This window comes from Hymenobacter bucti, from assembly GCF_042681145.1.
Taxonomy (GTDB): Bacteria; Bacteroidota; Bacteroidia; order Cytophagales; family Hymenobacteraceae; genus Hymenobacter; species Hymenobacter bucti.
In genome coordinates, this window is the sequence record NZ_JBHUFD010000003.1 from 768,950 (window position 1) to 826,276 (window position 57,327).

Annotated in this window: 48 protein-coding genes (1 of these 48 running past the window's edge); 24 read left to right on the top strand and 24 right to left on the bottom strand. The window is 62.5% G+C overall.

The genetic code is table 11. The annotated features are described in order from the left end of the window. The first annotated feature begins 165 nt into the window (after positions 1-165). Complete coding sequence (locus tag ACFSDX_RS10925; RefSeq protein ID WP_382313424.1) at positions 166-501, top strand: hypothetical protein; 336 nt, start codon at positions 166-168, stop codon at positions 499-501. A gap of 180 nt (positions 502-681) precedes the next feature. On the opposite strand, the gene ACFSDX_RS10930 is transcribed toward ACFSDX_RS10925, so the two are convergent. From ACFSDX_RS10930 to ACFSDX_RS10950, 5 genes are all read right to left on the bottom strand, one after another. Continuing rightward, positions 682-2,040: a sigma-54-dependent transcriptional regulator gene (locus tag ACFSDX_RS10930; RefSeq protein WP_382313426.1), complete on the bottom strand. Its 1,359-nt coding sequence runs from the start codon at positions 2,038-2,040 to the stop codon at positions 682-684. Between the two features lie 447 nt (positions 2,041-2,487). Beyond that, positions 2,488-4,506: a KUP/HAK/KT family potassium transporter gene (locus ACFSDX_RS10935; protein ID WP_382313427.1), complete on the bottom strand. Its 2,019-nt coding sequence runs from the start codon at positions 4,504-4,506 to the stop codon at positions 2,488-2,490. Between the two features lie 27 nt (positions 4,507-4,533). After that, positions 4,534-6,288 (bottom strand): HAMP domain-containing sensor histidine kinase, encoded by a 1,755-nt coding sequence (locus ACFSDX_RS10940; RefSeq protein ID WP_382313428.1) that lies wholly within the window; start codon positions 6,286-6,288, stop codon positions 4,534-4,536. A gap of 364 nt (positions 6,289-6,652) precedes the next feature. Further along, entirely contained in the window at positions 6,653-8,023 is a 1,371-nt protein-coding gene (locus ACFSDX_RS10945) for a sigma-54-dependent transcriptional regulator (protein WP_382313429.1), read from the bottom strand. Positions 8,024-8,215: 192 nt separating this feature from the next. Continuing rightward, on the bottom strand, positions 8,216-10,651 hold the full coding sequence (locus tag ACFSDX_RS10950) for an alkaline phosphatase family protein (protein ID WP_382313430.1): 2,436 nt from the start codon (positions 10,649-10,651) through the stop codon (positions 8,216-8,218). Between the two features lie 639 nt (positions 10,652-11,290). On the opposite strand from ACFSDX_RS10950, the gene ACFSDX_RS10955 reads away from it, so the two are divergent. Beyond that, complete coding sequence (locus ACFSDX_RS10955) at positions 11,291-12,832, top strand: family 43 glycosylhydrolase (RefSeq protein ID WP_382313431.1); 1,542 nt, start codon at positions 11,291-11,293, stop codon at positions 12,830-12,832. Positions 12,833-12,938: 106 nt separating this feature from the next. Here the strand turns inward: ACFSDX_RS10955 and ACFSDX_RS10960 are convergent, their stop codons facing one another. The 4 genes from ACFSDX_RS10960 to sdaAB form a co-directional block, all read right to left on the bottom strand. Then, complete coding sequence (locus tag ACFSDX_RS10960; protein WP_382313432.1) at positions 12,939-13,835, bottom strand: phosphatase PAP2 family protein; 897 nt, start codon at positions 13,833-13,835, stop codon at positions 12,939-12,941. A gap of 78 nt (positions 13,836-13,913) precedes the next feature. Further along, positions 13,914-15,311: an efflux RND transporter periplasmic adaptor subunit gene (locus ACFSDX_RS10965; protein ID WP_382313433.1), complete on the bottom strand. Its 1,398-nt coding sequence runs from the start codon at positions 15,309-15,311 to the stop codon at positions 13,914-13,916. 87 nt (positions 15,312-15,398) lie between these two features. Next, positions 15,399-16,937 carry a TolC family protein gene (locus ACFSDX_RS10970; RefSeq protein WP_382313435.1) on the bottom strand — a complete coding sequence of 513 codons (1,539 nt, stop codon included), beginning with the start codon at positions 16,935-16,937 and terminating at the stop codon, positions 15,399-15,401. 126 nt (positions 16,938-17,063) lie between these two features. Continuing rightward, positions 17,064-17,741, bottom strand: coding sequence for an L-serine ammonia-lyase, iron-sulfur-dependent subunit beta (gene sdaAB / locus ACFSDX_RS10975; protein WP_382313436.1), 678 nt, complete (start codon positions 17,739-17,741; stop codon positions 17,064-17,066). A gap of 213 nt (positions 17,742-17,954) precedes the next feature. Between sdaAB and ACFSDX_RS10980 the strand changes: the two genes are divergently transcribed. After that, positions 17,955-18,947, top strand: a complete 993-nt coding sequence (locus ACFSDX_RS10980) for a tryptophan 2,3-dioxygenase family protein (protein WP_382313437.1) — start codon at positions 17,955-17,957, stop codon at positions 18,945-18,947. A gap of 31 nt (positions 18,948-18,978) precedes the next feature. Further along, positions 18,979-19,503 carry a hypothetical protein gene (locus ACFSDX_RS10985; RefSeq protein WP_382313439.1) on the top strand — a complete coding sequence of 175 codons (525 nt, stop codon included), beginning with the start codon at positions 18,979-18,981 and terminating at the stop codon, positions 19,501-19,503. Between the two features lie 71 nt (positions 19,504-19,574). On the opposite strand, the gene ACFSDX_RS10990 is transcribed toward ACFSDX_RS10985, so the two are convergent. The 9 genes from ACFSDX_RS10990 to lpxK all read right to left on the bottom strand — a co-directional run bounded on the left by ACFSDX_RS10990 (position 19,575) and on the right by lpxK (position 29,840). Further along, the gene (locus tag ACFSDX_RS10990; RefSeq protein WP_382313440.1) at positions 19,575-20,450 is read right to left on the bottom strand and encodes an SDR family oxidoreductase; all 876 of its coding nucleotides are present in this window, start codon (positions 20,448-20,450) and stop codon (positions 19,575-19,577) included. A gap of 140 nt (positions 20,451-20,590) precedes the next feature. After that, the gene (locus tag ACFSDX_RS10995) at positions 20,591-21,904 is read right to left on the bottom strand and encodes a family 1 glycosylhydrolase (protein WP_382313441.1); all 1,314 of its coding nucleotides are present in this window, start codon (positions 21,902-21,904) and stop codon (positions 20,591-20,593) included. Positions 21,905-22,121: 217 nt separating this feature from the next. Continuing rightward, positions 22,122-22,853, bottom strand: a complete 732-nt coding sequence (locus ACFSDX_RS11000; protein ID WP_382313442.1) for a YetF domain-containing protein — start codon at positions 22,851-22,853, stop codon at positions 22,122-22,124. Positions 22,854-22,862: 9 nt separating this feature from the next. Further along, entirely contained in the window at positions 22,863-23,570 is a 708-nt protein-coding gene (locus ACFSDX_RS11005) for a DUF421 domain-containing protein (protein ID WP_382313444.1), read from the bottom strand. Positions 23,571-23,742: 172 nt separating this feature from the next. Further along, positions 23,743-24,969, bottom strand: a complete 1,227-nt coding sequence (locus ACFSDX_RS11010) for an alanine dehydrogenase (protein WP_382313445.1) — start codon at positions 24,967-24,969, stop codon at positions 23,743-23,745. An 87-nt stretch (positions 24,970-25,056) separates the two neighbouring features. Then, positions 25,057-25,506, bottom strand: coding sequence for a tRNA (adenosine(37)-N6)-threonylcarbamoyltransferase complex ATPase subunit type 1 TsaE (gene tsaE / locus ACFSDX_RS11015; RefSeq protein ID WP_382313446.1), 450 nt, complete (start codon positions 25,504-25,506; stop codon positions 25,057-25,059). Between the two features lie 126 nt (positions 25,507-25,632). Further along, positions 25,633-26,229: a MiaE family protein gene (locus ACFSDX_RS11020; RefSeq protein ID WP_382313447.1), complete on the bottom strand. Its 597-nt coding sequence runs from the start codon at positions 26,227-26,229 to the stop codon at positions 25,633-25,635. A 381-nt stretch (positions 26,230-26,610) separates the two neighbouring features. Beyond that, the gene (locus ACFSDX_RS11025) at positions 26,611-28,659 is read right to left on the bottom strand and encodes a putative porin (protein ID WP_382313448.1); all 2,049 of its coding nucleotides are present in this window, start codon (positions 28,657-28,659) and stop codon (positions 26,611-26,613) included. A 56-nt stretch (positions 28,660-28,715) separates the two neighbouring features. Then, positions 28,716-29,840: a tetraacyldisaccharide 4'-kinase gene (gene lpxK / locus ACFSDX_RS11030; protein ID WP_382313450.1), complete on the bottom strand. Its 1,125-nt coding sequence runs from the start codon at positions 29,838-29,840 to the stop codon at positions 28,716-28,718. Positions 29,841-29,905: 65 nt separating this feature from the next. On the opposite strand from lpxK, the gene ACFSDX_RS11035 reads away from it, so the two are divergent. The 13 genes from ACFSDX_RS11035 (at position 29,906) to groL (ending at position 44,046) form a co-directional block, all read left to right on the top strand. Continuing rightward, the gene (locus ACFSDX_RS11035) at positions 29,906-30,592 is read left to right on the top strand and encodes a uracil-DNA glycosylase family protein (protein ID WP_382313451.1); all 687 of its coding nucleotides are present in this window, start codon (positions 29,906-29,908) and stop codon (positions 30,590-30,592) included. Between the two features lie 39 nt (positions 30,593-30,631). After that, a complete protein-coding gene (locus ACFSDX_RS11040; RefSeq protein WP_382313453.1) occupies positions 30,632-31,174 on the top strand; it encodes a GNAT family N-acetyltransferase in 543 nt (180 codons plus the stop codon). A 110-nt stretch (positions 31,175-31,284) separates the two neighbouring features. Further along, positions 31,285-32,400, top strand: a complete 1,116-nt coding sequence (locus ACFSDX_RS11045; RefSeq protein WP_382313455.1) for a Nif3-like dinuclear metal center hexameric protein — start codon at positions 31,285-31,287, stop codon at positions 32,398-32,400. Beyond that, positions 32,390-33,166, top strand: a complete 777-nt coding sequence (locus ACFSDX_RS11050; RefSeq protein WP_382313456.1) for a zinc ribbon domain-containing protein — start codon at positions 32,390-32,392, stop codon at positions 33,164-33,166. The genes ACFSDX_RS11045 and ACFSDX_RS11050 overlap by 11 nt, the downstream gene beginning before the upstream one ends. Positions 33,167-33,231: 65 nt before the next feature. Beyond that, entirely contained in the window at positions 33,232-34,788 is a 1,557-nt protein-coding gene (locus ACFSDX_RS11055; RefSeq protein ID WP_382313457.1) for a hypothetical protein, read from the top strand. Between the two features lie 95 nt (positions 34,789-34,883). Further along, positions 34,884-36,167, top strand: coding sequence for an anthranilate synthase component I family protein (locus ACFSDX_RS11060; protein WP_382313458.1), 1,284 nt, complete (start codon positions 34,884-34,886; stop codon positions 36,165-36,167). A 161-nt stretch (positions 36,168-36,328) separates the two neighbouring features. Further along, positions 36,329-37,759, top strand: a complete 1,431-nt coding sequence (gene miaB / locus ACFSDX_RS11065; RefSeq protein WP_382313459.1) for a tRNA (N6-isopentenyl adenosine(37)-C2)-methylthiotransferase MiaB — start codon at positions 36,329-36,331, stop codon at positions 37,757-37,759. Positions 37,760-37,935: 176 nt separating this feature from the next. Further along, positions 37,936-39,273, top strand: coding sequence for a sigma-54 interaction domain-containing protein (locus ACFSDX_RS11070; protein ID WP_382313461.1), 1,338 nt, complete (start codon positions 37,936-37,938; stop codon positions 39,271-39,273). Next, positions 39,254-39,823 (top strand): LPS assembly lipoprotein LptE, encoded by a 570-nt coding sequence (gene lptE / locus ACFSDX_RS11075; RefSeq protein WP_382313462.1) that lies wholly within the window; start codon positions 39,254-39,256, stop codon positions 39,821-39,823. The genes ACFSDX_RS11070 and lptE overlap by 20 nt, the downstream gene beginning before the upstream one ends. Positions 39,824-40,126: 303 nt before the next feature. Further along, positions 40,127-41,353 carry a hypothetical protein gene (locus tag ACFSDX_RS11080; RefSeq protein ID WP_382313463.1) on the top strand — a complete coding sequence of 409 codons (1,227 nt, stop codon included), beginning with the start codon at positions 40,127-40,129 and terminating at the stop codon, positions 41,351-41,353. Positions 41,354-41,368: 15 nt separating this feature from the next. Beyond that, positions 41,369-41,734 (top strand): preprotein translocase subunit SecG, encoded by a 366-nt coding sequence (secG, locus tag ACFSDX_RS11085; protein WP_382313464.1) that lies wholly within the window; start codon positions 41,369-41,371, stop codon positions 41,732-41,734. A 323-nt stretch (positions 41,735-42,057) separates the two neighbouring features. Beyond that, positions 42,058-42,348, top strand: a complete 291-nt coding sequence (gene groES, locus ACFSDX_RS11090; RefSeq protein WP_382313466.1) for a co-chaperone GroES — start codon at positions 42,058-42,060, stop codon at positions 42,346-42,348. Positions 42,349-42,405: 57 nt separating this feature from the next. Beyond that, complete coding sequence (gene groL, locus ACFSDX_RS11095; protein WP_382313467.1) at positions 42,406-44,046, top strand: chaperonin GroEL; 1,641 nt, start codon at positions 42,406-42,408, stop codon at positions 44,044-44,046. A 186-nt stretch (positions 44,047-44,232) separates the two neighbouring features. Here the strand turns inward: groL and ACFSDX_RS11100 are convergent, their stop codons facing one another. From ACFSDX_RS11100 to ACFSDX_RS11110, 3 genes are all read right to left on the bottom strand, one after another. Continuing rightward, on the bottom strand, positions 44,233-45,675 hold the full coding sequence (locus ACFSDX_RS11100) for a peptide MFS transporter (protein ID WP_382313468.1): 1,443 nt from the start codon (positions 45,673-45,675) through the stop codon (positions 44,233-44,235). A gap of 184 nt (positions 45,676-45,859) precedes the next feature. After that, positions 45,860-46,363, bottom strand: coding sequence for a hypothetical protein (locus tag ACFSDX_RS11105; protein WP_382313469.1), 504 nt, complete (start codon positions 46,361-46,363; stop codon positions 45,860-45,862). After that, positions 46,363-47,058, bottom strand: coding sequence for an NUDIX hydrolase (locus ACFSDX_RS11110; protein ID WP_382313470.1), 696 nt, complete (start codon positions 47,056-47,058; stop codon positions 46,363-46,365). Before ACFSDX_RS11110 ends, ACFSDX_RS11105 begins: the two co-directional genes overlap by 1 nt. 139 nt (positions 47,059-47,197) lie before the next feature. Here ACFSDX_RS11110 and ACFSDX_RS11115 point away from each other — a divergent pair, with 139 nt between their 5' ends. Then, entirely contained in the window at positions 47,198-47,719 is a 522-nt protein-coding gene (locus ACFSDX_RS11115) for a metallophosphoesterase family protein (RefSeq protein ID WP_382313471.1), read from the top strand. 147 nt (positions 47,720-47,866) lie between these two features. On the opposite strand, the gene ACFSDX_RS11120 is transcribed toward ACFSDX_RS11115, so the two are convergent. From ACFSDX_RS11120 to ACFSDX_RS11130, 3 genes are all read right to left on the bottom strand, one after another. Beyond that, positions 47,867-48,313, bottom strand: a complete 447-nt coding sequence (locus ACFSDX_RS11120) for a hypothetical protein (RefSeq protein WP_382313473.1) — start codon at positions 48,311-48,313, stop codon at positions 47,867-47,869. Positions 48,314-48,662: 349 nt separating this feature from the next. Then, positions 48,663-49,754, bottom strand: a complete 1,092-nt coding sequence (locus ACFSDX_RS11125; protein WP_382313474.1) for an acyltransferase family protein — start codon at positions 49,752-49,754, stop codon at positions 48,663-48,665. 312 nt (positions 49,755-50,066) lie between these two features. Continuing rightward, positions 50,067-50,582: a hypothetical protein gene (locus tag ACFSDX_RS11130; protein ID WP_382313475.1), complete on the bottom strand. Its 516-nt coding sequence runs from the start codon at positions 50,580-50,582 to the stop codon at positions 50,067-50,069. A 192-nt stretch (positions 50,583-50,774) separates the two neighbouring features. Here ACFSDX_RS11130 and ACFSDX_RS11135 point away from each other — a divergent pair, with 192 nt between their 5' ends. The 6 genes from ACFSDX_RS11135 to ACFSDX_RS11160 form a co-directional block, all read left to right on the top strand. Next, on the top strand, positions 50,775-51,806 hold the full coding sequence (locus tag ACFSDX_RS11135) for a threonine aldolase family protein (RefSeq protein WP_382313476.1): 1,032 nt from the start codon (positions 50,775-50,777) through the stop codon (positions 51,804-51,806). 76 nt (positions 51,807-51,882) lie between these two features. Continuing rightward, complete coding sequence (locus ACFSDX_RS11140) at positions 51,883-53,148, top strand: cation:proton antiporter (protein ID WP_382313477.1); 1,266 nt, start codon at positions 51,883-51,885, stop codon at positions 53,146-53,148. Positions 53,149-53,195: 47 nt separating this feature from the next. Continuing rightward, the gene (locus ACFSDX_RS11145) at positions 53,196-53,867 is read left to right on the top strand and encodes a metallophosphoesterase (RefSeq protein WP_382313478.1); all 672 of its coding nucleotides are present in this window, start codon (positions 53,196-53,198) and stop codon (positions 53,865-53,867) included. Positions 53,868-53,906: 39 nt separating this feature from the next. Beyond that, the gene (locus tag ACFSDX_RS11150; RefSeq protein WP_382313480.1) at positions 53,907-54,557 is read left to right on the top strand and encodes a DNA-3-methyladenine glycosylase family protein; all 651 of its coding nucleotides are present in this window, start codon (positions 53,907-53,909) and stop codon (positions 54,555-54,557) included. Positions 54,558-54,724: 167 nt separating this feature from the next. Then, entirely contained in the window at positions 54,725-56,296 is a 1,572-nt protein-coding gene (locus ACFSDX_RS11155; RefSeq protein ID WP_382313481.1) for an acyl-CoA carboxylase subunit beta, read from the top strand. Between the two features lie 125 nt (positions 56,297-56,421). Further along, positions 56,422-57,327 carry the 5' portion of a M42 family metallopeptidase gene (locus ACFSDX_RS11160; protein ID WP_382313482.1) on the top strand. 165 nt of this gene lie beyond the right edge of the window, so 906 of the gene's 1,071 nt are visible here — the first part of the coding sequence; the start codon lies at positions 56,422-56,424; its stop codon lies beyond the right edge, outside the window.

Below are 57,327 nucleotides of genomic sequence, written 5' to 3' on the forward strand. Positions count from 1 at the left end.
GCTACTTGCCTGGCCAGCAGCCTACCATTTTGAAAGGGTGCCTGCCAGAACGGGGCGGTGGGCAGCGGACCAAAGCCCGTTTGGGCGCCCTAGGGGCCGTTTTGGCGGGCTGGCACCGGGTTGGCGGGACCTAGCGGCGCGCAGCCAGCGCACCAACTCCTAGCCATGCTATCCATTTTCACCAACCCAGCGCCCGACACCCTCGCCGAGATAACCGCGGTGGCCCGCGCCTACTACCGGCAGTCGCGGCAGTACCAACTCACGGCCACCGACTTCTTCGATTGGCTGGAACTGCTGCCGCCCGCCACCCGCGCCGAGCTGGGCCGCCAGGGCTTCGCCGTGGCCAGCCACCAACTCGATTTCCTACGCCACTGCCTCGAGCTGCGCGGCCATTCCATGCGCACCTACATGATGGAGCACCTCTCCCTAGCTGGCTACGAGCAGTGGGTCAAGCAGCACCAGTTCAACGGCGAGCTACCCGATAGCTTGGTTTTTTCCTAAGGGTGGATGTTGGTTTGGTTTTAAAGCCGTCTGTCATGCAGAGCGCAGCGAAGCATCTCGCGTGGTGCAGTAAATCCTAACGTTTTAAGGTTAGTGCACTACGCGAGATGCTTCGCTGCGCTCTGCATGACAGCCGGTATTTAGCGCTTCTCTAATACCCACCCGCAGTGCCCGCCGGCCCTAGGCCAGGCCGTACTCCTGGAGCTTGCGGTAGAGGGTGGTGAGGCCGATGCCGAGCTGGCGGGCGGCCTCGGTTTTGTTGCCGCCCACCTCGCGCAGCACCAGCTGAATATGGCGCTTCTCGACGCTGTAGAGGCGGCGGCCGTCGTCGAGGCGGGCCTCGTCGGGGTCGTTTTCGGGGGCGGGCTCAAATTCGGGGGGCAGGCACTCGGGGCCAATTTCATCGCCGCAGAGCAGCACGGCGCGCTCCAACACATTCTTGAGCTCGCGCACGTTGCCGGGCCAGGGGTAGTGGCGCAGCCGGCGCAGAGCCTCGGGCGTGAGGCCACGCACGCGCTTGCGCAGCTTGGTGGCCAGCTCCTGGGTGAAGTGCCGGGCCAGCTGGTCGATGTCCTCGCGCCGGGCGCTGAGGGCGGGCACGGCCACCGTCACCACGGCCAGCCGGAAGTACAGGTCCTCCCGAAAGTGCCCGGCGGTGGCCTCCTGGCGCAGGTGGCGGTTGGTGGCGGCCACCACGCGCACATCGGCGAGGCGGGGCTTAGTGTCGCCCACCCGGAAGTACTGGCGCGTTTCGAGCACCCGCAGCAGCTTGGCCTGCGCCCCTAGGTCAAGCTCCCCAATCTCATCCAGAAACAGCGTGCCGCCCTTGGCTTCTTCCAAAAAGCCCTTCTGGTCGCTCATCGCGCCCGTGAAGGACCCCTGCCGGTGCCCAAACAAGGCCGATTCGAGCAAGTCCTTCGGAAAAGCCGAGCAGTTGACGGCCACGAAGGGCTTGCCGGCCCGCAGGCTGGCCTGGTGAATGGCCTGGGCAAACAGCTCCTTGCCCGCGCCGGTGGGGCCTTCGAGCAGCACCGTGGTGTCGGCCGGGGCCACGCGCTCGGCCAGCACCTTGGCCGCCACGAAGGCCGGGGCGCTGCCCAGCATCACGCCGAAGCTGTAGTGCTGGCCCATCTGCTTTTCCAAGGCCAGCACCCGCTGTTGCAGGCGCGCCTTTTCGCTGGCGCGCTCGATGGTGACGAGCAGTTGGTCGTCGGAGCCGCCCTTGGTGAGGTAGTCGAAGGCGCCCTGCTTCATGGCCTGCACGCCATCGGCCACGGTGGCGTGGGCCGTGAAGAGGATGACCTCGGCCAGCGGGGCGGCGGCCTTGTAGCGGGGCAGCAGCTCGAGGCCATTGCCGTCGGGCAGCTTCACGTCGGAGAGAATCACCAGCACCTCATGGGCGTGCTGGCGCAGGGTTTCGAGGCCCCGGTAAGCGTTTTCGGCTTGCAGCACGGTGTAGCCCTCCAGCTCCAGCACCCGGGCCAGCAACCGGCGCAAGTGGGTTTCGTCTTCAATCAGCAGCAGCGTACTATCGGGCATCAGGCACGGGGCGAATAAGTATCTTATAATGAGTGGCTAGCAGCTACTCTCCTACCTCCACTGGCTAGCAGCTATAACCTTGCGGCGGCGCGGCGGGCGCACACCACGCCGCTCTTGGCCGCTGCCGGGGCCGCGCAGGCACCCTAAGCGGCGGGCCGGCAAAGGTAGCCGGACCGGCGAGTGAAGACCTAGAGCAGTTCTAAGGTGTGTAGTCGTTGAAATGATTGTCATTGCGAGCGCAGCGAAGCAATCGCACTTGTTCAGCCGCCAGCTAGGTGCGATTGCTTCGCTGCGCTCGCAATGACAATCATTTTCAACGACTATACATATGCCCTAGGCCGCTCTTGCAGAGCCCCAATTATCCAGGCCTCAAAAGCCAACAGCCCACCGCGCAGCGTGCACAGTGGGCTGTTGGCTTTTGGGGCACAGCGCCGGGTACGGCACGCGCTAAATCAGGGCCTCTGCCACCACGGCGGTGGCGGGCTGCGCCTCCCCTAGCGCCGCCCGCTGCAAATCGAGCTGGCGGTAGGGCTGAATGGTGAGCGGCACGTTCTCCACCGTCACGTCGCTGGTATCCAGGCCGAAGGCTTGCTGGTCGCTGATGGCCAGGCGGTTGATGAAGAAATAGCTTTTCAGGATGAAGCTTTCCCAGAACGAAAGCTGGTTGTCGAAGCTCAGCACTTTGTCGAGCACCACGAAGCGGAAATCGCCGGGCAGGTGCCGCTTTTGCAGCGTGGCGTAGCGCGAGGTGATGTCGATTTCGCCGTGCTTGGCCATGTCCTCCAGCACCCGGCGAAACAGCAGGTTGATGCGCGGCTGAATGCGGAACCCGAGCTGGAAATTAATCTTGTAGGCCACGTCGGGCACCAGCGTTTCCAGGGTGTAGCGCATGCCGAAGGGCTCGTTGAGCAGGCTGATGTTGAGGAACCAGTAGTGGTCGGCGCGCTTGGGCTTCTTGCGCAGAATGGAGTAGATGATGCGCGACTCGATGCGCTGGGCGTCCTTGCTACGCGTGAGGTACACCAAGTTGGAGGCGTACTTGTTCACGGTTTCGTCCTGGCTCAGCTCTTGCAGCGTAGCCAGGTTATCGCCCCAGGTGGTCATGTCGAGGTAGCGGTTCTTAATCTGGCGGCCCTTGTAGCCCACCCACATGCTCAGAATCAGGCCCCACTCGAAGACCAGGATGCCGAGCCGGTTGAGCAGCTTGGTGATGTTGGCGATGAGAAACGACAGCTCCACCGTTAGGAACACGAGCATAATAAAGCCCACCAGCGGCAGGGCCCAGTGCCGCACCCCGCGCAGGTACTGCGAGAGCAGGATGCTGGTCGTAATCATGGCCACCGTAATGGAGAAACCGTAGGCCGCTTCCATGTTCGAGGAGGTTTTGAACCAGAGCTGCACGGCCACGCAGCCGGCCCACAGCATCCAGTTGATGCTGGGCACGTAAATCTGCCCGCGCTGGTCGGTGGGGAACAGGATGCGCACCTTGGGCCAGAAATTCAGGCTCACGGCTTCGGAAATCAGCGTATAGGAGCCCGAAATGAGCGCCTGCGAGGCGATGATGGTAGCCATCGTGGCCAACAGGATGAGCGGCAGCACGCCCCAGGTAGGGGCAATGAGGAAGAACGGGTTCTGGTCGCCGCCTAGGGGCTTGCCCACGAACTGCATAGCCCAAGCCGCCTGCCCGAAGTAGTTGAGCACCAAGGCTACTTTTACCAAAATCCAGGATACGCGGATGTTTTTGCGGCCGCAGTGCCCTAAGTCCGAGTACAGCGCCTCGGCCCCGGTGGTGCACAGAAATACCGCGCCCAGCAGCCAGAAACCCTTGGGGTACACCGTCAGCAGCTTAATGGCGTACAGCGGGTTGAGGGCGGCCAGGATGCCAGGGTGGTGCAGCACCTGCACCAAACCCAACCCGCCAATGGTGACGAACCAAACCAGCATGATGGGCCCGAACGACGCGCCCACCACCTTGGTGCCGAACTGCTGAAACCCGAAAAGCAGCGTGATAATAATCAGCACCACCGCAATGATGTAGGTTTCGGACAAGCCGGGGTCCAGAATTTTGAGCCCCTCAATGGCCGACGACACCGAGATGGGCGGCGTGATAATGCCATCAGCCAGCAGCGTGCCGGCCCCGATAATGGCCGGCCACAGTAGCCACCGCCCACGCTTGCGCACCAGCGAATACAGTGAGAAAATACCGCCTTCGCCGTGGTTATCGGCCTCCAGCGTCAGCCAGATGTACTTGATGCTGGTTTGCAGGGTGAGCGTCCAGAACACGGCCGACACCCCGCCGTACACGAGCAGCTCGCTGATGGGGCGGTCGCCGAGGATGGACTTGAACACGTAGAGCGGCGAGGTGCCAATATCGCCAAAAATGATACCTAGGGTCACGAGCAGCCCCGCCGCCGTAATGCGGCGGTTGTGAATACTACCAGTGTCGGAAAGCGCAACGGAAGACATACAAAAAGGATAGAATGAAAACGAGAATTAAGCCGGCTCTTCCGCCACGGGAAGGGTAAAAAAGAAGGTGCTGCCTGCGCCGGGCGTGCTCTCCACGCCCAGCTGCCCGCCCTGGGCGGTGATGAACTCGCGGCCGATGCTGAGGCCGAGGCCGCTGCCGGTTTTGGCCTCGTCGGAGGCGGGCGGCAGCTGGGTAAAGCGCTGAAAAATGAGGTCCTGGTGCTCGGGCGCGATGCCGGGGCCGTGGTCGAGCACCTGTACGCGCACGGCCCGGCCGTTGGGGGTGCGGGCGGCGCGCACCTCAATGGTGGCCTGCGCGGGCGAGTGGCGCACGGCATTGGTGAGCAGATTGAGCAGCACCCACACCGTTTTTTCGCAGTCGGCGCGCACGGGCGGCAGGTCGGCGGGCACCTGCACGTCGAGGCGCAGCTGCTTGGGCGCGAGCTGGAGCTGCACCGGCGCGGTGGCCTGGGCCACCAGCTCAGCCACGGCCACGGCCTGCGAATCGAGCGGGATGGAATTGGCCTCCAGGCGCGACACGTCGAGCAGGCTGCCCGTGAGCTGAAGCAGGCGCTGGGTTTCCTGCTTCACGCTGGCCACTAGGTCCTGCTGCTCGGCCGTGAGGGCGCCCACGCGCGGGTTTTGCAGCAGCTTGAGGTGGAAGTTGATGGTGGAGAGCGGCGTGCGCAGCTCGTGGCTCACGGTGGCCAGGAAGTGCGACTTAGTTTGGTCGCGCTTGGCAAAGTCCGACACGTCGTGCAGGGCCAGGATGGTGCCCGTCACTTCGAGGTGGTCGTGGGTGGGGCTCGGGCTCAGCACGTCGTGCACCACCAGCTGGTAGTGGCCTTCGTCGCCGTGCACGGTGGCCGTGAAGGGCAGCGCATCGCGGCGCTGCGGGGCGGGCCGCTGGGCATAGGCCAGCAGCTGCTGCCACAGCGGGCGCACCTGGGCCAACTCCCGGGCCGGGCGGCCGATGACCTGGCGCTCGGGCAGGCCCAGCAGGTTGCAGGCCAGCGGGTTGGCCACGAGCACCACCCCGTTTTCATCGAGCAGCAGCACGCCCTCGTTCAGGGTGCGCACGATGCTGGCGGCGCGGTTGCGCTCGGCCAGCACGCCGGCCAGGTTGGTGTTGCGGAAGGCGTCGAGCTGGGCGAGCAGGCCGTTGAAGCCCTCGGCCACCCGCCCAAACTCGTCGCGGCTCTCGACCGGAATGGAGGCCTTAAAGTCGCCCTGCGTGGCGTGGGCGATGCTGGCCGAAAGCTTGCGCAGCCCGCCCACGGCGGCCTCGGGCACGCTCAGCACCAGGGTAGAGGCCAGCAACAGCCCCAGCACCAAACCCAGCAGCAGGTAGCGGCGGGCGGCGGCGGCGGTGCGCTCGGCGGCGGCGTTCTTACGGCTGATGGCCTGCGTATTGAGCTGCACCAGCCGGTACGTGTGCTGGCGCAGCTGGGCTAGGCCCGCCGCCGTGGGCTGCTGGCGGTAGCCGGCCAGCGCCTGCGCCAAGCTATCGACCAGCGGGCGCTCGCCGGGCTCGGTTACGTTGGCGGCGGCGCGGGCCAGCTGCGGCGCAAAGCGGCGGCTGCCGGCGCTCGGGTCGGCGGCCGCCTCATCAAGGGCCTGCAACATGCCCTGGCCCAGCTGCACCGAGTAGAAATTGTCTTGCAGCACGGCCTGCGCACCGCGCTCCAGGCGCTGCACCGTGTAGTAGGCGTAGCCACCCACGCCCACCAGCAGCGCCAGCATGGCCAAAAACCCGAGGGTGATGGAAGATTTAATACTCATACCGCGAAGCAGCGGGGAAAGTCGGCCGCTTCGCCTAGGGTACTACCAAGGATGCGCCAAGTGCGCGATGCTCCCGGACTTTATCCAGTAAGCCCTTAGTAATCACCCTTAAATAAAATAGCCCCGCCCTAGGTGCCCAATCTACGGCGCGGGCCGACCGGGTCATTTTGACCCAGTGGGCCGGCGCCGTGGGTCAGAATGATACGGCAGTGTTGTTTCAGAAGTAAACAGGTAGTCTGTCATGCAGAGCGCAGCGAAGCATCTCGCGTGGCGCAGTAATTCCAAACGCAAGAGTTAGTACACCACGCGAGATGCTTCGCTGCGCTCTGCATGACAGACTACTCCATCACTTGTGCATAAGTACTCACAGACCGTACTCGTCCAGCTTGCGGTACAGCGTTTTTACGCCGATGCCCAGCTGGCGGGCGGCCTCGGTTTTGTTGCCGGCCACCTCCTGCAACACCTGCTGAATGTGCTGCTTTTCCAGCGCCCGCAGGTTGTGGGTGGTCGCCGGGCCGGCCTCCGCTTCGGCCGGGGGGCGCTGAAACTCGGGGGGCAGCGTGTCGGCCGTCAGCAGCTCCTCGTCGGCTAAGATTACGGCGCGCTCGAGCACGTTTTTCAGCTCGCGCACATTACCGCGCCAGTCGTAGGCGAGCAGCAGGCGCAGAAACTCCGCATCCAGGCCCCGCAGGCGCTTGCGCAGCCGGGCGGCGTACAGGTGCAGGAAGTGCTCGGCCAGGGGCTGGATGTCCTCGCGCCGCTCGCTGAGGGGCGGCACGGCCACCACGAACACCGAGAGGCGGTAGTACAAATCGGGCCGAAAATGGCCCTGCTCAGCCTCCTGGCGCAAGTTGCGGTTGGTGGCGGCCACCAGGCGCACGTTGCCGCGGGTGGGCTTCGAGTCGCCCAACTTGTAAAACTCCTGGGTTTCGAGCACCCGCAGCAGCTTGGCTTGCAGGCCGCCGTCGAGCTCCCCGATTTCGTCCAGAAAGAGCGTGCCGCCGTGGGCTTCCTCAAACAGGCCCTTCTTATCGCTGTTGGCCCCCGTGAAGGCGCCCTTGCGGTAGCCAAAGAGCTCCGACTCTAATAAATCCTTTGGGAAAGCGCTGCAATTGACGGCCACGAAGGGCTTGCCGCGCCGCGGGCTGGCCTGGTGAATGGCCTGCGCAAACAGCTCCTTGCCGCTGCCGGTGGGGCCTTCGAGCAGCACGGTGGCCTCGGTGGGCGCCACGCGCTCGGCCAGCGCCTTGGCACGCTGCAAGGCGGCCGAGCTGCCAATCAGGGTCGAGAAATCGGCGCGAGCCCCGATTTGCTTTTCCAGCTCGGCCACCCGGTGTTGCAGGCGGGCTTTTTCGAGGGCCCGCGCCACTATCACCAGCAGCTGGTCGTCGGAGTCACCCTTGGTGAGGTAGTCGAAGGCGCCTTCCTTCATGGCCCGCACGCCATCGGAAATGGTGCCGTAGGCGGTGAGCAGGATAATCTCGGCCAGCGGCGCTAGGGCCCGCAGGCGCGGCAGCAGCTCCACGCCGTGGGCGTCGGGCAGCTTCACGTCGCACAAAATAACCAGCACCTCGCCCGCGTGCTGGCGCAGGCTTTCGAGGCCGCGCCGGGCATCGGGGGCCTGCACCACCGTGTAGCCTTCAAACTCGAGCACCCGCGCCACTACCCGGCGCAGGCTGGCCTCGTCGTCAATCAATAAAATCGTGCCTTCGGGCATCTCGTCAGGGGCTCGCAAACCGTAAATGTAAGTTCGCGGGCCGCTGCTGGGTGCTGGGTAATGAATAGCCTGTCCTTGCGAGCGCAACGAAGCAATCTTTCCTTGTCGTTGGCTAACGCCTGCCAGGCGTGAAGGAAAGATTGCTTCGCTGCGCTCGCAAGGACAAACGTTTTTTTAACTAGCTATTCACCCTATAGTATCAGCCTAAGCTCAGTCGTCGTCGTCGTCGCGCTTGGGGGTGGCGCGCAGGAAGGCGCCGCGCCGGGGAGCGGGCACCACGGCGTCTTCGCCGCGCACGGCTTTCCAGACTACTTCGGTCAGGTCGAGGTCGGGGGTGGCGTCTTCGCTGGCGAGGTTGAAGTGCGACGAGCGCTCGGCGCTGCGGTTCCAGGCCGTGTTGCGCGTGTCGAGGCTGACCTGGGCCGCTTTTACCTGGTAGGGCGCGAGCGAGGGCGTGGCCTGAAAGCAGCCAAACAGCGGCCGGGCCGCCGCGTCGTACTGGCTCATGGGGGGCAGCCCTAGGATGAGCTCCATGGTGCGCAGTACGCCGGCCGTAGTATACAGCGTGTGGTTGACGCTGCCGCGCCGGGTGTAGGGGCTGATGACGAAGGCCGGCGAGCGGTGGGCATCCACGTGGTCGGGGCCATTCTGGGCGTCGTCTTCGAGCACGAAAATCACCGATTCTTTCCAGATGCCGCTCGCCGAAATATGCGCCACCAGCTGACCTAGGGCCAGGTCGTTGTCGGCCACGGCGGCGGTGGGCGAGATTTTGCCCAGGCGCTGCCCACTGGTGTGGTCGTTGCTGAGGCGGATGGTATTGAACTGCGGCACCGCCCCGCGGGCCAGCAGCGAGTCGAAGTCCTGGGCCCAGATGCGCACGCGCTCCACGTCCTTCACGTCCATGTCGAAGCCCGGCGCCTTGGGGCACACGTGCCCGCGCAGCGACTTGAGCGGCGTCTTGCCGTTCTCGGCAAACTCGCCGTAGGTGCGGTAGCTGAGCCCGGCGCGCTGGCAGTAGTCCCAGATAAAGCCATCGCGGGGGTAGGCGATTTGGCGGGTGCCCTCGTAGTCGTAGCTGCCGCCGCGCCCGCCGTAGCTGATGGGCCAGGTTTTCTCGACGTAGTCGGTGGCGTAGGCGGCCATGCTCCAGTTGTGGCCATCGGCGCTCACCTCGGCATTCACGTAGAAGTTATCGAGCAGCACAAACTCGCGGGCCAGGGCGTGGTGGTTGGGCGTCACGCGCGCCGGGAAAATGCACAGCGTCGAATCGCCGTTACCCTGCGGCATATCGCCGAGCACCTGGTCGTAGGTGCGGTTTTCCTTGATGACGTAGAAGACATGTTTGATGGGCGAAGCCTCGCCCCGGCGCCGCGGCACGGGGTTGCCGGCTTCACCTAGGGCTTCCTTTTCCGAGTCTTTGGTAAAGGGCGTGTTAGCGTACACCTGCCGCGAGTAGGCGGCCAGCTGCGCCGCATCGGGCTGCTTGATAACCGAGAGCGTGCCCTTAAACAGCCCGCCGATGTACTGCACCGGCCCTTTCACCACGCCGGTCTGGTAGCCGCTGTCGTCAGTTTTCTTCACCGGCTGCGGCCCGCCCGGGTTGGGCAAGGAAGAAAAGCCTTTACCGTTGGCCACCAGTATTTTCTTACCTAGGGTGCGCACGCAGGTGGGGTACCAGCCGGTCGGGATGAAGCCCTTGGACGAGCTTTTGCCCGGCGTTGCCACGTCGAACACCGCCAGGCAGTTATTATCAGCGTTGGCGATGTAGAGCGTTTTCTCATCCGGGCTCAGGGCCAGGCCGTTGGTGGTAGAGCCGGTGAGCCGCGTGGGATAGAGCGCGGTGGCAATAGTTTCGAGCACCCGCCAGCTGCGCGCATCCACCACCGACACCGAGTTATCATTGGCGTTGGCCACAAACAGGTAGCGGCCGTTCTTGCTCTGAATCACCTCGTTGGGGTGGCTTTCGGTGGCCAGGCGCCGGGTTATTTTGCCGGTCTGCGTATCGTAGGCCACCAGCTCATTGCCGCCCCAGAGCGTGATGTAGAGCGTGCGCCCGTCGGGCGCGAGCAGGCAGCCGTAGGCTTCGTGCCCCAGGTCGAGCCGCTGGATGGTGCGCTTGGTTTTGAGGTCCAGCACGTACAGCGCGTTGTCCTCCTTAGTCACGGTGTACAGGCGCTGCGCCGCCGCGTGCACGACTATGCCCACCGGGCTGATTTTGGTGGGCCAGCGCTTACCTAGACGCAGGGTGTCGGGCGCGCCCAGCTTTTGCTGCGCCACCGGGTAGCTCAGGATGGTGTTGTCGTTGCCGCCCGACACGTAGAGGCGGTCGGCGGCCGGGCTCCAGGCCAGCCCGTACCACGACTTGCCGATGGTTTTTTCATCGAGCAGCTTCTCCGTCACCGGGTCGATGAGCTGCACGGTCTGGGTGCTCTGCCCATTGTTGGTAACGGCCAGCAGCCGGCCGCCGGGCGCCAGCTGCATGTTCAGGGGCAAGTCGCCGAGGGGCAGCGAGGTGCCGGCGGGCGTCAGGCTCCAGCCGTTGGGCAGCAGGATTTTAGGCGCCGTGGAAGTATTGGTTGGGAGCTGCGCGGCGGCCGGCCGGGCGGCCAGGCCACCTGCTACGAGCAGGGTAAGCAAAAGCCTCATGAGAAAACGAGCCGATGGAAAATGAGCCCCTAGGACCCGTTATCGGCGCCCGAAGTTGCACCAAAACCGCAGGTATCGCCAGCGCCGGCGTGTTAAGTTTTGGCTTCCGCCGGCCCGCGCCTACCTAGGAAAAGCGCGGGCCAGCCTCATCGTCCCGCCGGGGCTTCTTCGGGAGCGCACCTTCCGCATGCGCTTCATAAGCCCGACCAACACTTTGTATTTAGTCACTTAGGCTGAACAAAATCGAACAGCCAGAAAATATCTATAAATAGGATAAGCACCAAAACCAGACTGCTTATTTAGTAATCTTTTCTTCACCTAGGCAACTAGTATTGTTCACTACCTCCTTGTTATAATCAAAAACAGCTTTAATAAGTACCAACGCGTCGGCTTCGAGCTGCCAAACCCAAGCCCTAGTAAGAATAGTAGCTTCTACATCCTAAAAATGGCCTCAAACTTGTTAACACTAAATTTGATTAACCCACTTTAACCTGGCACTATCGCTTTTTTGCTCAAACCATTTCATCAAAAAAATTATATTACTTTCGCATAGTTCGCATTGGCTACGTACATTTATAGCTTGGAAATTTATTCTCGTCTATCTTTCTTTTCTTCTATTCTTTATCTAAGCTTATTACTGTGTTACTAAACCTAACCTTAGCGACCACGCTGGTCCCCGGCCTTGCGCCCGCCCTCGCCCCGGCCCTCCCCCGCCCGTCCTATGACCAGGTGGTATTGCCCGGCGACCACCCCGACCCGACCGTCTTTAAAAGCGGCGATACGTACTGGGCCAGCGCCACCTCGGCCGAGTGGGGCGCCGTGTTTCCGCTCTTTACGTCGAAGAACCTGCTCGACTGGGAGCTGGTGGGCCACGTCTTCCCGGACAAAGTGCCCGACTGGGCTGGCTCCAACTTTTGGGCGCCCGAGTTTTACCAGGAAAACGGCCGCACCTACGTCTACTACACGGCCCGCAAAAAGGGCGGGATGCTGTGCGTGGCCGTGGCCAGCGCCGACCACCCCGCGGGCCCCTACACCGACCACGGGCCGCTGGTGGGCCAGGAGGCGGGCTCCATCGACGGCTTCGCCATCCCCGACGAGCACGGCGACTTGTACTTAATTTGGAAGGAAGACGGCAACTCCTGTTTCCAGGAAACGCCCATCTGGGCCCAGCGCCTCAACGACGCGCGCACAGCCCTGATTGGCGAAGCTACCGAGCTCTTTACCAACGACGTGCGTTGGGAAGGCGCGCTGGTGGAAGGCTCGGCCTTAGTGCGGCACAACGGCTGGTTCTACATGTTTTATGCCGGCAACAGCTGCTGCGGCAAGGGCTGCCAGTACGCCACCGGCGTAGCCCGCTCGCGGGCGCTGCTCGGGCCCTGGGAGAAGTATACCCAGAACCCGATTCTGGACAGCAACGACACCTGGAAGTGCCCCGGCCACGGCACCGTGACCGAGCTCGACGGCCGCTGGTTTTTGCTGCACCACGCCTATTTCAAGCAGAGCCACGAGTTTGTGGGCCGCCAGGGCCTGCTGAGTGAGTTTACCTGGAACGCCGAGGGCTGGCCCGAGTTTGTGCGCCGCAGCCCCCAGGCCCCGCCCCTCACCGACCTAGGGCACCTGCACATCGCCGACGAGTTTGCGGGTACCCAGCTGGGCCTCGAGTGGCAGTGGCCCATCGGGCAGCAGCCCACCGTGGCCGTGGCCAGCGGCCAGCTACACCTAGGGGCCGATACTTCGCGCCTGGGGGCCGTGGTGGCCCGCCGCACCCACACCGCCACCTACAAGGCGGCCACTACCCTCGACTTTGCGGCCCTGCCCGCCGACACCTTTGCGGGCCTGGCCGCCGTGGGCGATCCCTACAATGCCCTGGCCCTGATGGCCGGCAACGGCCAGCTGCAAGTGTGGCACCTCAAAAGCGGCAAGCAGCAGTGCCTCACCTCCATCTTCGTGGAGCCCTGCGCGGCGCTCACCCTGCGCCTCGAAGTGTGGGGCGGCCAGCGCTACCGCTTCGCCTACAGCACCGACGGCGCCACCTGGCAGCCCCTGCCCACCGAAAACTTCACCGTAAACGGCACCTACCTGCCGCCCTGGGACCGCGGCGTGCGCCTGGCCCTCGTGGCCCAGGGCGAAGCGGGCACTTCCGCTACCTTCCACAACTTCGTTCTGCGTAATCAACGGTAACTTTCGCTGCTTGAGCAAGCAACAAGGCCCGTCAACTCCAGTAGTTGACGGGCCTTGTTGCGTTGGAAGTGCTTTCAAACCGCAGAAACGGCTTCGGGCGGGTACGTTACTTGGCCTGCCACGTAAACGTGACGCCCGGTGTGCCGCCCGGCAGCAGGGTTGGGGTGGTTTGCCAGAGGCCGCGCGGGGGCACAATGGGCTGCCCCAGGCCCACGCCCTGGCGGTCGGCGGGGTGGCGGCCCCAGCGGTGGCGGTGCGTGAGGTAGGCCAGGTGCGCCGACAAAATACCGAAGCCCGCGCCGGCAAATACGTCGGCTTCCCAGTGCTTGTTGTTCAACATTCGAAAGGCGCCCACCGTGGTGGCCAGGGTATAGGCCCCGATACCGTACCACTGGCTTTTCTCGCGCAGCTCGGTGTGCACGATGCTGGCCGCCAAAAACGCCTGCGCCGTGTGGCCCGACGGAAATGAGCGCAAATCGGACCCGTCGGGGCGCTCGTGCCGGGTCAGGGTTTTCACGATAAAGACCGAGCCCAGCATAATGGCCTCCGACTTGACCAGCACCAGGGCCAGGTTCACGCGGTCGTTGCGGCTCTCGGCGCCAAAGGCCAGCACGGCGCCCAGCTCGAGGTAGGGCGCCCACTGCATGTAGTCGTCGAGGTGGCTGTTGAAGTTGGGGAAATTGCGTCGAATATCGCGCCGCGCATCATACGATGAATAAAAGCCGCGGTCGTCCACGACGCTGATGCCGTAGCCAATAAGTACCGCTGGCACAATGGCCGCCTTAAACACCTTGCTCTGGTACCAGGGCCTAGGGGGCGTGCCGGGCAGCGTCTGGTACTTGCGCAGCGTGGTGTCGGCGGGCGTGGTAGTGGTCGCGGGCACCTGGGCCTGGCTCGGCAGCACGGCGCTGGTAAATATACTGACAATCAGGCCTAAAGTCAGGGCGCCGTGGCGCAATGCGCCGCCAGTAGACTGGGCCGTAGCGGTAAAAATCTTAGTCATAGAAGAAGGCAAAAAAAGGGCCGCCCCCTGCCAACTGGCGCGGGGCGGCCCAACCAAACTGGCTGGCGCGGTGCAAAGTTATTTACCCGCGTCGTCGGTGCTGGCCTTGCTGAGGCTGGCGGCGTCTTTTACAACCACGCGCGTCCCATCTTTCAGCGTTTTGGCCACCGCCCGGAAGGGGCCGCTGGCGACCTCCGTACCGGCCGCTAAGCCGCTGACAATCTCAATATTCTGAAAGTCGCTGATGCCAGTTTTCACCGGCGTCATCACGGCCTTGCCATCCTTAATAAGGAATACGACTTCCTCAATCTTGGGCTTGGGCGCGGCCGGGCCTTCGGCCTGGGTGGCCGTGCCGCGGCCGGGCCCGCCAATGCGGATGCCGCCGCTCTGCTCCTGCACCTTGGCCGAGTCTGAGCGGGTAGTCACGGCGGCCAGCGGCACGCTCAGCACGCCGGCCTTACGCTCGGCAATGATGTCGACCGAGGCCGTCATACCGGGCCGGAAGGGAACCGTGGTGCGGCCGCCGGGGCCCACTTTCACCAAGTGCTGGTAGCTGGCGGGCAGCAGCCGCACGCGCACCTCAAACTCGGTCACGGCCTCCGCCGTGAGGGCATCCTTGGCCGTGTTGGCAATGGCCGTGACGATGCCCTTAAACTTCTCGTTCTGCGTGGTGTAGGAGTCCACTTCTACCTCGGCCGAGTCGCCGAGCTGCACCCGGATGATGTCGTTCTCGTTCACGCTCACCCGCACCTCCATGTTGTTGAGGTTGGCAATACGCATGATTTCGGTGCCCGCCATCTGGGTCGTACCCACCACGCGCTCGCCCTTTTTCACGTTTAGCTTCGACACCGTGCCGCTCACCGGGGCGTAAATAGTAGTCTTGTTCAGGTTTTTGCGGGCTTCTTCCAGGCCGGCCTGGGCCGAGCGCACGGTGCTCTGGGCGGCCATAATCTGCGCCCGAATGGCCTTCAGCTGCTCCTGCGAGGCGTTGTAGGCCGCCTGGGCCGCCTCGTAATCCGACTGCGAAATGACCTTCTGCTTATAGAGCGAGGCCTGGCGGCGGTACGTGAGCTCGGTCTGGTGGGCGTTGGCGGTTTGCTGCTGCAATTGGGCCTCGGCCTGGCCCACGTTGGCGCGCTGGGTGCCCACCGAGGCGCTCTGCTGGTTTACCATGGCCTGGTAGTTGTCGGGCCGGATGCGCAGCAGCAGCTGGCCTTTCTTCACCGAGTCGCCCTCGTGGACGTAGAGCTCGGTGATTTCGCCCGATACGTCGGGCGAGATTTTCACTTCCGTTTCGGGCTGCACCTTGCCCGAGGCGCTGACTTTCTCCACGATGGTGGCCGGCCCGGCCTTAGCGGCCGTTACTTCAGTGCCGGTGGGCTTGCCAATCAGGCCCTGTTTCTTGGCCACCGCGTAGCCGCCAATCAGCACGATTAGCAGACCTAGGAGAATAAAAAGGAGTCGGTTATTTTTCATAAGTTAAGAGTTAAGGGTTAAAAGTTAAGAGTTATTAAGGTACTGATTCAGCAACTCTTAACTCCTAACTCTTAACTTTTAACTGAATTAAAGGGCCAGCGGCCGGCCTTGGTAAAAGTCCAGCACCTTACGCCGGAAGATGAAGGTGTACTTGGCCTGAATCTGGTTGGAGATGGCGAAGTTGAGGTTGTTTTTCGCAATGTTAAACTCGGTGCCGTTGAGCAAGCCATTGTTGAAGCGGATTTCCGAGTTGCGCTGCGTGAGGGTGAGGGCGGCCACCTGGCGCTTGGCGTAGATGTACTGGAGCTGGGCGGCGCGGGCGTCGGCGGCGGCCTGCTCGATGCTCTGGCGCAGGGTGAGGCGGGCCTGCTCGGCCTGCACCTCGGCCTGCTGCACCCCAATGAGCGAGCGCTGCACATTGGTACGCACCTGCAAGCCGTTGAGCAGCGGAATGTTAAGCGCGAACTGAATTTGGCGACCTAGGTTCTGGTCGAGCTGGCTCCAGTAGTTCTGGGGCAGCGTGCTCACGTTGCGCTGGTAGGTGAGCACGCTGAGCGGGGTGAGCACGCCCCCGTTCTGCACGAAGAACGTGGTGCGCCGCGCCGTCGAGTCGGTGCCAACGGCCGTGACCGAGCGCGCCGAGGAGTAGCCCGAAAAGATGCTGCCTGCCAAACTCAGGCGCGGCAGGTAGGCCCCGCGGGCCACGTCTACGGTCGTCAGGGCGCTGCGCACGCGCAGGTCGGCGGCCTGAATCTCGGGCAGGCGGGCGGCGGCGGTCTGGTAGGTTTGGTTGAGGTCGATGAGGTAGGGCGCCTCTTCGTCGGGGTCGGGCAGCGGGGGCACCTCAATGGCAAAATCCTGGTTAACGGCCGGGTCGAGGTTGAGCAGCTGAATCAGGGAGAGGCGGGCCAGCACGGCCTGATTTTGGGCCGTTACCACGCCCAATTGGTCGGAGGCGAGTTGCGACTGGCTATCGAGCAGCGTGCTCTCGGGGATGCTGCCAGCCTTGAGCAAGATTTGCGAGCGCTCAATCTGCGCCTCGTCGCTGGCCACCCGCGTCTGGTTGGCGCGCACCAGCTCCTGGGCCAGCACCAGCTGCAAGAATTGCGAGGCTACGTTGAGGCTCAGGTCGTTGCGGGCCTTCTCGATGTCCGCCGCGCTGGCCTGGTAGTCGAGGCGGTTGCGCCGGATGGTGTTGCGCAGCACAAAGCCCTGAAACAGCACCACCTGCGACGCGCCCGAGAAGTTGCTGGAGCGCACCGTCTGGTTCTGAAACTCAAACGTGAGCGGGTTTACGCTGGTGCCGTACTGCCAGGCCTGAGTGGCGCTGATGTTGGCCGTGGGCAGCAGCGCAGCCTTGCTCTGGCGCAGTATCTGGGCGTTGTTGAGGGACTGGAGCTGGCTGAGGCGCACGTTGAGGTTGTGCTCCAGGGCATAGTCGATGGACCGCTGGAGCGTCCAGGGGCCGGCGGCCGGCGCGGCGGGCGTGCCCAGCGCCGCCGCGGGCGCCGTGGCCGGCCGGGCGGGCTGCGTGGGCGCCTGGGCCGCCGCCGGCCCCGCGGCCAGCAGGCCCGCCAGGGCCAGCGCCGCGGGGGCAAGGGGGAGGCAGGTAGTTTTTGCAGTCATAAGCGGGAAAGAAACGGATGTGTACTAGAAAGTCAGTTGGCAGCTAAAACGCAGCTGGTCAGTCAGTATTTTACGGCCCCTAGGTGCCACCTATATCGAGGGCGCGAGCCCCGGCATTACAGGCCTTTATTCTAAGGTCGGAATATAGGTAATGCGCTGCACCCAGCTTAGCTGCCGCAAGTACGCCAGGGTTATGTCCTTAATGGGGCTGTCCATCTCAATAAACTGCCGGGCGGCTTCGTTGCGGCCCTTGCGCGACACAAACATGGTGGCAATGTTGCAGTCGTCGTGGGCAATGACCGAGGCGATAAACGCGATGGAGCCCGGCACGTCGTGGGCATCGACGATGAGCGTGTGTAACGCCCCCGAAAAGTCGCAGCCGAAGCCATCGACCTCCACAATGCGAATGACGCCGCCGCCCCGGCTTTGGCCCACCACCTCCACGCGGTAGCCATCGGGCCCGGTCAGGTTGAGCTTGATGGTATTCGGGTGCAAGGTCGAGGCGTTGCCCACGCTCTGAAACGTGTAGTGCAGGCCGGCCTCGGCGGCGTGCTCGAAGGCCGTGCGAATGCGCTCATCATCGGGCCGGTACCCTAGGAGGCCGGCCACGATGGCGCGGTCCGAGCCGTGGCCCTCGTAGGTACGGGCAAAAGAGTTATAGAACGTGATGACCGCCTCGGTGGGCAGCGCGCCCAGGATGCGGATGGCCGCCCGCGCAATGCGCACCACGCCCGCCGTGTGCGACGAGCTGGGCCCTATCATCACGGGCCCTATCATATCAAAAATACTGGATTTTTCGGCCACGTGGGAGGGGAAGTGAGAACGTAATAAGGTGAGGGGTAAGCAGGTAATAGATTAAGCGTAAGAGTTACTTTTAACTTCTTCCCTTCCTTACTTAATCCCCCTATTCACCTCATCACCCTTTCATGCGGGGCTAAAATTAGGGTGCGGCGCCCAACCTTGGGCATGGGGCGGGCGGGCGGGCCGATATTTGCGGCGGCCCCTGCCCTTTTGCTTATGTCCGACCAGCCCATTTCGCCCTCGTTGCCCGACGAATTTTCGCCCGCCGTGCTGGCTCAGTTGCAGCGCTTGCAGCAGCGCTACACCGCCGACGGCCAGGACCTGGGCGCCTACCTCGAAGGCCTCTACCACGCCGACTACATCAACTACTGGGACTACATCAACCTCGACACCCTGCTGAGCTTGCAGCGCCCGCTCACCAAGTTTCCGGACGAGGAAATCTTCATCATCTACCACCAAATCACGGAGTTGTATTTCAAGCTCTGCCTGCGCGAGTACGAGCAGCTGGGCGAGTTGCAAACCCCGACCCTGGGCGAAGTGGTGCTGCGCCTAGGTCGCGTAAACCGCTACTTCGAGAACCTGATAGACTCGTTCGACGTGATGGTGGACGGCATGGACAAGCAGCAGTTTTTGCAGTTCCGCATGAGTTTGATGCCCGCCTCGGGCTTCCAGAGCGTGCAGTACCGCTACATCGAAATTGCCAGCACCGACCTGGCCAACCTCGTGCCCGAAGAACAGCGGCGCCTGCTCGGCGACGCGCCCACCCACGAGCAATTCATGGGCTGCATCTACTGGCAGGCGGGCGCCACCGTCGAAGAAACCGGCGCCAAGGCCCTGACCCTTACCGAATTTGAGCGCAAATACGCCGGCGACCTGCTCGCCCACGCCCGCCACTTTCAGCACCGCAACGCTTGGGCCGTGGTGCAGCGCCTGCCCGAGGCCGAGCGCCAGCACCCGCGCCTGCTGCGCGCCCTCAAGCAGCTCGACGTGAACGTGAACGTGAACTGGCCGCTGATGCACTACAAGTCGGCCGTGCGCTACCTCCAGCGCGACCCCACCGACGTGGCCGCCACCGGCGGCACCAACTGGCGCAGCTACCTGCCGCCCAAGTTTCAGCGCCGCATCTTCTACCCCCAGCTTTGGAGCGCCCAGGAGCTGGAAGACTGGGGCAAGGGCTGGGTCGAAAAAGTGCTGGAGGAAGTGCGGTAAGCCAACTCGGCCTACCCTATCTTGCAAGCGCATGAAACTCAGGCTATCCGAAGAGCAGCTACAGCAACAGGTTCGTTATTTTGCTTACTACCAGCTAGTAGGGGGCTTCATTACTGCCGGCATTATACTACTAGCACTCGCCAGAGTTGAGAGTTTATCCGGCATTTTATTTTTAGCTTACGTGGCCTTCCTAGGTCTAGCCGGGTTCGCTATCTATTGCGGCTATCTCTGCTTAAAACAGCCAACCAGAGTCCGCGGCTTACAACTAAGCCGGTTCAGTCTGCTCCTTCAGCTTTTCGGATTCGCAGCGGGCGGATTTTCCTTCCGATTCTTTGCCGGGCCGTTCATAGCGCTAAGTATCGACTTAACTAATGAGGTTCTTTTCAAAGCAGATGCTTCCTTAGCGGAATTCAGCTTTAAGATTGGTCACGACTCTGATGCACTGCTGCTGTCAGTTAATGTAGCAGCGATGTTCCTATTCTTTCGGACAACTTTCTGGCTCAATGAATGGCGTACTCGCTACGGCAGTAGTGAGCCAGCCACCACCTCAGACTAACAGCACTTTACGCTAGCTGCCATATTAAAGGAAGTAGCAGCAGTCTATAGCGAAGCGGACAGTTCGCTTTCTTACTCTACCAAGACAGCTACTTCATTTTCCGCTTGCAGCAGACCTTCCTCGGCCAGGTGGCGGAGCAGGGCGTTTTCTACGGTGGGCAGCTGGGCACCGTGCGCGCTGCCTAGCACGCTGTAGCGCGGGCGGGCGGCGGCCCAGCCGAAGCTGGCGGCCGGGCGCGGCACCACGTAGGCCTCATCGAGGCCGGCCAGGCGCAGGGCCAGGCGGGCCAGCTCGGCCCAGGTGTAGGCGCCCTGATTGGTGAGGTGCCAGAGACCCTGGGCGCCGTCGAGCAGCAAATCGAGGCTGGTATTGACGAGGTCGGGCACGTAGGTAGGCGAGATGACCAGGTCGTCGGCGGCCTCGAAAGGCTCGCCCCGGCGGGCGGCGGCCAGGGCGTGGTACACGAAGTTGTGTTCGTCCCAAGCGCTAAAAAAGGCGCTGGTCCGCACCACTAGCGCGCTCGGCAAATGGGCCAGTACGGCCTGCTCGGCCAGCAGCTTGCTGCGGCCATACGCGCCCAGCGGGGCGGTTACGGCGTCTTCGAGATAGGGCGTGGCTTGGTGGCCATCGAAAACTAGGTCTGATGAAAAGGTGAGCAGCTGCACGCCCTGGGCAGCGCAGGCCTCGGCCAGCAACCTAGGGCCAGTGGTGTTTTCGCGGTAGCAGCGGTCCTGGTCGGTTTCGGCATCATCGACGCGTACGTAGCCGGCCGCGTTCACCACGGCCCAGGGCTGGTACCGGGCGAGCGCCGCCCGGATAGAATCGGCGGCGGCAATATCAAGCGCGGCGCGGTCGAGCAACACCGCGTGCAGGCCGCGAATGTGGCACAGCCGCTCGAAAGCCTGGCCAAGCGTGCCGGTAGCACCAGTTATAAGTAGCGGTTTCATGATAGTGATTAGTGAGTAGTTAATAGTGATTAATTGGTAGTGGTTAGTGACTAGCTGACAGTTAGCAATCAGCAGATTGAGTAGGTCTTAATAACTGATAACCAGAAACTACTAATTAATCACTACCAACTAAACACTACCTAGGCGGCTTCGGCGGGCCAGGCGAAGCGCAGCTCGCGCTGCCACCAGCCGAGGCCGGCCAGCACGGGGTGCGCGTAGTGCCCGTGCCGGATGAGGCTGTGCACCATGTGGTGCAGGGCGGTGGGCCGGGGCTCGCCGCTGCGCACGTCGAACACGCCGGGCTCGTAGTGGCCCACGTCGAGGGTAAGCAGGCTGTCCCAGTCGAAGGCGCCCAGCAGTGACCACACCGTGAGGCCGCGCAGGGGGATGCCCTCGGCAAGCAGGCGGTTGGCGGCGGCCCAGGTTTGATTTAGCCAGCGCAGTTGCTCCTCGCGGGTGCAGCCCAGGTGCGCTTCCGTAATGGCCAGCGGCAAGTCGTAGCGCTCCCAGGTTTCGCGCAGCAGGTTTTCGAGACCCGTGACCTCCACACCCACCACGCGCACGGCTTCGGTGTCGATGTACGCGTCGTGGCACAGCCCCACGGTGGTGGGTAGGCCCGGGTACCGCTCCAGGCGCTCGTCGAGGTGGCGCTCGCTGGTGATGTAGTGGTTGATGCCCAGCACGTCGGGCGGCAGGGGCTGGTCGATAAAACCCTGGAGCTCGGCTTCCTCGATGCCGTTAGTAAGTAGGTAGTCCCAGAGCGGGTGCTCCGGCGTCACGCGCCCGCTCAGGATGTCGAAGGTCAGCCAGCGGCGGTGGTTTTCAAACTCAATCTGCGCGGCCATTTCCGACGTGCCGTGGGCCTGCCCTAGGTCCTCGGTTTGCACCAACTGGGCCTGGGGGTTCACCTCCCGGATGGCCAGCATGGCGAGCTTGGTGGCCAGCAGCTCGTTGAACAGCACGCGCACAAACGTGCGGTCATCGCGGCCGTGCGGATACCAGAAGCCATAGAGGCCGCTGAAGCGGGCCGTGGTCAGCGGCTCATTCACGGGCGTGTAGTACTGCACCCAGGGGTAGCGCTCGGCCACCAGGCGGGCGTAGCGGGCCAGGCCGGGGGCAAACGTGGGCTGGTCGAGGGCCGTGTAGCGCGGGCCGCTACCGTGGTGCACCAGCCCCACAATGGGCTCGATTTCCAGCTCCCGTAGGCGCCCCAGGCGCTCATCGGCCCACTGCCAGTCGGGCCGGTCGAGGCTTTCGGGGGCCACGTGCTCCCACAGAATAGGGTAGCGCAGGGTGCGCAGCCCTAGGTCGGCAAAACGGTCGAGGTCATCGAGGCGGGTAAGGTGGCCGCCGCGGGTGAGCTGGTCGGAATAATCCTCACCCACGCGCCGGCACGTGCACTCCACCCCGCCCCATATTTCTACCTGCTCACCGCTCGTTCTTACGTAATTCATCCGCTCAAATTTTCGTCCCCCAAACCGAGGCGGCGCAGTCCGGCGCCCCTACTTTTGGTCGAGCTTAGTGCTCATTGTCTGTGCATTAAGTACTAGGTTATAAACGCCTAGGTTGCTGCTGAGCTTGGCGGCGGCGGGCCCGTAAACCGACTAAGCCTGACCGAGGCCAGGCTTAGTAAGCACCTAATCAAGTGAAAGCGGGCGGCGGGCCGCGGCGCTATTTTATTGCGTCTACGGCGGGTTCCCAGCCGGGTGCCCCGCAGTGCGGGCACGGCTGGGCGGGCTTTGCGGGCGCCTTTTGCACGTGCCCGCACGTCTGGCAGGCAAACGCGCCCACTGCCACCGGCTGCAGGCGGCGAAAGTCCTGGTCCCAGCTGGGCAGCAGCGATAAGCCCGGCTGGGGCTGCGGGGCCTCTACCAGGCTAAAGGTGCCGTTGGCCTCCATGTAGCAGCGGTGCACCTGCCCGAGGTGCTCCAGGCTTTCGCCCCGCAGCTGGGCAAACAGCTGCTCCTGCGATAACACCGCGTACTCCAGCGTGGCGAGCTGCAGCACGCCATCGGCCACCACGGTGCGCACGTTGCCCATGAGCAGCTGCTCGACCCGCGCGCGCCGCGCTGCCCAGTGCGTTACTAGCCGCTGGCCCAGCACCACCACCGCGGCAATAACCACGGAGGCCAGCAGCCCCCGGTCGGGCGAGAGAATGGGCAGGCCGATGGCTGCGGCCATCGACACCAGCGCCGCCAGCTCGGGGCGGCTGAGCTGCCCGGCCATGCGCTTGCCCATCAGGCGCAGCGCCGTGAGCATCAGCAGGTACAGCAGCACCAGCCGCAGGCTGGCTTCGGCGATAAACGAAGCGGGCTGCTCACCCAGCAGGATGCGCAGGTAATCGGTAATTTCGGGGGGCGGCGAAGCGGGCATGAGCGTAAAAATGACGAGGGCAGCGGACAAGAACAGCGCTTACGCTGCTTTCGGGGCTTGCCAGGCGGCGGGCTGCCAGTTAGCCGCGCCGCAGCGCAGGCAGCTTCCGCCCGCGTGGTCGGTAGCGGCGGGCACCTGCCCGCAGGTGGCGCAGGCTTTTTTACCCTGGGCCGGGCCATCAAGGGCGGCAGTTGGGGCATCGGCCGGGGGCCGTACGCTCAGGCCGGGCACGGGCGTGGGCAGTTGGTAGAGGCTTAGCTCACCACTGACCTCGAAGTACACCCGCCGCAGCTCGCCGAGCTGGCTGATATTCTCATTGCGCAGCAAGCCAAAGAGCTGCTCCTGCGAGAGCGCCTGCTGCTGCATGGCGGCCAGGTCGAGCACGCCGTCGCGCAGCAGCAGCACGGCATCGCCCTGCTCCACTACCTCCACCGCGTGGTACTTATGGGCCAGCCAGTTGGTGAAGCGGTGCATAAACAACACCGCCCCCAGCACCGCCAGCCCCGGCAGCAGCCCCGATTTGGGCTGGTGCATGGCGCCCCCGATAATGGCCCCAAACGTGAGCACCACGGCCAGCTCGGCCACCGAAATCTCGCCCTTCATGCGCCGGCCCATTAGGCGCATCAGCAGCAGCACGGCCACAAACATGACTAGCGCCCGCAGCAATACCTCGCCCATAAAGGCGGGCGGCGCATCGCCAAACAGCCAGCGGTGCCAGTCGCCGAAGCTGATATCTTCCTTCTTCATAAGCCCAAGCGGCCGGGGCCGTGCGTGAGCCTAGCTGAACGGCCCGGCTGGCGTCCTAGTTGCCGCCGCCCCAACGCAAAGCCGAGCGCTTAGCCGAACCAGCCGGTATCCCCGACCAATTCCGCTAAGCGCTCGGCTCGTTTGCGGGTAGCGGGCGCGGCCCGTCCGGCGCCTAGTTGCGCACCGCTATCAGCAGGCCCAACTCCTTGTAGCGCATGTTGAATTTCTTGGCAATGGCCGCGTTAGTCAGCGAGCCTTTGTAGATGTAGACGCCGCTGCGAAAGTGCTCGTTAGTAAACAGCGCCTCATTGATGCCGCCCTGCTGGCTGATTTCCTGCAAAATGGGCGTGAAGATGTTGCTCAGCGCGTTGGTGGCCGTGCGCGGCACCCGCGACGCGATGTTGGGCACGCAGTAGTGCACCACGTCGTACTTACGAAACACGGGCTTGCTGTGGCTCGTGAGCTCGCTCGTCTCGAAGCAGCCGCCCTGGTCGATGCTGATGTCGATGATGATGGAGCCGGGCGCCATGCTAGCCACCATCTGCTCGGGCACCATAAACGGGATGCGCCCCTCCTCCACCGCCAGGGCACCAATGACCACGTCGGCCCGCCGAATCTGCTGGCTCAGGGCAAACGTGTCCAGGGTGCTGGTATAGAGCTGGGTGCCTAGGTTGTGCTTGAGGCGACGCAGCTTATAAAGATGGTTATCAAATACTTTGACCTCGGCGCCCAGCCCGATGGCGGCGCGGGCGGCGTACTCGGCCACCGTGCCGGCGCCCAGAATGACGACCTGCGACGGTGGCACGCCCGTGATGCCCCCCAGGATGATGCCCTTGCCCTCGTTGGAGCGGGCCAGGTACTCGGCGGCCACCAGCATCACGGTCGAGCCCGCGATTTCGCTCATGGCGCGCACCACCGGCCGGGCCCCGCTGGGGTCTTTTATCAGCTCGAAGCCAATGGCGTTGACCTTTTTGCGGGCCAGGGCGTTGATGAACTCGGGCGTCATGGTGCCCATTTGCAGGGCCGAAATGAGCGTCTGGCCGGGGCGCAGCAGCTCGATTTCTTCCAGCGTGGTCGGGGCCACTTTCAGGATGATGTCGGCCTTGTACACCTCCTCCGTCGAGTAGGCGATGGTGGCGCCGGCCTCCGAGTAGTCGTGGTCGGAGTACTTGCTGGGCTCGCCGGCCCCGCTTTCCAGCATCACTTCGTGGCCCTCGTTCACGAGGTGCAGCACGGCTTCGGGCGTGAGCCCTAGGCGGTTTTCCTGAAGCAATGACTCTTTGGGCAGCCCAATAAAGAGCTTGCGCTTGCGCGTTTCCACGGCCAGCATCGACTCCTGGGTGAAGTAGGCGCGGCTGGTGGCCAGCGCACCGAAGCCGGGGGGTAGCTGTTCGGCCATATGTTTTTTCAATTAGCAGGTAGCAATTATCAGTTATCAGCCGAGGAGTGCGTTAAAATGCAATGCACCCCTTAGCTGGCTACCTATTCACCGACCACTTGATAATTGTTGACTGATAATTGATAATTGAATTCTCCTTGATTCTGAACCCGTTACCTCCAGGTTGACCTGTAAGTAAGCCGGCGGCAATAAACCTGCCACGCGGGCGGGCCATTCCACCAGACAAAGATACCCCGAATCGAAGTACTCGGCCGCCCCAAGGCGAAGGGCCTCTTCTTCAGAGTCAATACGGTAAAAGTCAAAGTGATAAATAGGTTCATCCTGCCCGTCGCGGTACTCATTGACCAGGGCAAAGGTGGGGCTGCTCACGTCGTCGGCCACGCCCAGGGCACCACCTAGGGCCCGAATGAGGGTCGTTTTGCCTGCGCCCATCTCCCCCTCAAAAGCCACCACCGCGTGGTCGCCCTCGGCAATGGCGGCGGCGAGCTGCTGCGCAGCAGCGGGCAGCGCGGCAAGGGTCGGAATATTGATAATCATCTTTTTAGCTACTATTTCGTCATCTGTCCTGGCGAGCGCAGCGAAGTAATCGCACCGGAACAGTACCCGAACGGCTCGTTGTGATGCGATTGCTTCGCTGCGCTCGCCAGGACAGGTGAGTTAAAATTAGTGCATGCGGTCGTCGCGCACGGGCAGGTTCACCACGATTTCGCCTTCTAGCAGCAGTAATTCCTGCAAGCGGGCATCTACCGTCACCGGGTCGCAGTACTCCTTGGCCAGGTCCACGTAGCTCACGAAGTGGCCGGCCTCGCTGGCCATCAGCTCGTAGTAAAACTGGCTGAGCTCGGGGTCGCGGTCTTGCAGGTGCAGCCAGAGCAGCTTGAAGCGCTCGCAGGAGCGCGCCTCGATGAGCGCCGACACGAGTAATTGGTCCATGAGCTGGCGCTCGCGGGGGCCGCCTTTGCGCACGTGGGCCATCAGCTGCACCACGTATTCGTCGCGCCGGGGGCGCCCTAGGGGCAAGTTGCGCTTGCGCAGCTCCTTTACTACGCGGTCGAAGTGCTCCCACTCCTCGGCCACGAGGGCGGTGAGCTCGTCCACGAGGCGCTCCTTTTCGGGGTAATGCACGATGAGCGAGATGCCGGTGCTGGCCGCCTTCTGCTCGCAGTAGGCGTGGTCCACCAATATTTCTTCGAGGTTTTTGCTGGCTAGGTCCGCCCAGCGCGGGTCCGAGTTGAGCTTAAGCTTAAGTATCGTCTTCATCGCAGATTTAACGGATTTAACTGATTGCGCAGATACGCCCGCCTGCGGCGGGCTGACTATGCTGACGAGCGTTTTTTGGGGGTAGTTTGGCCTGCGGCCTTATCGGGTGGGTGGTAGTTTATGTGGGCCAAGCATCTACCTGGGCTGGCTGATTTTTAGTTAATAGGCTTATTTCCAACTTGAAATTCTACTCTAAGATTCATAGTACAAGTGTTAGGGACAAGCGTTCCTGCCCATACCCCTGCCCCCACCCCACAAATTTCGGCAGCCAACAAGCAACCGCGCGCAGCGCTACCCAAAAACCCCACCAGCAAGCCAGCCTAGCCAGCCCGCCGCAGGCGGGCGTATCTGCGCAATCCGTTAAATCCGTTGAATCTGCGATTATGTGAAGAAGCGCCAGCGTATGCCGAGTTGCAGGCGGCGCGGGTAGCCGGAGTAGAAGGGCGTGGTGAAGTAGCCCGCGGGGCCGAGGCCCTGGTTAAGGTAGGCCACCTTCAGGAAGATGGTTGCCGCCTTGATGTCGGCGGTGAGAAACACGTTGGCCACCGCGTAGTTGCGGATGGTAAACCGGTCCTGCACAAAAAACTGCTGCACGCTGGGCTGGTAGCCGTAGGCCCGAAAAGCCGACTGGTAATAAAGCTCGGCCCCGAGCTGCGCCAGCAGCGCTTTTTTGAACACGTGGGTCTGGTAAAACACCCGCGACTCGGTGACGAGGGCCGGAATGCGCAGCGCCTCGTTGGTGCTATCGGCGCCGAGCGTGTAGGTGCCCTGGTTATCAAAATACACCTTGCCCACGCGGAAGCGGTGGCGCACCGACGCAATGAGCAGCCGCTTGCTGTCCGACTGCTGCGGCCCCAGCAGCTGGCTTATTTGCTTGGTGGTGTTGGTAGATACCGGGTTGTAGGAGGCGTAATAAATCAGGTTGCTGACGTTTGCCACCGTCACGCTCGCATCAATGGCGTGGTCGGCAAGCAGCGGCAGGCGCTGCTGCAAGCGCCCCGAGAGCTGCGTTATCTGGGTGTTGCTGAACCGGTTGCGGCCGTCCTCACCGTCATTGTTCCAGGCGTAGTGGTTGCCCAGCTGCTGCTGCTGCGTGAGCGTGGGCGCGTAGGAAGTGGTGAGCAGCTCGGCCGAGAGCGGCCCCGTGCGAATGCGCCCGCGCAGCCAATACTCACCCAGCGGGTTGTAGCCCAGGGGCTTGTACTCGCCGGCTACCTCCACGGCGTAGATGGTGCGGTAATTAAAGGACGCTGTGCCGCCGAAGAACAACTGCGAGTAGGCACTCGACGCGACATCCGCCGGGGGCGCTTGCGTGGTGGTGGTCGTGGAGGTAGCCGGAATGGGCAGCTGGCTAGTCTGGCGCAGCGAGGCGGCCCGGTAGCGGGCATACACGTTGTAGGCGAGGCGGTCGGTGCGGCCCAGGAAGCCCACGGTGTTTTCGGCTTGGCGGTAGGTTACGCGGTCGGCGGTGAGGGTCGGGTTGCGCAGGATGGCCGGGTAAAAGGCCCCGTCGGTGGTAGCAACCGGCGAGTTGAATGTCGCGGTCAGGTTATTATCGAGGTAGCCGTTGTACTGCCGCCGGATGTCGAAAACATGGTAGGCCGTGACCCCGCGCCCCAGCAGCCGGTACGAGTGAAAGAGGTGCAGCTGGTCGCGGTCATCGGTATTGGACGCGTAAACCAGGTTAACCTGCGCGCGGTCATACACAAATAAGTTGTTGGTAATCAACTTACCTGCGGCCGTGTAATCGCTGGCGTACGGCAAAATGCCGCCCTGCTCGATGGTGCGGTGCCGCGTATCGACGAGGCTCACCAGCAAGTGGTATCGCTCATCTTCGGTTTGGTAGCGGGCAAAGAAAGTGGCCGCGTTGTGCTCGACCAGGTTCGCATCGATGCCCCCGCTGGACCCCGGCCCCACCAGGCGGTTGGACGCAACACGCTCGTAGCTGGCGCCGATACCGAAATTTTTCTTGAGCGAGCGGCTGTAGCTGATTTCGAATACCTGCTCACCCGCGCCGCTCTGAATAAAGCGAAAAAACGAGTACGGCGAGCGGCTGTCGTAGTACGGCACCTGGCTGGCCTCGCGGGCGTAGCGGTCGAATACATTGCGCCCTAGGCGGGCCCCCAGCGCTGTATTGGGCTGAAAGAGCAACGGGCGCGAGGCCGAGCCCACGGCGCCCAAATCCTGCTGCAGGGTGCTGTCACGAAACCAGAATTTCTGTTGCGACCAGCGCACCAAGGAGGTGTCGATGAGCGTGCCGCGGGTAGAGTCGGCCAGCACCTCGGCCTCATAGATGACGCGGGTCGTTTTGGGGCCGTAGAGCACCTTGGTTGAGTCGTCAACAATCTGGGCCCGCCCCAGCAGCGGCGCGCCCAGCACTAGCCCAAGCAGGAGAAGGAGCCAGCGGGTGGCGGCAGTTGGAAGAAACATGCGGGGTAACAACAGGCAGATTAGGGCCGGCGCCGAATAGCAGCGCCCGCCTGAACTCATAAAAGTACCGGTGAAGCCGGGCTCGCGCCCGGCAGCAGCTGGCGCAGCTGCGCCGCGCCGGCTCCCAGCAACGCCACCCGCACCGGAATCGTGTAGATGTGACGCGCTATCTGTAGCTGCTGCGCCCACAAGCCGGGCGCAACAAGGCGGGTAGCATCTTTTTCAGTCGTAAAAATAGGCCAGCCGGGCTGCCAGTGAGCTTGCAGGGCCTTCAAGTCAGCCAGTTGAAAGTAGTGATGGTCGGGTAGCGCTTCGTGGTGCACAATGGTATAGCCAGCCGCTTCCAGGTGCTCGCGCAGCGGTCCCGGCTGCGCGATGCCCGTAAGGAGTAGGGCCGGCCCCGGTACTGGCAATTGCTCAGACCTAGGTTCAATTGGGTTACAATCTAAATCGAGCTCGGCCGTGAGCGGCTGCGGCGCAGCGTAGTCGTAGGCCGAAAACAAAACGAGCGCGCCTGGCCGGGCGTAGCGCCGCACTTGGGCGGCTATTGCGGCTTGCGCGCCGGCCCCTAGGTCGGGCGGGCACTTCGTAATAATGATAACGTCGGCGCGGGCGGCCCCGGCGCGGGTTTCGCGCAGGCGGCCGGCGGGCAGCACGTAGTCGTGGTAAAACGGCCGCGCCAGCTCGGTGAGTAGGATGTTGAGCGCGGGGCGCACGCGCCGGTGCTGGTAGGCATCATCGAGCACCACGGTCGTGAGCTCGGGGTGCTGCTGGCGCAAAAGGTCGAGGCCGAGCTGCCGGTTTTCGGCCACCACCACCGGCACGCCTAGGTCCCCAAACTGCTGGTAATACTGCCACGGCTCGTCGCCCACGGTAGCGGCCGAGTCGGCGGGCGCGGTCAGGCGCGGCCCTTTCGTCTGGCGGCCGTAGCCGCGGCTCAGGATGGCCGGGCGCTGGCCCTGGCGCAGCAGCTCTTCGATGAGCCAGGCCACGTGGGGCGTCTTGCCGGTGCCACCCACCCGCAGGTTGCCCACCCCAATGAGCGGCACCCAGCCAGGGGCCGAATGCTTCCAGCCGTAGTCGTAGAGCCAGTTGCGCACCGCCAGCACGGCCGCGTAGAGCCAGGCAAGCGGCCGCAGCAAGATGGTACCTAGGGCTTGGCTTTGGGGGCGGGGGCGCATGGCGCAAAGGTCAGCCATTTTCGGCCGTCTTGCGTACCCATGCCCCACGTTAGCCAAAAACTCGAATGCCCGATTTTGCCGCCCGCCTGCTGCATTTGCTCCGCAGCTTCCCCTTGCCCACCGCCCCGCTGCCGGGCGCGGTCGAAGTCCGCAGCTCGTTTCAAGACTCGGCCGTGACTGCGATTCTCACGGCGTTTGCCCAGAAATACTACCGGGGCACCGCCCCGCGGGTGGGCCTTTTTGGCATCAACCCCGGCCGCTTCGGTGGCGGGCGCACGGGCGTGGCTTTCACCGACCCAGTGGCGCTGACTGACATCTGCGGCATCGCCCACAGCCTGCCTAAGCAGCGCCGCGAGCTATCGAGCGAGTTCGTGTACAAGTTTATTACCGAACTGGGCGGCCCCACGCCCTTCTACGAGCACTTTTTCCTCAGCTCGGTGTACCCCTTAGAGCTCACGCACGCCGGCAAAAACTACAACTACTACGACGCGCCCGCCCTCACCAAAGCCCTGTGGGCCGACATGCGCCTCTCCCTCACCCAGCAGGCCGAGCAGCTCGGCCTGCGCCGCGACGTAGCCGTGAGCCTGGGCCGCCGCAACGGCGAGTTTCTGCGCAAGCTCAACGACGAGTTGGGCCTTTTCGACCGCATCGAAGTCCTGGACCACCCGCGCTTTCTTATGCAGTACCGCCGCCGCTTCATGGCCGAAAACGTGGCGCACTACGTGGAGGTACTGGGCGGGCTGCTTCCCTAGGGCACTAGCCGCTACTTCTTTACTACTTTCCCCGTCGTTATGCCTACTTTTTCTCTTCAACCCACCCTCGAAAGTGACGCCCTCGAGTTGCTACCCTTGCAGGAAAGTGACTTTGCCGACCTCTACGCCGTGGCCGCTGACCCCAAGATTTGGGAGCAGCACCCCAACAAAGAGCGCTGGCAAAAATCGGCGTTTACGACCTTCTTCGAAGGAGCCATGCAGAGCCAGGGCGCCTTTAAAATCGTGGACAAGGCGACGGGCGCCGCGCTCGGCAGCACCCGCCTCTACGGTTATAACCCTCTGGATAACAGCATCCACATCGGGTATACCTTCTACGGCACTTCCTCCTGGGGCAAAGGCATTAACCTAGCGGTCAAGAACTTGGTGCTCGGGTACGTGTTTCAATTTGTGAACACGGTGCGCTTTCACATCGGGGCCGGCAACGTGCGGTCGCAAATTGCCATCCAGCGCCTAGGTGCCCGTAAAGTCGCCGAACAAGAGGTAACCTATTTCGGGGAGAAGCCTACGCTCAACTTTGTATTCGAGTTGACCAAACTGGCCTGGGTCACCCGCCCTAAATAAGGCAGTACAAATAGCCTCTTCAAGGGCCTGGCCCCAGGCCTAACGCATCGGCCGGCCCAACAATAGCTTTATTGCAAGCGTTCCAGCATCAACCCATTCCGCAATCCATCGTGCCCACCGTTCAAGACCTGGCCCGGCTCATCGAAGCCGCCGCGCCCCTCGCCTACCAGGAAAGCTACGACAACGCCGGCCTGCAATGCGGCCTGCCCAGCGTCGAAATAACCGGCGTGCTGCTGGCCCTCGACTGCACGCCCGCCGTGGTGGCCGAGGCCGCTCGGCGCGGCTGCAACGTGGTGCTGTGCCACCACCCCGTTATTTTTCGGCCGCTCAAGCGCCTCACCGGCAAGGGCTTGGTCGAGCAAACCATCATGGCCGCGCTCAAGGCCGACGTGGCCATCTACGCCGCCCACACCAACCTCGACCACGTGCGCCAGGGCGTAAACGCCAAGCTGGCCGAAAAGCTGGGCCTGGTCAACCTCCGCATTCTCGCCCCCAAAACTGGCACCCTAGGCCGCCTCAGCACCTACGTGCCACATACGCCTGCCTACCCCGGCCTGGCCGACCAGGTGCTGCAGGCGCTGTACGCCGCCGGCGCGGGCCAAGTCAGCGACTATAAGGACTGTAGCTTCCAGACGCCCGGCACCGGCACCTTCACGCCCGGCGCGGGCACCACCCCCACCCTAGGCGCCGAAAACCAGCCCGAGGCCGTGCCCGAAATCAAGCTCGAAGTACTGCTGCCGCTGCACCGCCAGGAGGCCGTGTTGCAAGCGTTGCGGCAGGCGCATCCGTATGAAGAAGTGGCCTACGAAATCGTGAAGCTCGAAAACCAGCACCAGGACGTGGGCGCGGGCATGGTGGGCGAGCTACCCGAGGCGCTGAGTCCGGCTGCCTTCCGCGCCCGCCTCAAGCAGGCCCTAGGGGTGCCGGTGGTGAAGTACACGGCCTTTGAAAATGACATCAAAAAAGTGGCCCTGTGTGGCGGCGCGGGCAGCTTTCTCACCGGCGCGGCCGTGGCTAGCGGGGCCGATGCCTACGTGACGGGCGACGTGAAGTACCACGAATTTTTTGCCCCCGAGGGCCGGCTGATGCTCTGCGATGTGGGGCACTTCGAGAGCGAGCAGTACACGGGCGAAATCTTCCGCGATTTGTTGCTGGGAACGTTCAGTCGTACTTTTGCGGTCTTATTCGCTGAAACTCCCACGAATCCCGTTCATTATGACTGCTAACTCCGCCGCCGTGGTTAACCCGGCCGATGCGCCCGTTTCGGCTAAGCTCGAAGCCCTGCTCAACCTGCAACGCATTGATTCGCAGCTTGATGAAATCCGGCGCGTGCGCGGTGACCTGCCCGAGGAAGTCCGCGACCTGGAAGACGAGATTGCCGGCTACGAAGCCCGCGTAAAGCGCTTCGACGACGAAATCAGCGGCCTCAACGACCAGATTAAGCAGCGCAAAGCCGCTACCAAGGAGGCCGAAGGCCTCATCAAGCGCTACGAAGAGCAGCAAACCAACGTTCGCAACAACCGTGAGTACGAGGCCATTGCGAAAGAAGTAGAGCTCCAGCGCTTGGAAATTCAGATTTCCGACAAAAAAATCAAAGAAGCTCAGTACCAGATTGAGCAGAAAAACACCGAGGCCAACGTGACGCGCCTGCGCCTCGACGAGCGCCGCAAGGACCTCGATACTAAAAAAGCCGAACTCGACACCATCGTGGCCGAGAACGAAGCTGAGGAAAAAACCCTTGTGGCCGAGCGCGAAGGCGCCACCCAGCCCGTAGAACCCCGCTTGCTGACGGCCTACGACCGCATCCGCGGCAACATGCGCAACCGCCTCGCCGTGGTGCTCGTGCGCCGCGACGCCTGCGGTGGCTGCTTCAACACGGTGCCCCCGCAGCGCCAGGCCGATATTATCTCGCACAAGAAAATCATCGTGTGCGAGCACTGCGGCCGCATCCTGGCCGACGTGGAAGGCAAGGCAGTGGTAGTTGCCGCTTAACTAATAGTTTTTGAGTAAGAGAAAGGAACGGCTTTAGTCGTTCCTTTTTTTATATCTTCTTGATTTTGAGATTTCTCGTAGAGGTCCGCAGAGGGTTGAGTAGAGGTGGGCTGAGCCTGGCAATCGGGCTATGTATCCCCTCTGCCAGCCTCTACTCAACCCTCTACGGACCTCTGCGACAAATCCGTCAGGCCGCGCCTTTTGAAACCGAAGCTAAATCGGAAAACCTCTCGCCCGGCGCCCGCCGCGCCTACGCCGAGCTGCTAAAGCTGAGAGTCGGCACCTGTCGCCAACTACTTATCAGCGAAGCCCCTAACGCGCCCGGCACGCTGCTCGTGGCCGATTGCGCCGACTTCGTGGAGCTCATCGTGAGCCAGGATGCCAGCCGCTACGAGGCCACGCTGGCCGCCCACGAAGCCCGGCTGGCCACGCTCGAAAAAACGCCCGCCAGCGCCCTACGCGACTACGCCCAGGCCGAAATCAGCCTGCACCAGGCGCTGGCCCAGATTGGCTTTCACCACGAGGTGCGCGGCGCCTGGAACCTGCGCCGCACCGCCGGCCTGATGCAAGCCGTGGCGGCGCGCTACCCGGCCTTCGTGCCCGCCCGCAAGACCCTAGGGCTGTGTCAGTTCGGCATCGGCTCGCTGCCCGAGGGCTATCACTGGTTTTTGCGGCTGCTGGGCCTGCGCGGCAGCGTGGAGGAAGGCTTGCGTAACCTGAGCCTGGCCGCCGCGCAGCCCAATGACTTCCAGACCGAAAGCCAGATTCTGCTGGCGCTCATTCGGGAGTCATATTACAAGCAGGGCCCGGAAAGCCTGGTGCTGGCGGGCCGCCTGGCCCGCCAGCAGCCGGATAACCTGTTATTCAGCTACCTGGTAATCAGCCTCAACAAGCGCCAGCACCACGGCGACGAGGCACTGGCCGCCTACCGCGCCCGGCCCACTGGCCCCGCGTATCTGCCGGTTGGCTTCGTGCATCACCTGGCCGGCGACCTGCTACTCTACCACGGCGAATACGCCGCCTCGCTGGCTGAGAATCAGCAGTTTTTGCGCGAGTACCGGGGCGACTACTACCGCAAGGATGCCGCGTTTAAGCTCTACTTAGCCGCCTGGCTGGGCGGCGCACCAGCCGCCACTACCGAGCGCTACCGCCAACAAATCAACCTAGACGGCCCGCTCACCATCGAGGAAGACATTTACGCCCAACGCTTTTACCACGATGCGCAGCTGCTAAATCCCATCCTCACCCACGCCCGCTTGCAAACCGATGGTGGCTACTACGCGCAGGCGCTGAGCACGTTGCAGCAATTTCGACCAATAATAAATACGCCCGCGCGCGACCAGCTCGAAGCGCCCTACCGCCGTGCCCGCGTGTGGCAGGGCCTGGGCCGGCTCGATTCGGCCCGCGCCGACTACCAGCGCACGCTGCGCCGCTCGGCCGCCCTCGGGGAGCCGGCCTACTACTTCGCGCCACAGGCGGCGTTGCAACTCGGCTACCTGGCCCAGGCCGCCGGGCAGCGGGCGGCGGCAAAAGGCTATTTTGAGCAGGCCATGCGCTACCCCAAGCACGAGTATAAAAATAGCACCGACCAAAAAGCCAAGCTGGCCCTGCGCCAGTTGTAGCTGTATCCTGCTGTACCATGGACCCTGCGGGTCCGCGCGTTATGCGCCTTATCTAGCCTACTCCCGCGCGGACCCGCAGGGTCCACGGTACTTCTATGCTTCGCATTCCGCTCACCGACCTACCCACCAACTTTAGCGCCCGCGCCTTGCAGTGGGCAGCGCAGTTTCCACACTGCGCTTATTATGAGCACAATGACTTGCAGCAGTCGGCAGCGGGCACGTTCAGCCGGCTGCTGGCCGTGGCTTCGGCCGCCCCTGGCGCGCCTACCGCGCTAGGCGAACTACCCGCCTACCTAGGTGCCACGCCCAACCAGTCACGGCCTTCCTTCGGGTTTATTACCTACGATATTAAGAATAAGCTGGAAGCCCTAAGCAGTCACAATCCCTCGAATTTTGATTGGCCGGCGCTGCATTTTTTTCAGCCCGAAACCTGGCTGCGCTGGCAGCCCGACACGCTGGAGCTGCACGGCCGCACGGCCGGCGTGCTGGCGGCCATTCTGATGACTGCCGTGCCCGCGGCCGCGCCGGCCACCGTGCCGCCGCTGCGCCCCCGGATGCCCCGCGCCGACTACCTAGGGGCCGTGGAAGCGGTGCGCGAGGACATTCTGAACGGTGAGGTCTACGAGTTAAACTTATGCCAGGAGTTCTACGCCGAAAACGTGGCGCTCGACCCCGTGGCGGCCTTTTGGCGGCTCAATGAAGTGTCGCCCGCGCCCTACGCGGGCTTTCTGCGCTACCACGACCATTATTTGCTCTGCGCCTCGCCCGAATGCTTCATCACGCAGCAGCAGGGCATTATTACCTCCCAGCCCATCAAAGGCACGCGGCGGCGCGGCGCTACGCCGGCCGAGGACGAAGCCCAGCGCCTAGCCTTACTGCACGACGAAAAGGAGCGCGCCGAAAACCTGATGATAGTGGACCTCGTGCGCAACGACCTCGCCCGCGTGGCCCAACCGGGCACCGTGCGCGTGCCCGAACTATTTGGCACCTACGGTTTTCGCCACGTTTGGCAGTTGATTTCAACCGTTGCGGCCGACCTGAAACCCGGCGTAGACTTGGCCGATATCCTGCGCGCTACTTTCCCAATGGGCTCCATGACCGGCGCGCCCAAAATCCGCGCTATGCAGCTTATCGAGCAGTACGAAGCTACCCGGCGCGGCCTCTACAGCGGCAGCTTCGGCTACGTGCTGCCCGATGGCAGCTTCAACTTCAACGTCGTGATTCGCAGCCTTCAGTACCGCGCCGACACCGGCTACCTCAGCCTGCAAGTGGGCTCGGCTATCACCTATGACTCGGTGCCCGCGCAGGAGTACCAGGAGTGCCTGCTCAAGGCGCAGGGCGTGCTGGAAGCCCTAGGGACAATTATCAATGAACAATGAGCAATTATCAGCTCCTCTGGCGGTTAGGTGTCGCGCATCAGATGAACCGATAATTGCTCGTTGTTCATTGATAATTGAAAAAGCTGTCATTCTGTCATTTCCCGGCCCTATTTTGTATCTTTGTGTCTGCCCGGCTCCCAGCTTCGGGCGTATTGCCTGCTATGTCTCAACCGCTCATTACCTTAGATTTTCTCGATAAAGCGCCCGTAGCCGAGGCCCTGCCCGCCGAGGTGCGTGTGAGCGCAGCCACCGGCCCCGGCACCGGCCGCAAGCTCTACATCGAGAGCTACGGCTGCCAGATGAATTTCTCCGACTCCGAAATCGTGTCCAGCATCCTGGCCGACGAGGGGTTTGACACCACCGAAGACCTTGCCACCGCCGACCTCGTGTTGCTCAACACCTGCTCCATCCGCGAAAAGGCCGAGCAGACCGTGCGGATGCGCCTCAGGCAAATTAATTCGCACAAAAAGCGTAAGCCCGGGATGCTGGTGGGCGTGCTCGGCTGCATGGCCGAGCGCCTGAAAAGCAAGTTTCTGGAGGAAGAAAAAATCGTGGACCTTGTGGTCGGTCCCGACGCATACCGCGACTTGCCGCAACTCATTGCCCAAGTCGATGGTGGCCAAAAGGCCGTGAACGTGCTGCTGAGCCGCGAGGAAACCTACGCCGACATCACGCCCGTGCGCCTGAACTCCAACGGCGTATCGGCCTTCATCAGCATCATGCGCGGCTGCGACAATATGTGCTCGTTTTGCGTGGTGCCCTTCACCCGTGGGCGCGAGCGCAGCCGCGACGCCCATAGCATCGTGCAGGAAGCCCGCGACCTCGTGTCCGCTGGCTACAAGGAAGTTACCCTCCTGGGTCAGAACGTAGACTCCTACAAGTGGGCCAGCGAAGACGGCACCGAACGCGTCAACTTCGCCCAGTTGCTGGAGCGCGTGGCCCTCATCAGCCCGCAGCTGCGGGTGCGCTTCTCAACCTCGCATCCCAAGGATATCACCGACGAGGTGCTGCACACGATGGCGCGCCACGCTAACATCTGTAAATACCTGCACCTGCCCGCCCAAAGCGGCAACTCGCGGGTGCTGGAGCTGATGAACCGCACCTACGACCGCGCCTGGTACGAGGACCGCGTGGCCGCCGTGCGCCGCATTTTGGGCGACGACTGCGCCATCTCGACCGACATGATTGCCGGCTTCTGCTCCGAAACCGAGGAGGAGCACCAGGATACGCTCAGCCTCCTCGACCACGTGCAGTACGACATGGCCTACATGTTCTTCTACTCGGAGCGCCCCGGCACCCTCGCCGCCCGCAAGCTCGCCGACGATATTCCGCTGGAAACCAAGAAGCGCCGCCTCCAGGAAATCATTGACCGCCAGCACGCCCACAGCCGCCTGCGCTACGAGCGTGGCGTAGGCCGCGTGCACCAGGTGCTGGTCGAAAACTTCTCGAAGCGCTCGAAAGATGACCTCAGCGGCCGCAACAGCCAGAACCAGGTGGTCATTTTCCCGAAGGGTAATTTCCAGAAGGGCGACTACGTTAACGTGCTGGTGCACACCAATACCGGTGGCTCGCTCATCGGCGAAGCCGTGTAGCCAGAATTCATCCCCGATAAGCATGAACAACCCTATGAACGGCTTGCTTATCTGGCAGGCTATCCAGCTATTGATTGGCGGCTTCATCGCCTTTCTAGTCATTCGCCTGTTATGGCGCGTGAACTATCCTAAGAAATAACTTCAGCGGACTGAGCCGGTTAGGCTTGGCCTAGCCAATGACAAATCAAGAGATACAATCCATCAAGCAGCGCTTCGGCATCATCGGCAACGCGCCAGCGCTGAACTACGCCATTCAGGTGGCCACGCAAGTGGCGCCCACCGATATGACAGTGCTCATTACCGGCGAAAGCGGGTCGGGCAAGGAGTCGTTTTCCAAGATTATCCACGCGCTTTCGCCGCGCAAGCACGGGCAGTTTATCGCTATCAACTGCGGCGCCATCCCGGAGGGCACAATTGATTCGGAGCTGTTTGGGCACGAAAAGGGCGCGTTTACGGGCGCCAACGAGGCGCGCAAGGGCTACTTCGAGGTAACGGACGGCGGCACCATCTTCTTGGATGAGATTGCCGAGATGCCCCTCGGCACCCAGGCCCGGCTGCTGCGCGTGCTCGAAAACGGCGAATTTATCCGCGTGGGCAGCAGCAAGGTGCAGAAGACCGATGTGCGCGTGGTGGCCGCTACCAACGTAAATCTGCTCGACCGCGTGCAGGCCGGCAAATTTCGCGAAGACCTGTATTACCGCCTCAACACGGTGCCCATTATGGTACCGCCGCTGCGCGACCGGGGCGACGATATTTACCTGCTGTTCCGCAAGTTCACGGCTGACTTTTCGGAGAAGCACCGCGTGAAGCCCATCGCGCTCACTCCCGATGCGGTGCGACTGCTCACTAGGTTCCGCTTTCCGGGTAATATTCGTCAGCTCAAGAACTTAGCTGAGCAGATTTCGGTGCTGGAAATGGAGCGTGAGGTAGATGCTACCCGGCTGACTACTTATCTGCCGGCCGCCCAAACTTCGCAGCTGCCGGCCTTGCTGCCCGGCCACGGGGGCAGCGGCCCCGGCGCCGACTTCAGCTCGTACTCGGAGCGCGACATTCTGTACCGGCTGCTCTTCGATATGCGCCGCGACATGACCGACCTCAAGAAGGTGGTGCTGGAGCTGGCCAGCGGCACAGGCCCGCGCCCCGCCGCCGATGCCCAGGAGCTGCTGCACCAGAACAGCCACCTGTTTACGAACCTAGGCGAGGCCTCGCCCTACCCCAGCCCCGACAACCCAGCCGAGGCCAGCGGCTACCTGCTGGCGCCGGGTGCCGGCCCGCTGCGCGTCGATGTGGCCTCGCCCGCTTCGTATACCGATGAGGATGAGGACGCGCAGACGGAGGACATCTCGCACGAAACTGAAGAGGAAACGCTGTCGCTCGATGCCATTGAGAAAGAAATGATTCTCAAGGCGTTGCGCAAGCACCACAACAAACGCAAATACGCCGCGCAGGACCTCGGCATTTCCGAGCGTACCCTTTACCGCAAGCTGAAACAGTATGATTTGGAATCGGCTTAATCGCGTTGTTATTGCTGCCTTGCCGGGCCGGCGCCGGGCGGTAGCCTGCCTGGCTCTAGCCTTGCCGGGGGTGCTGCTGAGCGGCTGCGGCATCTATTCCTTCAACGGCACGAACATCGACCCGTCCGTTAAGACTATTTCTATTCAGACGTTTCAGAATACGGCCCCGAATGCGCCCGCCGCGCTGAGCCAGCGCTTTACGGAGGACATCAAAGACTATTTTCAGCGCAACACTACGCTCAAACTAGTGCCCCGTGATGGTGATTTACAATTCGAAGGCAACATCGCGGCCTACGACTACGCGCCGGCGGCCATCCAGCAGGTAGGCACGGTGAGCCAAGCGGGCACCAACCGCCTCACCATCCAGGTGCAGCTGCGCTTCACCAACACCAAAGACTCGAAGCAGGACTTCGAGCAGACCTTTCAGAGCCAGGCCGATTTTGCTGCTACCCAGGACATTGCCACGGTCAACAACGACCTGAATGCCATCCGCAACATTACGCGCAACATCATCAGCGACATGTTCAACAAGTCTGTTGCCAACTGGTAGCTGGCTGTTTACAACCCGGCCGCCCGCTTCCAAACGCTACGGAGTGCTACTGAACTCTGGCCGGTGGCCGGCCAGGCATTTTGTCACTTTGTCATAACCGGTTGGCCCGGCTGCCCTAGGTGGCCTTTCGCAGCTGGCAGCCAGGTAAGCTCCTGGAGGCTGTTTATGAAGATACGCAGTACTGGACACCGTATCTTTGGCCCGTTCACAAAGGAGAGGCGGTGCTAGTGCGGAAGCAGTGAGATGCCTATTTTGCTGCGTACGTGGCACCTAAGCACCTTCTTCCACTCCTACTGCTGCCCCATGACCCGACTCACCCTGCTTCAGCTGCTTGCCCACCCCGCCACCCTCACCGGGGCTGATGTGCGCGAGCTGGAGCAGCTGGCGCAGGCTTTTCCCTACTGCCAAACGGCTCACCTGCTGCTAGCAAAGGCTGCGCACGACCAGGGCTCGATGCTGGCCAGCCAGCGCCTGCGCCGCGCGGCCACCTACGCCGCCGATCGCGCCCACCTGCGCCAGCTCATCGAACTGGCCCCTGCCCCCGCCGCCGAGCCCCTAGAGCCTGAGCTAGCTGCCGTAGCCGAACTGGCCCTGGTGGCTACCGAGCTGGCCACCGTTGGCAATGCGGTGCCTCTGGCAGCAGCGCCCTTGCCCGACCTAGCGGCCGCCGAGCCGGCCGAGCCTCCCGTTACCCTGGTGGAGGTCGAGCACACGGTGCTGCCGCTGCCCGAGCTGCCAACTCCCGAGCCCGCTCCTGCGGCCGAGGCTGAAGTTTTGCCGCTGGCGCCACTGCCCGCCGCCGACCTTACCGAGCCAGAAATAGCGCCTGAGCCTGAGCAAGAAACCGCCGTTGAGGAAGCCGAGCCAGAGCTGCCGGCGCAGGCCCCGCCCATTCGGCCACCCGCCGAAGCGGAGCTCGCGCACGCCGAGTTTGGCCTAGCCGATGCGGAGCCCGCCGAGATTATGGCTTACCGCCTGCCCGAGGTCAAGCTGCCCCTAGGCATTACCATCGATGTGCTTTCCTCGCCGCTCCCCGCTTTCCGGGGCGACCCGCAGGTGGGCTACGCGCCTACCGAAGGTAGCCGCCTGGGATTTTGCCTCCAGGGGCTGGCTACCGAATACAGCCTGCTAACCGGGCCCGCCGCCCTATTGCCCAGCGCCCCGCTCCCGCCGGCCAGCGAGTTTTTCGCGCCCGATGCGCTGGTGCTAGCGCACCTGGCTACCCACCAGCTAGCCGCCCCCGCCCCCGCCGTCAACGACCTTATTGACAGTTTTTTGCGCCGCACGCCGCAGGGCGCCGCGCGGCGGCGCGCGCTACTTCCCGCGGCCTCCGACGAGGAACAGCCCGACCTGGCCGGCCCCAGCACCCGCGTCGTACCCGATTTAGCCTCCGAAAACCTGGCCCAGATTCTGGTTAGCCAGGGCAAGCCCGAACGGGCAATTGCAATTTATGAACGCCTGATAGTGAAACACCCGGAAAAAATGGCGTACTTTGCAGCCCAAATTGACTCCTTACGCCCGCAGGCGTAGCTATTTATCTTTCTCATGTTTACTCTGTTAGTTGTACTTATTCTGGTTGTGTGCCTGTTGCTGGCGCTCGTAGTACTGGCCCAAAACCCCAAAGGCGGCGGCCTAAGCAACCAATTTGGCTCGGGTGGCGCGGCCAACCTCATGGGCGTAAAGCGCACCGGCGACCTGCTCGAAAAGCTCACCTGGGGCTTCGCCATTACCCTGATTGTCTTGTCGCTGGGCACCCACATGATAACCTTCGGCGACGGCCCGGCGCGCAGCATCAACCAGCAGCGTGCCCAGCAAGTGAAGCTGCCCGCCCCGGCAGCCCCCGCGGCCCCGGCCCCCGGCGCGACCGTTCCTACTCCGGCCCCGGCCACCGCGCCCCAGCCCGCTCAGTAATCGCAATCGCTTTTTTTTGATGCGCCAAGCAGTGGCGGCCGTGACTCTCGCGGCCGCCACTGCTTTTTTGTTAATAGCCAGTTGCTCCTTGCCCTAGGTGCCCTCCCCATGCGTCAAAGCGACCAGGCTCGACCTAGGTACCTAGGCCGAGGCAACCGCCATTGCGGCGGGCATAGGCCACATTATCCAAACATTTCTGCCAATCCGGCTCTTGCAGCTACACATTCTGTCAGGTTTGGCCGGTTGGCACATTTAGTGTCAGTCGGCGCCGTAGAATACCCCAGTTTCCCGTTTCCCAAAACATCATTCCCATAATCCAACACATGGCACTGAGCATTAAACCGCTGGCCGACCGCGTAGTCGTTAAGGCTGCCGCCGCCGAAGCCACCACCAAGTCTGGCATCATCATCCCCGACACCGCCAAGGAAAAGCCCCAGCGCGGCGAAGTGGTAGCCGTAGGCGAAGGCCGCACGGCTGACAGCGGTACCCTCATTCAGCCCCAGGTGAAAGCCGGCGACCAAGTGCTGTATGGCAAGTGGTCGGGCACCGAAATCACTATCGATGGGGATGACTACCTCATCATGCAGGAAAAGGACATTCTGGCCGTCCTCTAGGTCGCGTCCGACTTCGTTTTCCTCCCCTAATCTTTTCATTCTCTCCTTTACCCAGCAATGGCTAAGAACATTCAATTCGACGCTGAAGGTCGTGACCGCCTCAAACGCGGCGTCGACAAATTGGCAAACGCCGTTAAAGTAACTCTTGGACCGAAAGGCCGCAACGTTATTATTGACAAGAAGTTCGGCGCGCCGAGCATCACCAAAGACGGCGTGACCGTAGCCAAAGAAATTGAGCTGCGCGACCCCATCGAGAACATGGGCGCTCAGCTCGTGAAGGAAGTGGCTTCGAAGACGGCTGACCAGGCTGGCGACGGCACCACTACCGCCACCGTATTGGCCCAGGCCATCTACGCCGCTGGCTCGAAAAACGTGGCCGCCGGTGCCAACCCGATGGATTTGAAGCGCGGCATCGACAAAGCGGTGCAAGCCGTAGTTGCCAACCTGAAGTCGCAGTCGAAGAAGATTGAGAACAACTCGGAAATCGCCCAGGTAGGTACGATTTCGGCCAACAACGACGCGGAAATCGGCAAAATGATTGCCGATGCCATGGACAAGGTTGGTAAAGAAGGCGTTATCACGGTAGAAGAAGCGCGCGGCACCGAAACCGAAGTAAAAACGGTAGAAGGCATGCAGTTTGACCGCGGCTACCTGTCGCCCTACTTCGTGACCAACCCCGAGAAAATGGAGGTTGAGTTCGACAGCCCCTACGTCCTCATCTACGACAAGAAAGTGAGCACCATGAAGGAGCTGCTGCCCGTATTGGAGCAGGTTCTCCAGACTGGAAAGCCCTTGGTTATCATCTCGGAAGATGTTGATGGCGAAGCTCTTGCTACGCTGGTAGTAAACAAGCTCCGTGGTTCGCTGAAAATCGCGGCTGTGAAAGCTCCTGGCTTCGGCGACCGCCGCAAGGCCATGCTGGAAGACATCGCCACCCTCACGGGCGGTACCGTTATCAGCGAAGAGCAGGGCTACAAGCTCGAAAACGCTACCTTGGAGTACCTCGGTACGGCTGAGAAAATTATCATCGACAAAGACAACACCACCATCGTCAACGGCAAGGGCTCGAAAGACGCCATCACTTCCCGCATCGGCCAGATTAAGGCCCAGATGGAAACTACTACCTCGGACTACGACAAGGAGAAACTGCAGGAGCGCCTCGCTAAGTTGAGCGGCGGCGTAGCTATTCTCTACATCGGCGCTAGCACCGAAGTAGAAATGAAAGAGAAGAAAGACCGCGTAGACGATGCCCTGCACGCTACCCGCGCCGCCGTTGAGGAAGGCGTAGTACCCGGCGGTGGCGTGGCCCTCGTGCGTGCCATTGAGGCCCTCGAAGCCGTGGACACCCACAACAGCGACGAGCGCACTGGCGTGAACATCATCCGCACGGCCCTCGAATCGCCCCTGCGTACCATCGTGGCCAACGCTGGTGGCGAAGGCTCGGTAGTAGTGCAGAAAGTGCGCGAAGGCAAAGGCGACTTTGGCTACAACGCCCGCGAGGACCGCTATGAGAACCTGGTGGCCGCTGGTATCATCGACCCGACCAAAGTAACCCGTTTGGCCCTCGAAAACGCTGCTTCTATCGCCGGCTTGCTGCTGACGACCGAAGCCGTTATCTCGGACGAGCCCGAAGCTGAAAAAGGCGGTGCCGGCGATGCTGGCATGGGCGGTATGGGTGGCATGGGCGGCATGATGTAGACCGCAGATTTAACGAATTAAACTGATTTCGCGGATACGCCCGCCTGCGGCGGGCTGACTTTCGAATTTTGGTTTTGATTTGTTTGAGGATACAAAAAGGCCCCGCTGGACATTGTCCAGCGGGGCCTTTTTACTTGTGGTAGCGCGAAGCGCTGCTTCGCAAAGCGTTGGCAACGCTTGAGCTGCTTAGCCGCGGCCGTGCATCATGCCGAAAAGCTTGCGCGAGATGGCGACGAGCAACAGGCCTGCTAGGATTACGAAAGCGGCAATCAGGCCAAATACTTTGAGGGCGCCTAGGGTCTCGACGTAGGCGGCGATGTAGCCACCCGCGATTTGGGCCACGAAGGGTGCTAGGAACCACACGCCCATCAACATGGAGGTGAGAGCCGGTGGCGAGAGGCGCGATACCATCGACAGCCCCACGGGCGACAGACAGAGCTCGCCGATGGTATGGAAGAAATACGTAGCCAGCAGCCACAAGATGCTGGCTTTTACGGTTTGGTCGGCTACATCGCCCCCGCGCTGCAGCACGGCCCCAACCATGAATAAGAAGCCTATGCCGAGTAGGACCATCCCTAGGCCCATTTTGACGGGGATACTCAGGTCCTTGCCCTTGCGGGCCAGGCTAACCCAAAGCGCCGCCACGGGCGCGCCCAGCAGCACGATAAAACCTGCGTTTACGGACTGAAACCACGAGGTAGGAATCAGGAAGCCCGCTACTTCGCGGTTGATGTACTTGTCGGTATAAAGCGTGAGCGATGAACCCGCCTGTTCGAAGCCCGCCCAGAAAAACACCACAAACAGCGTAATCACAAAGATGACGGCCATGCGGTCGGTTTCCTGCTTGGTGAGCGGGGCTTTGGCCGCCGCGGCCTCAGTCGAGTTGCCGCGCCCCTCGGGCTGCATCCCAACGGACCCTAGGTAGCGGTTGCCAAACACGTTGAAGATGAACTGCCCGAGGAGCATCCCGATGCCCGCGGCCAGAAAACCGTAGCGAAAGCCGTAATGGTCCACCACCAGTTGCTGGGTAGCTGGGTCGAGGTGGCGGGTAGCAAAGAGGTTTTCGGCAAAGTAGCCGCAGACCAGCGGGGCCAGAAAGGCGCCCGTGTTGATGCCCATGTAAAAGATGGTGAACGCCGCATCGCGCCGCGGGTCGCCCTGCTCATAAAGCTTGCCCACGATGGTCGAGATATTAGGCTTAAAGAAGCCGTTACCCAGAATAATCAGCAGCAAGCCCAGCGCCGCGGGCCAGGGCAGACCGAAAAAGGCCCCTTGCGTCGACAGCTCCGGCTGCATAAACAGGAACAGCTGCCCGATGGCCATAGTAATGCCCCCAATGAGAATGGCCCGCCGCTGGCCAATGTATTTATCAGCCAGCCAACCCCCAATGATGGGCGTGAAGTACACAAACCCCGTGAAATAGCCGTAGATGAGCGTGCCCGCCGCCTCCGGAATACCTAGGCCGCCGGCCAGGGCCGTTTTGGTCAGGTACAGGGTAAGCAGGCCGCGCATGCCGTAGTAGCTAAAGCGCTCCCACATCTCGGTGAGAAACAGCAGGTAGAGGCCAGGCGGGTGCTTGGTAGTGGCGGTTGGGAGCGGCGGCTCGCGTAGGGTGGAGGCTGGGTGCATACGCAGGGAATAGAGAGAAGTGGGGGGAAGAAATTGCTAAAATCGAGCCTAGCGCCAGCTAGGCTTGGTAAAGCTAAGGAAACTTTGGGGGATGGCTACCGGCGGGCGGTGGCAGCTCTGGCTGGCGAGCGGCCAAAAAAAAGCCCCGCCGCAAGCAGTAGCGGCAGGGCTTTCCTAGGTACTCTTACTTAACCGGGATAACTCTCAGCCCTAGCAACCGAAATGAACGGTTATCATAAAACACGGGCATTACCAGGTAGTTGGCCGCACTGGTATGGAGGCGGGCGCGGCCCATGAGGCTGTCTTCGTGGTGGCCCAGCAGCAGAAAATCGCGCACCCGGCGCGAGTGCGCATTGTAGCTAGCCAGCACCAGCAGCCCTCCGGTCCGGAAGGTTGTTACCGAATCGGCCGGCCCCTGGCCAGCGTAGAAGAGCATGCTCGCCTGGCTAGCCGTAAAACGCCCGGGCAGCGGCTGCGCGGGCCCGAGGCGCCGCCGCACCTCATCGATAGAAGCGCCGAGCAGCGCCGGCACGTCGGTGGTGGGCGCAACCTGCACGGGCGCTGGGGGCAGCGCCCCCCGGTGCTGCTCGTGCGCGCCCGAGCAGGCGGCCAGCCCTAGGCCTAGGCTTAGGCCCAGCACGGCCACCCACCGCACGGGCCCGGCGCAGCGGTGGGGGATGCTGCGCATTAGCCGGAGGTCGTTTTGGCGGGCTTGCCGGCCATCTCGCTCAGGTAATGGCGCACCACCAGGGCAATGGACGCGTACGACTCCTCGATGCGGGCCAGCGCATCCTGGGGCGACATCCAGCGCACTTCCTCGATGTACTCCTCGGTTTGCGGACGCATCACCGAGTCGTCGAGGCACTTCATGACGTACCAGCTGGTTTTCTTCAGCATTTTATTGCCCTTGTAGGCGTAGGAATGCCAGGTGCTGGGCAATTCCTCGCCCAGCTCCACCTTGATATTGCACTCCTCCTCCACCTCGCGGATGGCCCCTAGGGCCACATCTTCGTCGCGGTTGAGCTTACCCTTGGGCAAATCCCATTTGCCGAGGCGGTAAATCATGAGCACCTGGCCGTCCTTCACGACTAGGCCGCCGGCGGCTTTGGCAATCTTGAACTGGTCTTTAAGGTGCAGAATCAAATTTTTCTTCTTGCGCACCAGTAAGGTGAGCGAGTCGAGTTTTTTTAATTTTTTCACTTCCATCAGCCGCAAGAGGCGGTCGAGGAAGGCCGCCGTGGCATCGCGCACCAGCACATCGCCCACCAGGTCTTTGCTGGTAAACTCGTCAGTAGCTTCTAATACCAGGTCGTACTTGTGCTTGTACACCTTCTCGCTGAGCTTTTTAATTATCAGCGGCACATCGTTGATGAAAACGTTCATCGGGAAAATTTCGGGAATGGAAAGCCGAAGCCCGCTGCGGCGGGCTCCAATGCCGCCCCATACGGTGGGGCGCGCCGCAAGATACACGCCACCTGCTTTTCGCGCCAAGCACAGCAGCCTGGCTGCATCTTTGCGGCCTATGACGCGAATTGGCTTACTTTCGGACACCCACGGCTACCTCGACGAGCGAATTCTTCATCATTTACAGGGCGCGGAGGAGATATGGCACGCCGGCGATTTTGGCTCGGCCGAAGTGGTTATGGCCCTGGCTGGCCTGGCACCCGTGTTTCGGGGCGTGTACGGCAACATCGACGGCCCCGAGATTCGCAGCACTGAGCCCCTGGTGCAGGACTTTACGGTGGAGGGCCTGCGGGTGCTCATGACCCACATCGGCGGCTACCCAGGGCGCTACGTACCGGCCGCCCGCCAGCTGCTGGCCCAGGCGCGCCCAGGGCTGTTCGTAACGGGGCATTCGCACATTCTGCGCGTGGCGCCCGATGCCCGCCTCAACCTGCTGCACCTCAACCCCGGCGCGGCGGGGCGGCATGGGTTTCATAAGGTGCGCACGCTGCTGCGCTTCGGCATCCACCAGGGTCAGGTAGTCGATATGCAAGCCATTGAGCTCGGGCCGCGCGCCCTGCTCCCGCCTACCAAGCGGTAGCTTGCAGCGCAGCCCCTAGGTGCTGTTTTAAACCCGATACAGCGCGGGCTACAAAGCCTGCGCCATACCGGGCTTGGTTAAAAGCTTAGTCTAATGAGTTAAACAGAAAGGTTTGCAGTAGGCGTGACTTGTACCAAGCGATGCAGCCTAGGGGTGCCGCTGCTGGTAAAGTAGCTCGGCGGCCGCGGCCAGCAGGGGCTGGTCGGTGGTGCGCTCCTGGCAGCGCTGCATATCATAGTGGCATAAGGTGCCGTAGGGCTGGCCTTGCGCATCGCGGATGAGCACGCCGCAATACGACATCACCGGCGTGTCCACGAGGCCCCGAAACTGGGGGTCGGTCGCCGCGTCCAGAATTTCGAGCGGGGCCTGCTGGCGGCCCACCAGCGCGCAAAACGTGGCCGCCATCGGCACGTCGTCGCCCTGGCGCACCAGCGGCTGGTTGCCGTCCACCAACACCTCGCTGCGCAGCACCTCTCCCTCAAAGCGGAACAGGCCCGTGTAACGATGCGGGGTTCGGCGATTTAGGTAGGCCAGGGCGGCGTGCACCCCGTGCTGCTGCACCAAGGCGGCAAATTCGGTTATCTCTCTCTCCATTGCTTGGTACATCTCCTACTGCGGGCGTGCTAGTTGCTATAACAGCCAAAAGGCAAAAATGACTACCCACGCCGCCGGGTGGGGCCACTAAAAAATCAGCCGCCGCTGGCAAAAATTAGCCAGGAGGCACTAAAAAGGACTAACAGAAGCGTCGATTTAAGAAGCTATTTTATCTTAAATATTTGGCAGACTGGCAGGTGGCGCAGAAATTGCAACAGCCGGAGGGCAACCAACACCCGCTCGCCAGCCCAAAACGGGCGCTTTGGGTTGCTTAGCGCCGCTGCCTAGGCTAGCGAGCGGGTAGCTGTCCGCTCCGGCTTTTGGGCTACGCACCCGCAGCGTTTCCGCCTTACGCTTTCTGGTCGAGGCGCGTTAGCCACCCGTTGAGCTGGGCCCCCAGCGGCTTACTAAAGCGTTTTTCAATCAGCGTGTGGATGGCGTAGGCTGCCGCCAGCGCCCCCGCCAGGGCCCCGCCCAGCAGCAGGTACTTGTTGACGAACGGACTGAGGCGGTGAAACGCTACGAAGGCAATGTTGCCGTGAATGAGGTAGAGCGGGTACGTGAGGGCCCCGAGCCGGGCCAGCCAGGGAAAGCCGCCGAGGTTGATTTTGCGGAAAGCCACCAGGTAAAACACCAGGAAAAAGGCCGTCACGGCGCCCACGCCCACCTGCCAGGCCGTCGGGTCGTGGAAGTACGCCGATACGTCACTGGCGCGCGTCACGCTACTACGCAAGGCTAGCAAATAGGCCAGGGCCAACAGCCTGTAGCGCAGCCAAGTGCGGCCCTGTGGCTGCTGAAGCAGGTAGAACAACATGCCCGCAATGAAATAGGGGGCGTACCGGGGAAAGAGCAAATATGCAATCGGGCTAGTCACGGGCGCGGTTCCGGCCAGGCCCACGTACAGCAGCCACACCAGCAGCACCCAATCGAGGTGGCGCAACAGCCGGTAGGCCAGCAGCAGCGACACCACGAAGTAGAAGCCGATTTCAATCGTCAGCGTCCAATACGCCGTGTCGAGGTCGGGCACCGCCAGCAAGCCTTGCAGCATCGTCATATTGACCAGGTACTGGCCTAGGGTGGGGTGCAGCCCGGGGGCTACCGGCGCCCCGGGCCCCCACACGCGCTCTACCAAAAACGTGAGCGTGCAGGCCACCCAAAAAGCCGGGTACAGGCGCGTCACGCGGGAGAGGAAAAACTGCCGCACGGTTTTGCCCTGGGCGCTGAGCAGCACCACGTAGCCGCTGATGAGAAAAAACAGCTCAACGCCTAAATACCCATACTTAGTGAAGCGGCCGATGCTTGCAAACGGCACCGGGCTGTACTGGTCGGCCATGTAGCCCCGGTAGGTGTAGTGGTACAGCACCACGCTCAGCGCCGCCAGGAAGCGCAGCAAGTCAATCTCATAAAAACGAAGGGGTGACTTGCGCGGTTCGGGTTCCATAAATCGGGTTAAGCCCCTACAAACGGAACCTTACTAGCCATCGTTTCGCCGCCGCCGCCCGCGAGCGGCGGGTGGCGGACAGCTTGCCCACCGCAACCCCAGCAACCTAACGCGCCGCCAACCCTAGGTCGGTAGTGCGCAGGAAGCATAGCCTCAGCACTTGAGCGAAAAAAACCGCTAGCAGAACCCAGCCGCTCGCAGGCAATGCTACGTCCCGATTCCGGCGTTTGCTAGGTCAACAAAAAAGCCACTTCCGATGGGAAGTGGCTTTTTTGTTGACCTAGCAAACGGTTGCCCGGCAGTGCGTGGGGCCTAGAGGTTAATCTCGGGCTTGGGGTGCTCGCCGCTCTGGCCGTCTTCGCTTACGGGCTTGGTTTCGGCTTCGGCAGCGTCGTAGCCTTCCGAGCCGGTTTGGTTGGCCTCCGTAGCCTGGTTTGCTTCGGGGCTCTTGGTTTCTTCGAGCACGTGCTTTGCGCCTTCCACCAGGTTGTGCGCAGCTTCCTGCACGGCGGCGGTGGCCTTTTCTACCACGCTGTTGTGCGTTACGGCATCCGCGGCGTCGCTGGCTACCTGCTTTACCTTGTCAGCGGCGGCCGAAGCAGCGTGCGCTACTTTATCAAACAGCCCGTCTTGCTTTACGCTAGATTCAGGCTTTTTTTTTTCGGCGGCCTCCGTAGCGGGGGTCGACTCAACGAAACGCGATTTCAGCTCGTCCAGGTCCACGTTTTTCAGCACGGGTGTACGCAGCAAGTTTTTGATTTTGCGCGTTTCATTGTTGGCACGGGCAATGTTTTTGCGGTGCTTGCGCTTCAGACGGGTAACGGACATGATTTCCGGGGAAATGAGATTTCGGGGGTAGTTCTGGCAAATGAGGTGCAAAAATACGGGGTTACTTTTACAATTCCAAACCCCGCGTTAATAAGCTGTTAGCTTTTAGCAGCTGGCTCTTCGCTTTATTTAGCAATGGTCAGCCTAACCAGCTAATAGCCAACGCCTAATTGCCAAAATTCACTAGCTCAAATGAATACCATTGACCTGCGCTCCGACACCGTGACGCGCCCCACCCCCGCCATGCTGGCCGCCATGCACGCCGCCGAAGTCGGCGACGACGTGTACGACGAAGACCCCACCGTGCGCCGCCTCGAAACCGAGCTCGCCGCCCGCTTCGGGATGGAAGCTGGCCTGTTTTGCCCCTCGGGCACCATGACTAACCAGCTGGCCATCATGGCCCACTGCGCCCCGGTCTCAGAAGTGGTGTGCGAGGCCACGGCCCACGTCTACCTCTGGGAAGTGGGCGGCATCATGCACCACGCCCGCGCCTCGGTGGCCCTGCTGCCCGGCGAGCGCGGCCGCCTCACGGCTAGCCAGATAGCCGGCGCCATCCGGCCCGTGGGCAACGTGCACTACCCCACCACCCGGCTCGTGTGCCTCGAAAACACTCATAACCGCGGCGGCGGCAGCTGCTACGCCTGGCCGGATTTGGAGGAAATCGCCGCCCTCACCCGGCAGCACGGCCTGGCGCTGCACCTCGACGGGGCGCGCATTTTTAACGCGCTCGTGGCCACCGGGCAGCGCAGCGAAGACTACGGCCGGCTGTTCGACTCCATTTCGGTGTGCCTGAGCAAGGGCCTGGGCGCGCCGGTGGGCTCGGTGCTGCTGGGCTCGCGCGAGTTTATCAATGGCTGCAAACGGCTGCGCAAACTGTTCGGCGGCGGCTGGCGGCAAGCGGGCTACCTGGCCGCCGCCGGGCTTTTTGCCCTCGACAACAACGTAGTCCGCCTGGCCGACGACCACCGCCGCGCCGCCCAATTGGCCGAGGCCCTACGCCCCCTCCCCTACGTGGCCGAAATTTTGGAGCCCGAAACCAACCTCTTGCTTTTCAGGCTCGATGAAAGCCGGCTGACCGTGGCCGACTTCCTGGCGCGGCTGGAGGCGCTGGGCATCCGGGCCAGCGGCTTTGGGGGCAGCTGGGTGCGCTTTGTGACGCACCTCGACGTGGACGACGCCATGGTGGCCCGCGTGGTGGCCGCCGTGGCCGACCTGGCCACCTAGGCGTATAGCCGTTTATTCCTTCTCGCTTCGGGGCAGCTGGGTCAGCCCGGCCGCCCCTGCCTTTAACGCCCATCGAATGCCCTTATACAACGCCCTGGCGCTGCTGCTGGTGTTGGCCGCCGCCTTCGCCTACCTCAATCACCGCTTCCTGAAGATGCCGCCCGCCATCGGCCTGATGGTGCTGGGGCTGCTGACCTCGCTGGCGCTGGTGGGCCTGGCCCGGCTGGGCGTGGCGCCGGTGCTCGACCTGGCCCGCGTGGTGGGCACCGTCGACTTCAGCGCCCTGGTGATGCAGGTGATGCTAGGGTTTTTGCTCTTCGCCGGCTCCATCCACGTCGATACCCGGCGCCTAGGTAAGCTGCGCTGGTCAGTGGGCACGCTGGCGCTCATCGGCACGCCACTGAGCGTAGCCCTAGTGGGCGGGGCCATGTATATACTATTGCCCTGGCTGGGGCTGCCCACGCCGCTGGTCTACTGCCTGCTGTTTGGGGCGCTCATCTCGCCCACCGACCCGGTGGCGGTGCTCAGCATCCTCACCAAGGCCAACATCGACAAAGACCTGGAAACCAAAATAGTGGGCGAGTCGCTCTTCAACGACGGCGTGGGCGTGGTGCTCTTCGTAGTGCTGCTGGAAGTGGCCCAGCTCGGCCCGCAGCAGGTCACGGTGGGCCACGCGCTGGCCGTATTTGCCCAGGAAGCCGTGGGCGGCGTGGCCCTGGGGGCCGCGCTGGGCGTGGGCGCGGCGTGGCTGCTGCGCTCGGTCGATAACTACCAGGTCGAGGTGCTGCTGACGCTGGCCCTGGTGGCGGGCGGCACGGCGCTGGCTGCGCAGCTGCACACCTCGGGGCCGCTGGCCATGGTGGTAGCCGGGCTGCTGGTCGGCCACTTCAGCCGCAGCGGCGGCACCATCTCGGAGCAGTCGCAGGACTACGTAGACAAGTTTTGGGAGCTCATTGACGAGATTCTCAACGCCCTGCTCTTCGTGCTGGTGGGGCTGGAGGCGCTGGTGCTGCCCATCACGGGGCGCATTATCGGGGCGGGCGTGGCGGCCATAGCGGTGGTGCTGGTGGCGCGGCTGCTGGCCGTGGCGCTGCCCCTAGGCTTGCTACGGGGCAGCGGCTTGTTCACGCCCTCGCACCGCAGCGTGCCGGTGCTGACCTGGGGCGGGCTGCGCGGTGGCCTGTCGGTGGCCATGGCCCTAAGCTTGCCGGCCGAGGCGCCCCGCGAGCTGCTGGTGGGTATTACCTACGTCATTGTGGTGTTCTCCATCATCGGGCAGGGGCTGACGATTGGGCCGCTGGTACGCTGGCTGGGGGTAGCGGGAACGCCGAAAGAAGAGTAGGACTTTAGATTTGCCGCCCGGGCAGCCGGGCAGTTGGCTGGTAGCGTATGAATTTCTTTGTTATTGCCGACGTGCACGGCTGCCTGCACACCCTGCGCGAGCTGCTGACCCACTGGCGCCCCGCCGAAGAAATACTGGTGCAGCTCGGCGACCTAGTGGACCGCGGCAACTACTCGCCCGAAACCGTGGAGCTCTGCCGCCAGCTCAGCCAGGATTTTCCTGATAAGACAGTGTTTCTCAAGGGCAACCACGACTGGGGCATGGCCGAGCACCTAGGGCCCGACGGGCCTTACAAAGCCTGGCTGGCCTGGGGCGGCAAGGGCACCTTGCAGCAGTACCAGCGGCACCGCGCCTGGCTGCCGCTGCACGCTGCCTGGCTGGCGGCCCGGCCACTGGCCTGGGAAGATGAGCATATCGCGTTCTCCCACGCGGGCTTTGCCGACGTGCCCAACCCGCTCGACCCTAACTGCCCCGACGGCGTGCTGTGGCGGCGCGGCGCGCTGCGCAATACCGGCCGGCGGCAGGTGGTAGGCCACACGCCCACCGGCAACGGGCGGCCCCGCTTCGACCCCGCTGCCAATGCTTACTACCTCGATACGGGCGCGGTTTTTGGCAATTGCCTCACCGCCCTGCGCTTTAGCGAAACCGGCGAGGTACTGGAAATTGTTGCTGTTCCGACCCACCCCGAAGACATTTACTTCTTCGAGGAATTACTCTAGCCGGGTGCCCGTCGGCCCGGCCGCTTTCGTTCGCTTCCTTTGGATAATCTTCCCCTTCCCGAGCCGCACTGGCACGCCGCCGGCCTCGCCCACCTGGCGCAGGCCGACCCCATTTTGGCCCAGGCCATCGCCCAAACCGCCGCCCCGGTGCGCCCCGCCGCCCACGAAGACCTGTACCTGGCCCTGCTGCGCGCCATCGTGAGCCAGCAGATTTCGACCAAGGCGGCCGCCGCCATCTGGCGGCGCTTCACCAGCCTATTTCGACCCGACGGCTACCCCGAGCCCCGCGAGGTGCTGCGCATGAGCGAAGATGAGCTGCGCGAAGCCGGCCTTTCGCGCCAAAAAGCCGGCTACCTCCAGGCCATTGCCGACTACCAGGAGCGCGGCCTGCTCGACTACGAGCACCTCAGCCAGCTCGATGAAGAAGCCTTCACGGCCCACCTCACCGCTATCAAAGGCGTGGGCCGCTGGACGGCCCAGATGCTCCAAATGTTCGCCCTCGACCAGCCCGACGTGTTTAGCGAGGGCGACCTAGGGATTCAGAATGCCATGCGCAAGCTCTATAATCTGGAGGAAACCGGCCGGGCGCTGCAGAAAAAAATGCTGCTGCTAGCCGAGCCTTGGCGCCCCTACCGCACGCTGGCTTGCAAGTACTTGTGGCGCACGCTGGATGCGCCGCCCGCCGCTTAGGTTGGGGGGATGCAGCGCGGTTACGCGGACTTTGTAGGGCGCGGTCGGCGGGCTGCCCGCTTGCGGACGCGGACTGCAAAGTCTGCGCAACATCGGCGCTACGCCAAACCCTCGGCCTATATTTGGGCTTTAACAAAACGTTATTCTTTCCCCCTTGCCCTGCCCCAATGGCCGATTCCCACGCTGCCACGCCCACCCTATCTAAAACCGACCAACTCGCCGCCAAAAACCAGGAAGCCCTGCTCGGCGGCGGCCAGGCCCGCATCGACGCCCAGCACAAAAAGGGCAAGCTCACCGCCCGCGAGCGCCTCGATTTGCTACTCGACGAAGGTTCGTTTGAGGAAATCGGCAAGTTTGTAATGCACCGCTCCAAGGACTTTGGCCTAGACAAAGAATATTACCTAGGCGACGGCGTGGTGACGGGCTACGGCACGGTGCACGGCCGCCTAGTCTACGTGTTCTCGCAGGATTTCACGGTGTTCGGCGGCTCGCTGAGCGAGACGCACGCCGAGAAAATCGTCAAAATCATGGACCTGGCCATGAAGAACGGCGCGCCCGTTATCGGCCTCAACGACTCGGGCGGCGCCCGTATTCAGGAAGGGGTGGTGAGCCTAGGGGGCTACGCCGACATCTTTTATAAGAATACGCTGGCCAGCGGCGTGGTACCGCAGCTTTCGGCCGTGATGGGGCCGTGCGCGGGCGGCGCAGTGTACTCGCCGGCCATTACGGACTTCATTTTGATGGTCGAAAACACGAGCTATATGTTCGTGACCGGCCCCAACGTGGTGAAAACCGTAACCCACGAAAACGTGACCAGCGAGGAGCTCGGCGGCGCCAGCACCCACAGCACCAAGAGCGGCGTCACGCACTTCACCGCCGCCAACGAGGTCGTCTGCATTCAGCAGCTCAAGCAGCTACTGAGCTACATGCCCCAAAACTGCGAGGAAACCGCCCCCGCCGTGCCCTATACCCTAGGGCAAGACGAAAGCCGCCCGGTACTCGACACGCTCATCCCCGACAACGCCAACCAGCCCTACGACATGCGCGAAGTCATTGAGGGGCTGATTGATGCGGGCTCGTTTATGGAAGTGCACCAGAACTTTGCGGAGAACATCGTGGTGGGGTTTGCGCGGCTGGCGGGCCGCAGCATCGGCATCGTGGGCAATCAGCCGGCCGTGCTGGCGGGCGTGCTCGACATCAATGCCAGCACCAAAGCCGCCCGCTTTGTGCGCTTCTGCGACTCGTTTAATATTCCGCTGCTGGTGCTCGAAGACGTGCCCGGCTTCCTGCCCGGCACCGACCAGGAGTGGCGCGGCATCATCACCAACGGCGCCAAGCTGCTCTACGCCTTCTGCGAAGCCACCGTGCCGCGCATCACCGTCATCACCCGCAAGGCCTACGGCGGCGCGTATGATGTGATGAACAGCAAGCACATCGGCGCCGACCTCAACTACGCCTGGCCCACTGCCGAAATTGCGGTAATGGGTGCCAAGGGCGCGGCCGAAATCATCTTCAAGCGCGAAATCGCCCAGGCCGCCGACCCCGAAGCCAAGCTCCAGGAAAAGGTTGACGACTACCAGCAGAAGTTTGCCACGCCCTACCGCGCCGCCCACCGCGGCTTTGTCGATGAGGTCATTCTACCCTCACAAACGCGCCAGAAATTGATTCGGGCCTTCAAAATGCTCGAGAACAAAGTAGATACGCTGCCGCGCAAAAAGCACGGCAATATTCCGTTGTAAATAATCCTGTCATGCTGACGAAGGGAGCATCTTATCACGGCTGCTTTCGCCAGCACTACTGTTGCACCCGAGCGCGGCGAACGTGATAAGATGCTTCGCCAGCTCAGCATGACACCTCTACTAAAATGCGCCCTGAATCTTTCACCTTCCTTGAAAACTACTTAAATAACCCCTCGCCCACCGGCTTCGAAAAAGAAGGCCAAAAGCTGTGGCTGGAGTACATCAAGCCCTACATCGACAGCTACTTTGTCGATACCTACGGCACCGTAGTTGGGGTGATCAACCCCGAGGCGAAGTACAAAGTCGTGATTGAGGCGCACGCCGACGAAATCTCGTATTTCGTGAACTACATCACCAAAGAGGGCTACCTGTACCTGCGCCGCAACGGCGGCTCCGATGCCTTGGTGGCCCCCAGCAAGCGGGTCAACATCTTCGGGGAGAAGGGCATTGTGAAAGGCATCTTTGGCTGGCCCGCCATCCACGTCCGCAAATTGGAGTTGGACAAGGCGCCCACCATCGAAACCATCTTTCTGGACTGCGGCGCCTCCTCGGCCGAGGAAGTGGCCGAAATGGGCGTGCACGTGGGCTCGGTCGTGACGTTTGAGGACGAGTTTACCGTCCTCAACGACAAGTACTACGTGGGCCGCGCCCTCGACAACCGCGTGGGCGGCTTCATGGTGGCCGAAGTGGCCCGGATGCTGAAGGAGAATAAAAAGACGCTGCCCTTCGGCCTCTACATCGTGAATGCCGTGCAGGAAGAAATCGGCCTGCGCGGCGCCGAAATGATTGCCCACCGCATCAACCCCGACGTGGCCATCATCACCGACGTGACCCACGACAGCCAGTCGCCGATGTACGAGAAGAAAACGGCCGGCGATATCAGCTGCGGCAAAGGCCCGGTCATTACCTACGGTCCGGCCGTGCAGAACAACCTGCGCGACCTTATCATCAACACGGCCAAGGAAGCGGATATCCCGTTTCAGCGCGCCGCCGCCACCCGCGCCACCGGCACCGACACCGACGCCTTTGCC

What these genes read in the sequence shown, in the direction of transcription:
- ACFSDX_RS10925 (WP_382313424.1), top strand. Translation starts at nt 166, where the DNA reads ATGCTATCCATTTTCACCAACCCAGCGCCCGACACCCTCGCCGAGATA.
- ACFSDX_RS10930 (WP_382313426.1), bottom strand. Translation starts at nt 2,040, where the DNA reads ATGCCCGATAGTACGCTGCTGCTGATTGAAGACGAAACCCACTTGCGC.
- ACFSDX_RS10935 (WP_382313427.1), bottom strand. Translation starts at nt 4,506, where the DNA reads ATGTCTTCCGTTGCGCTTTCCGACACTGGTAGTATTCACAACCGCCGC.
- ACFSDX_RS10940 (WP_382313428.1), bottom strand. Translation starts at nt 6,288, where the DNA reads ATGAGTATTAAATCTTCCATCACCCTCGGGTTTTTGGCCATGCTGGCG.
- ACFSDX_RS10950 (WP_382313430.1), bottom strand. Translation starts at nt 10,651, where the DNA reads ATGAGGCTTTTGCTTACCCTGCTCGTAGCAGGTGGCCTGGCCGCCCGG.
- ACFSDX_RS10960 (WP_382313432.1), bottom strand. Translation starts at nt 13,835, where the DNA reads ATGACTAAGATTTTTACCGCTACGGCCCAGTCTACTGGCGGCGCATTG.
- ACFSDX_RS10965 (WP_382313433.1), bottom strand. Translation starts at nt 15,311, where the DNA reads ATGAAAAATAACCGACTCCTTTTTATTCTCCTAGGTCTGCTAATCGTG.
- ACFSDX_RS10970 (WP_382313435.1), bottom strand. Translation starts at nt 16,937, where the DNA reads ATGACTGCAAAAACTACCTGCCTCCCCCTTGCCCCCGCGGCGCTGGCC.
- ACFSDX_RS10980 (WP_382313437.1), top strand. Translation starts at nt 17,955, where the DNA reads ATGTCCGACCAGCCCATTTCGCCCTCGTTGCCCGACGAATTTTCGCCC.
- ACFSDX_RS10985 (WP_382313439.1), top strand. Translation starts at nt 18,979, where the DNA reads ATGAAACTCAGGCTATCCGAAGAGCAGCTACAGCAACAGGTTCGTTAT.
- ACFSDX_RS10990 (WP_382313440.1), bottom strand. Translation starts at nt 20,450, where the DNA reads ATGAAACCGCTACTTATAACTGGTGCTACCGGCACGCTTGGCCAGGCT.
- ACFSDX_RS10995 (WP_382313441.1), bottom strand. Translation starts at nt 21,904, where the DNA reads ATGAATTACGTAAGAACGAGCGGTGAGCAGGTAGAAATATGGGGCGGG.
- ACFSDX_RS11005 (WP_382313444.1), bottom strand. Translation starts at nt 23,570, where the DNA reads ATGAAGAAGGAAGATATCAGCTTCGGCGACTGGCACCGCTGGCTGTTT.
- ACFSDX_RS11010 (WP_382313445.1), bottom strand. Translation starts at nt 24,969, where the DNA reads ATGGCCGAACAGCTACCCCCCGGCTTCGGTGCGCTGGCCACCAGCCGC.
- tsaE (WP_382313446.1), bottom strand. Translation starts at nt 25,506, where the DNA reads ATGATTATCAATATTCCGACCCTTGCCGCGCTGCCCGCTGCTGCGCAG.
- ACFSDX_RS11020 (WP_382313447.1), bottom strand. Translation starts at nt 26,229, where the DNA reads ATGAAGACGATACTTAAGCTTAAGCTCAACTCGGACCCGCGCTGGGCG.
- ACFSDX_RS11025 (WP_382313448.1), bottom strand. Translation starts at nt 28,659, where the DNA reads ATGTTTCTTCCAACTGCCGCCACCCGCTGGCTCCTTCTCCTGCTTGGG.
- lpxK (WP_382313450.1), bottom strand. Translation starts at nt 29,840, where the DNA reads ATGCGCCCCCGCCCCCAAAGCCAAGCCCTAGGTACCATCTTGCTGCGG.
- ACFSDX_RS11035 (WP_382313451.1), top strand. Translation starts at nt 29,906, where the DNA reads ATGCCCGATTTTGCCGCCCGCCTGCTGCATTTGCTCCGCAGCTTCCCC.
- ACFSDX_RS11040 (WP_382313453.1), top strand. Translation starts at nt 30,632, where the DNA reads ATGCCTACTTTTTCTCTTCAACCCACCCTCGAAAGTGACGCCCTCGAG.
- ACFSDX_RS11050 (WP_382313456.1), top strand. Translation starts at nt 32,390, where the DNA reads ATGACTGCTAACTCCGCCGCCGTGGTTAACCCGGCCGATGCGCCCGTT.
- ACFSDX_RS11060 (WP_382313458.1), top strand. Translation starts at nt 34,884, where the DNA reads ATGCTTCGCATTCCGCTCACCGACCTACCCACCAACTTTAGCGCCCGC.
- miaB (WP_382313459.1), top strand. Translation starts at nt 36,329, where the DNA reads ATGTCTCAACCGCTCATTACCTTAGATTTTCTCGATAAAGCGCCCGTA.
- ACFSDX_RS11070 (WP_382313461.1), top strand. Translation starts at nt 37,936, where the DNA reads ATGACAAATCAAGAGATACAATCCATCAAGCAGCGCTTCGGCATCATC.
- lptE (WP_382313462.1), top strand. Translation starts at nt 39,254, where the DNA reads ATGATTTGGAATCGGCTTAATCGCGTTGTTATTGCTGCCTTGCCGGGC.
- ACFSDX_RS11080 (WP_382313463.1), top strand. Translation starts at nt 40,127, where the DNA reads ATGACCCGACTCACCCTGCTTCAGCTGCTTGCCCACCCCGCCACCCTC.
- secG (WP_382313464.1), top strand. Translation starts at nt 41,369, where the DNA reads ATGTTTACTCTGTTAGTTGTACTTATTCTGGTTGTGTGCCTGTTGCTG.
- groES (WP_382313466.1), top strand. Translation starts at nt 42,058, where the DNA reads ATGGCACTGAGCATTAAACCGCTGGCCGACCGCGTAGTCGTTAAGGCT.
- groL (WP_382313467.1), top strand. Translation starts at nt 42,406, where the DNA reads ATGGCTAAGAACATTCAATTCGACGCTGAAGGTCGTGACCGCCTCAAA.
- ACFSDX_RS11100 (WP_382313468.1), bottom strand. Translation starts at nt 45,675, where the DNA reads ATGCACCCAGCCTCCACCCTACGCGAGCCGCCGCTCCCAACCGCCACT.
- ACFSDX_RS11105 (WP_382313469.1), bottom strand. Translation starts at nt 46,363, where the DNA reads ATGCGCAGCATCCCCCACCGCTGCGCCGGGCCCGTGCGGTGGGTGGCC.
- ACFSDX_RS11110 (WP_382313470.1), bottom strand. Translation starts at nt 47,058, where the DNA reads ATGAACGTTTTCATCAACGATGTGCCGCTGATAATTAAAAAGCTCAGC.
- ACFSDX_RS11115 (WP_382313471.1), top strand. Translation starts at nt 47,198, where the DNA reads ATGACGCGAATTGGCTTACTTTCGGACACCCACGGCTACCTCGACGAG.
- ACFSDX_RS11120 (WP_382313473.1), bottom strand. Translation starts at nt 48,313, where the DNA reads ATGGAGAGAGAGATAACCGAATTTGCCGCCTTGGTGCAGCAGCACGGG.
- ACFSDX_RS11125 (WP_382313474.1), bottom strand. Translation starts at nt 49,754, where the DNA reads ATGGAACCCGAACCGCGCAAGTCACCCCTTCGTTTTTATGAGATTGAC.
- ACFSDX_RS11130 (WP_382313475.1), bottom strand. Translation starts at nt 50,582, where the DNA reads ATGTCCGTTACCCGTCTGAAGCGCAAGCACCGCAAAAACATTGCCCGT.
- ACFSDX_RS11135 (WP_382313476.1), top strand. Translation starts at nt 50,775, where the DNA reads ATGAATACCATTGACCTGCGCTCCGACACCGTGACGCGCCCCACCCCC.
- ACFSDX_RS11140 (WP_382313477.1), top strand. Translation starts at nt 51,883, where the DNA reads ATGCCCTTATACAACGCCCTGGCGCTGCTGCTGGTGTTGGCCGCCGCC.
- ACFSDX_RS11145 (WP_382313478.1), top strand. Translation starts at nt 53,196, where the DNA reads ATGAATTTCTTTGTTATTGCCGACGTGCACGGCTGCCTGCACACCCTG.
- ACFSDX_RS11155 (WP_382313481.1), top strand. Translation starts at nt 54,725, where the DNA reads ATGGCCGATTCCCACGCTGCCACGCCCACCCTATCTAAAACCGACCAA.